Annotated in this window: 48 protein-coding genes (1 of these 48 only partly in view); 26 read left to right on the forward strand and 22 right to left on the reverse strand. The window is 45.2% G+C overall.

Going from position 1 to position 57,671, the window contains the following annotated elements; genetic code table 11:
• The 3 genes from H6F74_RS25445 to H6F74_RS25455 all read left to right on the forward strand — a co-directional run.
• A protein-coding gene (locus tag H6F74_RS25445; protein WP_190444919.1) for an ATP-binding protein crosses the window boundary here: on the forward strand, nucleotides 1-722 show its final stretch. 775 nt of this gene lie to the left of the window's left edge; the window shows 722 of its 1,497 coding nt (coding positions 776-1,497); its start codon lies off the left edge, out of view; it ends in the stop codon at nucleotides 720-722.
• A 216-nt stretch (nucleotides 723-938) separates the two neighbouring features.
• On the forward strand, nucleotides 939-2,405 hold the full coding sequence (locus tag H6F74_RS25450; protein WP_190444920.1) for a HAMP domain-containing sensor histidine kinase: 1,467 nt from the start codon (nucleotides 939-941) through the stop codon (nucleotides 2,403-2,405).
• A gap of 590 nt (nucleotides 2,406-2,995) precedes the next feature.
• Nucleotides 2,996-7,399, forward strand: coding sequence for a PAS domain S-box protein (locus tag H6F74_RS25455; protein WP_190444921.1), 4,404 nt, complete (start codon nucleotides 2,996-2,998; stop codon nucleotides 7,397-7,399).
• A gap of 64 nt (nucleotides 7,400-7,463) precedes the next feature.
• On the opposite strand, the gene H6F74_RS25460 is transcribed toward H6F74_RS25455, so the two are convergent.
• Nucleotides 7,464-8,102 (reverse strand): L,D-transpeptidase, encoded by a 639-nt coding sequence (locus tag H6F74_RS25460; RefSeq protein WP_190444922.1) that lies wholly within the window; start codon nucleotides 8,100-8,102, stop codon nucleotides 7,464-7,466.
• Between the two features lie 288 nt (nucleotides 8,103-8,390).
• Between H6F74_RS25460 and H6F74_RS25465 the strand changes: the two genes are divergently transcribed.
• Nucleotides 8,391-8,855, forward strand: coding sequence for a hypothetical protein (locus H6F74_RS25465; protein ID WP_190444923.1), 465 nt, complete (start codon nucleotides 8,391-8,393; stop codon nucleotides 8,853-8,855).
• Nucleotides 8,856-9,020: 165 nt separating this feature from the next.
• Here the strand turns inward: H6F74_RS25465 and rimM are convergent, their stop codons facing one another.
• The 3 genes from rimM to H6F74_RS25480 all read right to left on the reverse strand — a co-directional run bounded on the left by rimM (nucleotide 9,021) and on the right by H6F74_RS25480 (nucleotide 12,429).
• Nucleotides 9,021-9,674, reverse strand: coding sequence for a ribosome maturation factor RimM (gene rimM, locus H6F74_RS25470; RefSeq protein ID WP_190444924.1), 654 nt, complete (start codon nucleotides 9,672-9,674; stop codon nucleotides 9,021-9,023).
• A 170-nt stretch (nucleotides 9,675-9,844) separates the two neighbouring features.
• Entirely contained in the window at nucleotides 9,845-10,783 is a 939-nt protein-coding gene (locus tag H6F74_RS25475; protein WP_190444925.1) for a DUF4394 domain-containing protein, read from the reverse strand.
• A 359-nt stretch (nucleotides 10,784-11,142) separates the two neighbouring features.
• Nucleotides 11,143-12,429: a valine--pyruvate transaminase gene (locus tag H6F74_RS25480; RefSeq protein ID WP_190444926.1), complete on the reverse strand. Its 1,287-nt coding sequence runs from the start codon at nucleotides 12,427-12,429 to the stop codon at nucleotides 11,143-11,145.
• 478 nt (nucleotides 12,430-12,907) lie between these two features.
• Between H6F74_RS25480 and glgP the strand changes: the two genes are divergently transcribed.
• The 3 genes from glgP to H6F74_RS25495 all read left to right on the forward strand — a co-directional run bounded on the left by glgP (nucleotide 12,908) and on the right by H6F74_RS25495 (nucleotide 16,770).
• Nucleotides 12,908-15,103, forward strand: coding sequence for an alpha-glucan family phosphorylase (gene glgP / locus H6F74_RS25485; protein WP_190444927.1), 2,196 nt, complete (start codon nucleotides 12,908-12,910; stop codon nucleotides 15,101-15,103).
• A gap of 154 nt (nucleotides 15,104-15,257) precedes the next feature.
• Nucleotides 15,258-16,064, forward strand: coding sequence for a Tab2/Atab2 family RNA-binding protein (locus H6F74_RS25490; protein ID WP_190444928.1), 807 nt, complete (start codon nucleotides 15,258-15,260; stop codon nucleotides 16,062-16,064).
• Nucleotides 16,065-16,395: 331 nt separating this feature from the next.
• The gene (locus H6F74_RS25495; RefSeq protein ID WP_190444929.1) at nucleotides 16,396-16,770 is read left to right on the forward strand and encodes a hypothetical protein; all 375 of its coding nucleotides are present in this window, start codon (nucleotides 16,396-16,398) and stop codon (nucleotides 16,768-16,770) included.
• Nucleotides 16,771-16,805: 35 nt separating this feature from the next.
• Here H6F74_RS25495 and H6F74_RS25500 read toward each other — a convergent pair whose 3' ends face one another.
• From H6F74_RS25500 to H6F74_RS25510, 3 genes are all read right to left on the reverse strand, one after another.
• Nucleotides 16,806-18,110, reverse strand: coding sequence for a response regulator (locus H6F74_RS25500; RefSeq protein WP_190444930.1), 1,305 nt, complete (start codon nucleotides 18,108-18,110; stop codon nucleotides 16,806-16,808).
• A gap of 131 nt (nucleotides 18,111-18,241) precedes the next feature.
• Complete coding sequence (locus H6F74_RS25505) at nucleotides 18,242-18,511, reverse strand: hypothetical protein (RefSeq protein ID WP_190444931.1); 270 nt, start codon at nucleotides 18,509-18,511, stop codon at nucleotides 18,242-18,244.
• Nucleotides 18,512-18,867: 356 nt separating this feature from the next.
• Nucleotides 18,868-19,545 carry a uracil-DNA glycosylase family protein gene (locus H6F74_RS25510; RefSeq protein WP_190444932.1) on the reverse strand — a complete coding sequence of 226 codons (678 nt, stop codon included), beginning with the start codon at nucleotides 19,543-19,545 and terminating at the stop codon, nucleotides 18,868-18,870.
• A gap of 171 nt (nucleotides 19,546-19,716) precedes the next feature.
• On the opposite strand from H6F74_RS25510, the gene H6F74_RS25515 reads away from it, so the two are divergent.
• Nucleotides 19,717-21,294, forward strand: coding sequence for a Na+/H+ antiporter (locus tag H6F74_RS25515; RefSeq protein WP_190444933.1), 1,578 nt, complete (start codon nucleotides 19,717-19,719; stop codon nucleotides 21,292-21,294).
• An 82-nt stretch (nucleotides 21,295-21,376) separates the two neighbouring features.
• Here the strand turns inward: H6F74_RS25515 and H6F74_RS25520 are convergent, their stop codons facing one another.
• Nucleotides 21,377-22,204 (reverse strand): hypothetical protein, encoded by an 828-nt coding sequence (locus tag H6F74_RS25520; protein WP_190444934.1) that lies wholly within the window; start codon nucleotides 22,202-22,204, stop codon nucleotides 21,377-21,379.
• A gap of 221 nt (nucleotides 22,205-22,425) precedes the next feature.
• On the opposite strand from H6F74_RS25520, the gene H6F74_RS25525 reads away from it, so the two are divergent.
• Nucleotides 22,426-22,611 carry a hypothetical protein gene (locus H6F74_RS25525; RefSeq protein WP_190444935.1) on the forward strand — a complete coding sequence of 62 codons (186 nt, stop codon included), beginning with the start codon at nucleotides 22,426-22,428 and terminating at the stop codon, nucleotides 22,609-22,611.
• Entirely contained in the window at nucleotides 22,598-22,945 is a 348-nt protein-coding gene (locus tag H6F74_RS25530) for a type II toxin-antitoxin system PemK/MazF family toxin (protein ID WP_190444936.1), read from the forward strand. Before H6F74_RS25525 ends, H6F74_RS25530 begins: the two co-directional genes overlap by 14 nt.
• 42 nt (nucleotides 22,946-22,987) lie before the next feature.
• On the opposite strand, the gene H6F74_RS25535 is transcribed toward H6F74_RS25530, so the two are convergent.
• Complete coding sequence (locus H6F74_RS25535; protein WP_190444937.1) at nucleotides 22,988-24,490, reverse strand: NAD(P)/FAD-dependent oxidoreductase; 1,503 nt, start codon at nucleotides 24,488-24,490, stop codon at nucleotides 22,988-22,990.
• Nucleotides 24,491-24,654: 164 nt separating this feature from the next.
• On the opposite strand from H6F74_RS25535, the gene H6F74_RS25540 reads away from it, so the two are divergent.
• Nucleotides 24,655-25,380 (forward strand): Uma2 family endonuclease, encoded by a 726-nt coding sequence (locus H6F74_RS25540; RefSeq protein ID WP_190444938.1) that lies wholly within the window; start codon nucleotides 24,655-24,657, stop codon nucleotides 25,378-25,380.
• Nucleotides 25,381-25,404: 24 nt separating this feature from the next.
• On the opposite strand, the gene H6F74_RS25545 is transcribed toward H6F74_RS25540, so the two are convergent.
• Nucleotides 25,405-26,859: a PLP-dependent aminotransferase family protein gene (locus H6F74_RS25545; protein ID WP_190444966.1), complete on the reverse strand. Its 1,455-nt coding sequence runs from the start codon at nucleotides 26,857-26,859 to the stop codon at nucleotides 25,405-25,407.
• 123 nt (nucleotides 26,860-26,982) lie between these two features.
• On the opposite strand from H6F74_RS25545, the gene H6F74_RS25550 reads away from it, so the two are divergent.
• From H6F74_RS25550 to H6F74_RS25560, 3 genes are all read left to right on the forward strand, one after another.
• Nucleotides 26,983-27,456, forward strand: a complete 474-nt coding sequence (locus H6F74_RS25550; RefSeq protein WP_190444939.1) for a GNAT family N-acetyltransferase — start codon at nucleotides 26,983-26,985, stop codon at nucleotides 27,454-27,456.
• A gap of 64 nt (nucleotides 27,457-27,520) precedes the next feature.
• A complete protein-coding gene (locus H6F74_RS25555; protein WP_242022463.1) occupies nucleotides 27,521-28,207 on the forward strand; it encodes a pyridoxamine 5'-phosphate oxidase family protein in 687 nt (228 codons plus the stop codon).
• Nucleotides 28,208-28,213: 6 nt separating this feature from the next.
• A complete protein-coding gene (locus H6F74_RS25560; RefSeq protein ID WP_190444940.1) occupies nucleotides 28,214-28,957 on the forward strand; it encodes a pyridoxine 5'-phosphate synthase in 744 nt (247 codons plus the stop codon).
• A 164-nt stretch (nucleotides 28,958-29,121) separates the two neighbouring features.
• Here H6F74_RS25560 and H6F74_RS25565 read toward each other — a convergent pair whose 3' ends face one another.
• Both H6F74_RS25565 and ribBA read right to left on the reverse strand, forming a co-directional pair.
• Nucleotides 29,122-30,108: a tetratricopeptide repeat protein gene (locus H6F74_RS25565; protein WP_190444941.1), complete on the reverse strand. Its 987-nt coding sequence runs from the start codon at nucleotides 30,106-30,108 to the stop codon at nucleotides 29,122-29,124.
• A gap of 61 nt (nucleotides 30,109-30,169) precedes the next feature.
• Complete coding sequence (gene ribBA, locus H6F74_RS25570; protein WP_347269555.1) at nucleotides 30,170-31,870, reverse strand: bifunctional 3,4-dihydroxy-2-butanone-4-phosphate synthase/GTP cyclohydrolase II; 1,701 nt, start codon at nucleotides 31,868-31,870, stop codon at nucleotides 30,170-30,172.
• Between the two features lie 174 nt (nucleotides 31,871-32,044).
• Here ribBA and H6F74_RS25575 point away from each other — a divergent pair, with 174 nt between their 5' ends.
• Together H6F74_RS25575 and argC are read left to right on the forward strand one after the other, a co-directional pair.
• Complete coding sequence (locus H6F74_RS25575) at nucleotides 32,045-32,260, forward strand: helix-turn-helix transcriptional regulator (RefSeq protein ID WP_313931015.1); 216 nt, start codon at nucleotides 32,045-32,047, stop codon at nucleotides 32,258-32,260.
• 337 nt (nucleotides 32,261-32,597) lie between these two features.
• A complete protein-coding gene (gene argC, locus H6F74_RS25580) occupies nucleotides 32,598-33,659 on the forward strand; it encodes an N-acetyl-gamma-glutamyl-phosphate reductase (protein ID WP_190424004.1) in 1,062 nt (353 codons plus the stop codon).
• Nucleotides 33,660-33,749: 90 nt separating this feature from the next.
• On the opposite strand, the gene eno is transcribed toward argC, so the two are convergent.
• A complete protein-coding gene (eno, locus tag H6F74_RS25585; RefSeq protein ID WP_190444942.1) occupies nucleotides 33,750-35,042 on the reverse strand; it encodes a phosphopyruvate hydratase in 1,293 nt (430 codons plus the stop codon).
• A 335-nt stretch (nucleotides 35,043-35,377) separates the two neighbouring features.
• On the opposite strand from eno, the gene gloA reads away from it, so the two are divergent.
• Nucleotides 35,378-35,809: a lactoylglutathione lyase gene (gene gloA, locus H6F74_RS25590; protein ID WP_190444943.1), complete on the forward strand. Its 432-nt coding sequence runs from the start codon at nucleotides 35,378-35,380 to the stop codon at nucleotides 35,807-35,809.
• Between the two features lie 324 nt (nucleotides 35,810-36,133).
• Here gloA and tkt read toward each other — a convergent pair whose 3' ends face one another.
• The 6 genes from tkt to H6F74_RS25620 form a co-directional block, all read right to left on the reverse strand.
• A complete protein-coding gene (tkt, locus tag H6F74_RS25595; protein WP_190444944.1) occupies nucleotides 36,134-38,146 on the reverse strand; it encodes a transketolase in 2,013 nt (670 codons plus the stop codon).
• A gap of 202 nt (nucleotides 38,147-38,348) precedes the next feature.
• The gene (gene fabF / locus H6F74_RS25600) at nucleotides 38,349-39,599 is read right to left on the reverse strand and encodes a beta-ketoacyl-ACP synthase II (protein ID WP_190444945.1); all 1,251 of its coding nucleotides are present in this window, start codon (nucleotides 39,597-39,599) and stop codon (nucleotides 38,349-38,351) included.
• A 206-nt stretch (nucleotides 39,600-39,805) separates the two neighbouring features.
• Complete coding sequence (acpP, locus tag H6F74_RS25605) at nucleotides 39,806-40,057, reverse strand: acyl carrier protein (RefSeq protein WP_190423992.1); 252 nt, start codon at nucleotides 40,055-40,057, stop codon at nucleotides 39,806-39,808.
• A gap of 459 nt (nucleotides 40,058-40,516) precedes the next feature.
• Nucleotides 40,517-41,788, reverse strand: a complete 1,272-nt coding sequence (locus tag H6F74_RS25610; RefSeq protein ID WP_190444946.1) for an ATP-grasp domain-containing protein — start codon at nucleotides 41,786-41,788, stop codon at nucleotides 40,517-40,519.
• 54 nt (nucleotides 41,789-41,842) lie between these two features.
• On the reverse strand, nucleotides 41,843-42,769 hold the full coding sequence (locus H6F74_RS25615) for an isoaspartyl peptidase/L-asparaginase family protein (protein ID WP_190444947.1): 927 nt from the start codon (nucleotides 42,767-42,769) through the stop codon (nucleotides 41,843-41,845).
• A gap of 13 nt (nucleotides 42,770-42,782) precedes the next feature.
• Nucleotides 42,783-42,965: a hypothetical protein gene (locus tag H6F74_RS25620; protein WP_206756353.1), complete on the reverse strand. Its 183-nt coding sequence runs from the start codon at nucleotides 42,963-42,965 to the stop codon at nucleotides 42,783-42,785.
• 540 nt (nucleotides 42,966-43,505) lie between these two features.
• On the opposite strand from H6F74_RS25620, the gene H6F74_RS25625 reads away from it, so the two are divergent.
• Nucleotides 43,506-44,411: a CoB--CoM heterodisulfide reductase iron-sulfur subunit B family protein gene (locus tag H6F74_RS25625; RefSeq protein WP_190444949.1), complete on the forward strand. Its 906-nt coding sequence runs from the start codon at nucleotides 43,506-43,508 to the stop codon at nucleotides 44,409-44,411.
• 320 nt (nucleotides 44,412-44,731) lie between these two features.
• Here the strand turns inward: H6F74_RS25625 and H6F74_RS25630 are convergent, their stop codons facing one another.
• Nucleotides 44,732-45,514, reverse strand: a complete 783-nt coding sequence (locus tag H6F74_RS25630; RefSeq protein WP_190444950.1) for a CPBP family glutamic-type intramembrane protease — start codon at nucleotides 45,512-45,514, stop codon at nucleotides 44,732-44,734.
• A gap of 198 nt (nucleotides 45,515-45,712) precedes the next feature.
• Between H6F74_RS25630 and H6F74_RS25635 the strand changes: the two genes are divergently transcribed.
• The 6 genes from H6F74_RS25635 (at nucleotide 45,713) to H6F74_RS25660 (ending at nucleotide 50,978) form a co-directional block, all read left to right on the forward strand.
• Nucleotides 45,713-46,171, forward strand: a complete 459-nt coding sequence (locus H6F74_RS25635; RefSeq protein WP_190444951.1) for a hypothetical protein — start codon at nucleotides 45,713-45,715, stop codon at nucleotides 46,169-46,171.
• 165 nt (nucleotides 46,172-46,336) lie between these two features.
• Nucleotides 46,337-47,044 carry a response regulator transcription factor gene (locus H6F74_RS25640; RefSeq protein ID WP_190444952.1) on the forward strand — a complete coding sequence of 236 codons (708 nt, stop codon included), beginning with the start codon at nucleotides 46,337-46,339 and terminating at the stop codon, nucleotides 47,042-47,044.
• Between the two features lie 2 nt (nucleotides 47,045-47,046).
• Complete coding sequence (locus tag H6F74_RS25645; RefSeq protein WP_190444953.1) at nucleotides 47,047-48,147, forward strand: HAMP domain-containing sensor histidine kinase; 1,101 nt, start codon at nucleotides 47,047-47,049, stop codon at nucleotides 48,145-48,147.
• A gap of 211 nt (nucleotides 48,148-48,358) precedes the next feature.
• A complete protein-coding gene (locus H6F74_RS25650; RefSeq protein ID WP_190444954.1) occupies nucleotides 48,359-48,559 on the forward strand; it encodes a hypothetical protein in 201 nt (66 codons plus the stop codon).
• A gap of 767 nt (nucleotides 48,560-49,326) precedes the next feature.
• Complete coding sequence (locus tag H6F74_RS25655; protein WP_190444955.1) at nucleotides 49,327-49,869, forward strand: hypothetical protein; 543 nt, start codon at nucleotides 49,327-49,329, stop codon at nucleotides 49,867-49,869.
• Nucleotides 49,870-50,222: 353 nt separating this feature from the next.
• Complete coding sequence (locus tag H6F74_RS25660) at nucleotides 50,223-50,978, forward strand: hypothetical protein (RefSeq protein ID WP_190444956.1); 756 nt, start codon at nucleotides 50,223-50,225, stop codon at nucleotides 50,976-50,978.
• 203 nt (nucleotides 50,979-51,181) lie between these two features.
• Here the strand turns inward: H6F74_RS25660 and H6F74_RS25665 are convergent, their stop codons facing one another.
• Nucleotides 51,182-51,979 carry a DUF1206 domain-containing protein gene (locus H6F74_RS25665; RefSeq protein WP_190444957.1) on the reverse strand — a complete coding sequence of 266 codons (798 nt, stop codon included), beginning with the start codon at nucleotides 51,977-51,979 and terminating at the stop codon, nucleotides 51,182-51,184.
• A 257-nt stretch (nucleotides 51,980-52,236) separates the two neighbouring features.
• Between H6F74_RS25665 and H6F74_RS25670 the strand changes: the two genes are divergently transcribed.
• Nucleotides 52,237-53,313 carry an AI-2E family transporter gene (locus tag H6F74_RS25670; RefSeq protein ID WP_190444958.1) on the forward strand — a complete coding sequence of 359 codons (1,077 nt, stop codon included), beginning with the start codon at nucleotides 52,237-52,239 and terminating at the stop codon, nucleotides 53,311-53,313.
• 369 nt (nucleotides 53,314-53,682) lie between these two features.
• Here the strand turns inward: H6F74_RS25670 and H6F74_RS25675 are convergent, their stop codons facing one another.
• Nucleotides 53,683-53,835 carry a hypothetical protein gene (locus H6F74_RS25675; protein WP_190444959.1) on the reverse strand — a complete coding sequence of 51 codons (153 nt, stop codon included), beginning with the start codon at nucleotides 53,833-53,835 and terminating at the stop codon, nucleotides 53,683-53,685.
• Nucleotides 53,836-53,865: 30 nt separating this feature from the next.
• Here H6F74_RS25675 and H6F74_RS25680 point away from each other — a divergent pair, with 30 nt between their 5' ends.
• Nucleotides 53,866-57,387 carry a lamin tail domain-containing protein gene (locus tag H6F74_RS25680; RefSeq protein ID WP_190444960.1) on the forward strand — a complete coding sequence of 1,174 codons (3,522 nt, stop codon included), beginning with the start codon at nucleotides 53,866-53,868 and terminating at the stop codon, nucleotides 57,385-57,387.
• The last annotated feature ends 284 nt before the right edge of the window (nucleotides 57,388-57,671 follow it).

The following is a 57,671-nucleotide window of genomic DNA, read 5'->3' on the forward strand; positions in this document are numbered from 1 at the left end:
CGGAGCGATTGACGAAAATCGTTAGCGGTCTACAAAACTTTTCTCACTTGGATGAAAATAAGCGTCAAACCGTTGATTTGCACGAATGTATTGAAAGTACCCTACTAATTTTAAATAATCCCTTGAAAAATGGCATTGAAGTAATTAAAAATTATGGGGATTTACCGCTTGTAAGTTGTTACTCAGGACAACTAAGCCAGGTGTTTATGAATATTATCAGCAATGCAATTGATGCTTTAGGGGAAGCAAAAAGTAAGGAAAACGCTCATCCCAATTTTCTCCCAGCAAAAAATTGGCACCCCCAGATCCAAATTACAACTGAAGTCTTAGAAACAAAAGATTCTGAATGGGTAGTAATTAAGATTTCGGATAATGGGCCTGGAATTAAGCCGGAGATTCAAAAGCGGATTTTCGAGACGTTTTTTACCACAAAGCCAGTAGGTAAGGGGACAGGGCTGGGGTTGGCTATAAGTAATCAAATTGTCACACAAAAGCATGGAGGTAAATTATTTGTGCGATCGCCTCGCTGGGATGCGGCTAATAACGCCTCCCCGTCTCGGTTGTACGCTGCTAATAGCGTCTCCTCCCATAGTGTTGGGGAGGGCGTTAGCAAAGTGGCGGCAAAGATAGCGACCTTAGAGCATCTAAACAGCGCAATGGGCATGGAAGATTCACAACCAAGTTTCGGCACCGAATTTGAGATCCTGCTGCCGCTTGTTTAATCGGCAGTAGCGCCAAATATATGTAAGGCAGGCTATATAAGCCTGACCTCATGCAACGCCGCAGGTTATAACTAACGCACCAAAGAATAATTGTAGAGAAAATATTCCCCGAAAGTAGTAGTTGGAATCAGCCCAAAGTACAGGTGAAAGGCTGCTGGAGATGATAATCTATGTTAATAGCTGAATCCAGCTTCTCTACTGCATTTTGGGCGTTGTGTGTTGGTATCAAATGGATTTATCTCACCTCCATCCTTGTCTCAGGGGAGCGATCGCGATCTCTCTACACAATCAACCCTGAGAGAGTTACCCCTGTACAATTTTCAAGTTAAGACCAGCTGCCAGGGTGTAGATGTCGCCCGCACTTTTGAGAAGCATCCCTTGCTACCTGGAGCAATCCTGATAGAACAGGGTAAGTTTGCAGGTATGATTTCGCGGCGACGGCTCTTGGAGTGCCTGCTTCGTCCTCATCGGCTAGAGTTATTTTTGCACAAACCCCTGCACGTTATCTACAGGTACGATCGCTCTGAGGTTTTAGTGCTTCCCGATAGTACGCCAATTCTGACAGCGACGCAGCAGGCACTGAAGCGATCGCCTGAACTTCGGGCAGAACCAATCGTGGTACAAGTGGGAGCATCTGACTATCGTTTGTTGGATGTTCAGGAATTGAACCTTGTTTCTTGGCAAATTCGAGGAATAGAAACTCAAGTACGCTACGAACGCATCCAAGCGCAGATGATTCAAAGTGAAAAAATGGCTAGTTTGGGGCGTTTGGTAGATGGATTAGTACACGAAATTTTAGATCCAGTAAGCTTTATTTGGGGAAACTTAACTTATGTCTCAACATACAGTAATAATTTACTAGAATTGCTGTCAGCTTATGAAATGTATTTTAGTGCCCCGCCTGAAGAAATTACTGACCTAAAAGAAGATATTGAGTTAGATTTTATCCAACAAGATTTTCCTAGAGCAATTGGCAGCATCCGCTCAGGAGCAGAACGCTTAAAAAAATTGGTATCTGGGTTACAAAACTTTTGCCATATTGATGATGTTTATCCTAAGCCTGCTGACTTACACGCTAATTTAGATAGTATTCTTTTGTTGTTAAAAAGTCGTCTGGCTAGCGAGATTGAGATTGTCAGAAATTATGGACATTTACCTCCAGTCCAATGTTACATTGGGCAACTGAACCAGGTTTTCATGAACATTCTCACAAATGCCATTGATGCGTTGATTGAACAGGCAGTCCGAGAGAAGTATTCCCAAGAGTTTAAAGGGGGAATTCCAGCAAATACCATACAAAAGCCTCGCATTGAAATCACTACAAAGGTGTTTTCTCGGACTTTTACTAATTCTAATCCGGGAATTTGCGATCTTCGCTGGGTTTCTATTCTGATTGCTGATAATGGGCCGGGAATGTCTCCGGAATTACAGCAGCAAATTCTTGAATCTTTTTCTGTGCAAAAACGTGCTACTAAAGAAACCAGTCTATCGCTAAGTTATGAAATCGTGACAGCAAAGCACGGGGGAGAATTTAAAATGCGATCGCGTAGCGTCTCCCAAGAAGAATCCCCTACTGTTAGCGATCGCCTATACGAAGCGGAATCACAAGTATCCGGAAATGAAAGCATAGAATCTCCTGTAAACAGCGGTACTGAATTTGAGATTCTGCTGCCCTTAGTATAACTTCGTAGGTTGGACTACCTGGTGGTGCTTTGTTTACCGCGCCCGTGGTTCGTGGGATTTGAGGCTTCCGCACTCTACCATTTTAACTAAGAGGATGTCTGAAAAGTCATAATCGAGACGCTTAGAGGGTGGAGATCCCCCTTGCATCCCCCTTTTTAAGGGGGACTAAGACTTAATTCTCCCCCCTTAAAAAGGGGGGTTGGGGGGATCAAGCTAACTTTTGACACTTCTGGGACATCCTCTAAACCTTTCTCAACAACTATAATCATTTGTTGGGTTGCGCTGTTGTACCGCTACGCCAAAGTAAGCTACAACCCCACCTACAATTATTTTAATTTATTACATAAACTATACTTGAAGTAGTTTTTCTGAATTATGCTAATACTAAAATATAAATAAACAACTACAGTTTTTGGCGCTTACATTATAAGTTTTTTCGGGGTTTTGGGAAGCCTTTGTAATAAATCTCAATTTTACCACTCAGGCAAATAACTTCCTTAAAATTATTTACTTCTGGATATTGGCAGTATACAAAACTAGAGGTAAAAGTTTGCCAATTTAAGACATTATCAATCAAAAATAAGGCATATATGCAGCCAACTCAAGACATCTTGCTTTATAACTTAATTAACGCTGCTTCCGGCTTTATTGTCGTTAAAGATAACCAGGGACGCTGGTTGATGGCAAATAACTACACACTAGAGCTATTTCGGTTATCAGGAGTAGATTATCAAGGTAAGACAAGCTTAGAACTAGCTGCATACACTGATGACAAAAGTCGCGCCGCTATTTTAGCTTGTGCTGCCTGTGATGAGAAAGTTTGGCGTGAAGGAACTGTCAGCCATAGCGAACAAGTGATTCAAGGTGGCGATGGGGAGATAAAGGTATTTGATATCAAAAAAACCCCGCTTTTCAACCCAGATGGCAGTCGCCAAAAGCTATTAGTTAATGGAAGCGACATTACTCGCGCCAAGCTTGCAGAACAAGCTTCTCAAGAGCGTGAACATCGGCTCCTACGCCAACAGACAGCACTTTTGGAACTGGCAAGTCGGAAATATGGGGAACTACAAGCGGCGTTGCGGGAAATTACAGAGGTGGCAGCGCGGACTCTTGGTGTAGAGCGGGTGAGCGTGTGGTTTTACAATCAAGACTGTTCCCAGATTTACTGCGCTGACTTATATGAATTGGGGAATGAGTGCCATTCAAACGGGATGAAATTGGCGGCGGCGGACTATCCTAATTACTTCGCTGCGATTAAACAAGAGCGGGTCATTGCAGCTAGCGATGCTCGTAACGATGTGCGTACATCTGAGTTGGGATCTTATCTGGATCTGGGCATTACCTCCATGTTGGATGCGCCGATTTCTGGATTTGGGGTAATCTGCCATGAACAGACGGGGACGGTTCGGGAGTGGGCGTTAGATGAGCAGAATTTTGCTTGCGCGATCGCGCAAATGGTGGTTTTGGCAATTGAAGAATGCGATCGCCAGCGAACTGAGTTAGCACTACGGGAGAGTGAAGTACGCTACCGCAACATTGTTGAGGATCAAACTGAACTAATTGTCAGGCTTTCACCTGACGGAAAGTTTACCTTAGTCAATGAGGCTTGCTGTCGCTATTTTGGCAAGCAGCGCCAGGAAATGATTGGCGATGACTTTCTGCAATACATTTTAGAAGAAGACAGAGAAAGGGTAGCAAAGCATTTCGCCGCTTTGAGTCGAGAAAACCCGGTGGCGATGATTGAACACAAAGTCATACTTTCTAATGGGGAAATTCGTACTCAGCAGTGGAGCGATCGCGCCATATTTGACCAGCAGGGATTGGTAGAGTTCCAGTCAGTAGGACGAGATATTACCGAGCGCAAGCAAACTGAAGAAGCCTTAAGAGAAAGCGAAGAAAAATACAAGGTTCTGTTTGAGACATTTCCTCTGGGAATTTCCATTACGGATAAAGCCGGAAATATCATTGAAGCCAATAAAGCATCTGAAAAAATTTTATGTATCTCTTCGGTAGAACATACAAATCGAACTTATGACTGCGAGGAATGGAAGATTGTTCGTCCTGATGGTACACCAATGCCAACAAACGAATTCCCTAGTGTGAAAGCATTAACTGAAAATCGAACTGTTGAAAATATAGAAATGGGGATTGTAAAAAATAATAAAGAAATCACCTGGATCAATGTTACAGCTACTCCTATTGTTCTAAAAAATTATGGAGTTGCTATCGCCTATACTGACATCACTGAGCGCAAAGCTATGGAGCAGGCTTTGCGGGAAAGTGAAGAGGGCTTGCGATCGCTTCTCAATAGTGCGCCTTTGTTACTTTGGACATCTGATACCAATGGGCTGTGTAACTTTTTCAATCAAGGTTGGCTGGACTTTACCGGACGCACCCTAGAAGAGGAAGTAGGCAATGGTTGGGTTCAAAACTTACATCCAGAAGATAGAGAATTACGTCTGGATACGTACTTGTCAGCTTTTGCGGCACGTCAGTGCTTTCTAATAGAATATCGCCTAAAACGTGCAGATGGAAATTATCGCTGGGTTGTGGATAAAGGTGTTCCTCGCTTTAGGAATGGAGGCTTCGAGGGTTATATTGGCTCGTGTTTTGACATCACGGAACGTAAGCAGGTAGAAGAATTTTTGAGAGCAAGCGAAGCTAAAAATCGCGCCCTTCTCGATGCTCTACCAGATTTAATGATGCGCGTTAGTAAGAAAGGCAAAATTTTGGAATGCAAAGCAGCGAAAGACATTTCTATGTTAATCGTTCCAGAGGCATTGGTTGGTAAAACCCTGTGGGATTTTTTGCCCCCAGAGGTAGCACAAGAAGGGATGACTTATATAGAGCGATCGCTCTCGTCTGGGGAAATTCAAACTTGGGAATGTCAAATTATTATTAATGATAGCGTGCGCGAATGTGAAGCTAGAATCGTCACCTGTTCTCAAGGCCGGGAAGAAGAAGTTTTAGCTATTATCCGCGATATCACCGAACGCAAGCAAGTAGAAGAAGCGTTACACCGACGCGAACAAGAATTTAGAGCGTTAGCTGAAAACGCGCCTGATATTATTACCCGGTTTGATAAACAACTGCGTCATCTCTACGTAAACCCAGCAGCTAGGAAGGCTTCTGGACTTTCTCCCCAGGCATTCATTGGGAAAACTAATCGAGAGTTGGGTATGCCTGATGAAATAGTATCTTTCTGGGAAAAAGCGATGCGGGACGTCTGGGAAACAGGCTGCGAAGGTAAGATAGAGTTTGAATTTTTAACACCCGATGGCTTAGCACATTATCAATCTAGAATAGTACCAGAATTTTCGGCAGATGGTTGTGTAGAATCCCTATTATGTGTTACTCGCGATATTAGCGATCGCATTGCTGCGGAAGAAGCACTAAAGAAATCAGAACAGAAACTTTCTCTCCACGTACAGCAAACTCCGTTAGCTGTAATTGAATGGAATATTAATTATGAAATTGTGGAATGGAACCCGTCCGCAGAAGCAATTTTTGGCTATAAAAAAAGTGAAATTATCGGTAGTACAGGCGAAATGATTGTGCCTGAAAATGCTAGAGAACACGTCAATAAAATTTGTTATAAGTTGCTAACAGGTAAGGGTGGTAATCGCAGCACTAACGAGAATATAACCAAAGATGGTAGAGCTATTATTTGTGATTGGTACAACACGTCTTTAGTGGCTCCCAATGGAGAAGTGATGGGCTTTGCCTCCCTAGCTCTGGATATCACAGATCGCGTGCGAGCAGAGGCAGCACTGCGCCAGCAGACACAGCGAGAACGACTGGTAGCAGCTATTACCCAACGAATTCGCCAATCGTTGAATTTGGAGGAGATTCTTAACACCGCAGTTACAGAGGTGCGGCAATTACTGGAATGCGATCGCGTTTTCATTTACCGCATTTGCTGTGGAAACAGGGGGAATGCGATCGCAGAAGCAGTGGTTCCTGAGTTGCCTAGTCTTCTAGGACAAACTTTTGATGAGGACGTTTTTCCACAAAGCTGCTACGAACGTTATAAAAACGGTCAGGTTCGCGTAATCGACAACCTGGAGAATGAGGTAGAACCTTGCCTGGTGGCATTTTTGCAACGTTTAGAGGTAAAGGCTGAACTAATATCGCCTCTGGTTCTGGAATCGGTTGGCTCAAGTTCTAATGAAGGAATTAGAAACTGTGAAGTAGGGACTAGGATAGAGAGGCGAAATTTCGGGGTTCAACAATTTTCTATACCTAATCACCAGTCACAAATCCCTAGTAAAGATGCCAATATATCGGCTTTGGTTACTGAAAAACCACAAGTTAATAGCGTTTCTCTTTGGGGATTGGTGATTGCTCATCAATGTAGTTCAGTACGGATTTGGCAACCGTTTGAAGTTAATTTGCTACAACAGCTGACGACTCAGATAGCGATCGCTATCCAGCAAGCACAACTATATCAACAGCTAGAGGAAGCCAACTATGAGTTACAGCGTTTAGCTTGCTTAGATGGCTTAACTCAGGTGGCAAATCGTCGTCGCTTTGACGAATATCTTGAGCGAGAGTGGCGGCGGTTGGCACGGGAAAAAGCACCGCTAGCTTTGATTATGTGCGATATCGACTTTTTTAAACTTTATAATGATAATTATGGTCATCAAGCGGGAGATAGCTGTTTGCAATTGGTCGCCGCTACTATTAGTCAGACACTGAAGCGTCCTGCGGATTTAGTGGCTCGATATGGAGGCGAAGAATTTGTGGTGATTTTGCCTTACACTAAGACCCAAGGAGCGCTAAAAGTAGCACAAGAAATACGCGATCGCATCCGAGAATTGCAGATTTTTCATGCTAAATCCCCAATAAGCCCATATATTACTTTGAGTTTAGGGGTCGCCGTTGTGGTTCCTCTTCCTGATTCCCCGGTTGAACTGATTCATACCGCCGATCTAGCGCTTTATGAGGCAAAAGCAGCTGGACGCGATCGCGCTATTCTAAAAACTTGCCACTGAACATATTTCCTAGTTCCCTTCTGCGATACAGGGAACGAAGAAATCCTCCGTCCCCAGTCGCCAATTAACGCTCTACTACTACAGGTGTGCCAATAGCTACCTGTGCATACAAAGCTAAAATATCTTTATTTCGCATTCGGATACATCCGTGAGAAACTGCTTGTCCGACTAGCTGTTCTTGAGGCGTTCCATGAAATCCAATAAAGTTTTTTCCGTCAGTCCAAAAACCTATCCATCTAGCTCCCAACGGATTATCTGCCCCAGGAGGGATGACTTTCCCAGACCAGGGGTGTTCCCAATATGGATTGCGTTGCATTGCTATAACTTTAAAGGTGCCTGTAGGTGTTTCCCAACCTGCTTTACCAACAGCAATTGGATAACTTCCTTTCACCTGCTTATCTCGATACACATAGACCTTGCGATCGCTTAATTTGATCACCAACTGAGTATCGGTCAGGGTACTTGTAGGGGACGCTTCCTCAATAGGAAGATATAGAGATGGTGAACCCAAAGGAGGCAATTTTGGTTCTGTAACAGGTGACAATTCCAGAAGAGGATTTCCCTCGTTAGTAGTTGCTGCACCTTCTTTTGTTGTCACTTGGGCAGAAACCTGTTGTCCCAGTGACAGCGCTACAATTGTTACACTTAAATAGAAAAGTTTAAAACTTTGAAGTAGCGATTTGCCTCTAATAATTGCTGCCATTTCTTGCCTCTACTCTACGACTACTATCAAATCTTGTTTCAGAGCCAATAAATCAAACAAAAGCAGACAAATTTAATTTTATCCCTAATTTATCCCGGCGGTCAGTTTTTTTAAAACTAAGCGATTAATATTTGTACTACTAATGACCTATACATTCAGGTAGATTTCCATTAAAACAAAGATGGCTAGTATTTGGGAGATTAACTTGCCATGAATCAATTCATTGTCGAATAGGATTTGTACCGATAGTTGGCTTTGTTACTAAAAAATTTTCGAGGAGAGAGTGGAATGCGTCTTCAAAAAACGAAAGTAATGACAGGTACGATGTTAACACTGTTGCTCTCCGGAGTATCAGTATTTCCAGCGATCGCGCAATCACCAGCCTCAACACAGTCTCCAGGCCAAACGCCGATGACTCCAGCTGGACAGCAAATGAACCAAACGCCAATGACTCCAGCTGGGCAGCAGATGAACCAAACGCCGATGACTCCAGCTGGGCAGCAGATGGATCGAATGCAGACGAATCCAGCCGGACAGCAGATGGATCAAATGCAAACCGAGCAAGAGGGAACTACAGATTCTACCCGCACCAATAGAATCCGTCGGGAACAAGAGATTCAGCAGCGCCGGACAATTGAAACTACACCAGTTCCCAGACCCACCAACACTCAGACCGAACCTACAATAACTGAGCCTGTGGATACTACACCAGATGCTACCCAAAATACAGCTCCTGTAAGAGCGCTTTGGTAACTTTGTACCACTGTTTGACAATTGATTCAATGATTCAACATTATTGAACAACGTAGCGATGTCGTTCTCTGGAGCGACATTTTTCATTTTGGGAATGCGATCGCACTGTGACATCTAAACATAATTAACTTCTTCCCATTGGGAAGAAGTTAATCGATTAGGCACCTAAACGTCCAGCAATCCTGGAGGCGGCGTAATCTCAATTCGTCCAGCTTGCAAGTCTACCACTGGCACAATCTCTTTCACAAACGGGATCAAGAGGTTGATTGGCTGTGGCGGCTTGGGACGGATTTTTTTGATTTTACTGGTTCTGGTGATTTCCCCTTTGCTGGGTTTATCCGTTTCCTCAACTGAGGGAACTGCTGACTCGTGCCGCTTCACTTCTAGTAGAGTGTTACCAGCAGCGATCGCATTCACCACAACACCAAGATTTTCTCCGGTGGGTTGGTCGATCACTTCCAAACCAATCAAGTCCATAATATGAAATTCGTCTTCTTCCAGGGTTGGGCGATCGCTTGCCCTCACCAGTAACTTACAACCTTGCAACGCCTCGGCTTGGTTTCGATCATCTACGCCCGTCAGTTGCACGACGTATATCTTTTTACCGGGAATATACCGTCCTGTCACTAATTCCACTGGTTGCAGTTCCGTTTCCCCCGGCCGCAACAGCCAACGCACTCCGGGTTCCTCAAAGCGTTCCGGAAAGTCCGAGTCAGGATAAACTCGTAACTCGCCCTTCAACCCTTGTGCTGCAACAATTGTACCGACTTCTAGCCAGTCATCGGGTGAGAAATTTTCTTTAGGTGAGCTGCTTGTCAATTCCAACGTTCTCTACTTCTTAGCTATTAAAATATTATAATTTTGAAGTTTGTTTTGGTAACAATTTTATCTAACATCAATTGATATTATAACATTTCTCTCTTGATACTTTTAAAAAAATTAGGAGTTATTAATTTAAAACTAATAACTCCTAATTCTCCCAACCTATACTAACTAAGCGACTTGACGCTGCGGCGGCGACGGAATAAGCCAAGAAGACCGAACCCAATTAAAGAGCTAGTAACAGCAGGTTCAGGAACTTGGGTAGCAGCAAGACCGACAATATTGCCGGAATCAGCACTACTGAACGTCCCCAAAGTTGTAGCAGCACCAGTAGTCAAATTGATGTTGTAGATATTGGAACCGGAAGCTGCATAGGCAGTATTCGCTCCACTAGCAGGAGAGAAAATGTCAAAGCCTCCGGTGGAACCAAAGTCAATGCCCAAGGAACCGATTGTAGTTAAGGTTCCGTTATTGGGAGGACTCTGCAAAACTAAGGTGTCAAGATCAGCATCAATCCCAAACAGCTGAGTTGTCCGAGCTGGGGAGGGCGCTCCCGCGAAGGAATTAGTGTAAGCCGCAGCTGTGATACTAGGGTTAGCTCCTTGGTTGGCATCTCCAGCTGCATAGGCTAAGTTTCTATCTGGTTGAGTACCTGGAGTGAGGAGATCAAAATCTGCAACAGCACCTGTATCCACGTTGAGGCGGAAGTTTTGGTCATTGCTAGCCACAAGCCGTAGGCGGTCTACTACTGGGTTGAAGTCCACTCCTGATTCGATTCCTCCACTGAAGGGAAGGGAGAGTGTACTGACAAAAGTTGCGGCACCTGTGGAGGAGTCAATGGTGTAGATTTTGTTAGTGCTGGAGATACCGTAGAGCTGACGGTCAGCTGGACGAAGGTCAATGCCTAGTAGGGTGCCATCAACTCCAGTGACACCAACAGTTTTCTTGACCTGAGAAAAGTTGTTATTGAAGAAAACAAGGGTGTTACTGTCGTTTAAACCGATTAGCTGGAGGGTTGCTGCCTCAGCTGTGGCAACATCAAGCAAATTTAACACTGTTGCTGCTGCGATCGCACTGAGGACTGTACCAAACTTATTAAACTTCATGGGAATATCTCCTGATAATTTCTCAAAGCTGGAGAGCGAAATTTAGACAACCCTGCAAAGCAGCGTAAATCTACGTAGCTTTCCAACCGTCCTGCTCTAGAGTACGCAGAAGTTCCCAGTACGGTTTTTTCTCAAGAGCTAGTTTTACCTAATCTTTAAATTAGCCGTCCTTTTTTGGCATATTTATGAAATTTTGATGAAGAAATAGTCGAAACTACGGATAGTAGAAATACACCAAGCTAAAAGTAGAAACTCGCTATAGCAATCCTATTTAAGTTGTGAATGACTATTCGCCCTGTAGGACACGGCACTGCCGTGTCCCTACAGAGGTTCACGAATCATTTAGGATTGCTATACAATTATTTTGAACTTAGGGCTGCCTTCTGATAAACCTGTTCTACCACCTTAGCCAAACGCTGCATTCCAGTTTCAATTTCCGGATCTGTAGCCGTGAGACTGATGCGGATACACTGTTGCTTGTGCGCCCATTCTTCTCGCAAACCAGGGAAGAAGGAACTACCGGGTACAACAATTACACCTACCTGTTTGAGTTGCTGATAGAATTCCCAGTCAGTAATTGGTAAATCTTCCAACCACAACCAAGCAAAGATTGCTCCTTCGCCGCGATGCAAAAACCAAGGTAAATCCTTGGGCATTGAACTGTCTAAAGTGTTTTCTACTACATCAAATTTTTTCTGATAGTATGGGCGAATCACATTTGTAGCGATATCTGCAAGAGTACCGCTTTCAATGGCACGGGCCGCGATCGCTTGTCCATACCGAGACGAATGGATACACATATTCGTCTGGAAACACTCCAGCACTTGAATCATCCGCTCATCCCCAATCGCAATCCCAATCCGCTCTCCCGGTAAACCCGCCTTCGATAAGCTCATGCAGTGCAGGATATTATCGCCAAACAACGGGGTCATCTCTGTAAAATTTAATGCCGGGAAAGGTGGTGCATACGCAGAATCTATCAACACAGGTACATTGTAAGGCGCAGCCAAAGCCGCAATTTTGCGAACCTCATCATCTGTCAGCACGTTGCCCGTAGGATTGCAGGGACGAGAGAATAAAACGCAACCAGTATTCTCAGTAATGGTCAGTTGGCTAAAGTCCGGGCGATACTTGAATCTGTGAGCAGGGGCATCAATATCCAAAGCAGGCTTATAGGCAAATAACGCCTCTGGCACCAAAGTAATCCCACCGTAACCCGTATAATCTGGACTCAGCGGGAGAATAATTTGCTTGAGTTCGCCGCTGGTAGTGTAACCCCCAAAGGCATTAGCAGCAAAGAAATACAGAGTTTGGCTGCCTGGAGTAATTAATACATTCCGAGCAGTCAACTTCAATCCATAGCGACGATTAAAATCGTTAACCACCGCGTCAATCAAAGGCTGATATCCTTGACTTGAGCCGTAACGACAAACTACCTCGCCGTAATCTGAACTGGACAGCAATTCTGTGGTATAGTCCCGCCACAATTGCTCAACTTCCGGCAAAATCACCGGATTTCCAGCGCTTAAATTGATAAATTCCTGCCCACTACCTGCTTGCAAAGTTTCAATAATGTCCTTCATAATGGCGCGAACACCAGTTAAACGAGACATCTGATCGCCAAATTGAGTCAGGGCAGGGTTCATAGTCAGCGGTAAAGGGTAATTGGGAAAAAGGTAAGGGTTTTATCCCTAATACCAATTTAACTGCAAATGCCCCAGGACTATATGTAGAACTACTTCTCTTTCCGTTGTTTCCTCCCTTGGTATCCTAAGCGCAGATCCCAGCAACGCGGCGTTGAGGTTCATGATTCCTCGTTCTCCCTTCCATGAGCAAGGACAAAATTGCTGAAAAATCGGATTAATTTTATGTGAAGTATCTTAAATTTGCCTTAAAAAACAATAAACAGTGTAAAAAATAACTTTTTGTCCTGGTAAATTTGGCAAGCTATAACTCATTCCTGATACGGTTATATTCTCAACCGTGAATACTCCTATCCCGATTCAGTATATGAGTGTGAGCCGAACGAGAAATAACGAGATCGGGATTGGCCTAATCTGAAACCTATCTTCACTCTCGTTTCTCGTGAAGAATAAGCCTGCTACCGTGAATTAAATCGAATTTATGACAACAATTGAGACGCTGCGAGCAAAGCTACCATTCCCACTGAAACGACTAGCAGATTTGGCATACAACTACTGGTGGAGTTGGAGTTGCGATCGCACATCCCTATTCCAGAATATCAACCCCGACGAATGGCAGCGCTGCGGACACAACCCCGTTGCCATTCTGGAATCTGCCTCCTACGTGCGACTCACTCAACTAGCGAAAGAACCAGCATATATCAAGCGGGTGAAAGCACTAGCCGATCAACTCGACCGCTACCTGGCAGAAAAATCGCCTTGGGCTAGTCGCGTCGCCCCGCAAATCTCCCCAGAACGACCAGTAGCCTATTTCTGCGCCGAATTTGGCATCCACGAATCCTTACCCATCTACTCCGGCGGCTTAGGAATCTTAGCAGGCGACCACCTCAAATCTGCCTCAGATTTAGGCGTGCCAATGGTAGGCATCGGCTTAATGTACCGCCAAGGCTACTTCCGGCAACGGTTAAATCGGGGCGGTTGGCAAGAAGACTACTATGTTGACAATCACTTTGACCAGATGCCCCTAGAGTTGATGAAAAATCAGCAAGGGGAACCCATCACAATTGAGATGGAAATCCGGCAACGCATAGTCAAAGCACAAATTTGGTTAGCGCGAGTCGGGCGAGTTAAACTTTACCTACTCGATAGCGATCGCCATGACAACGACCCGATAGACCGCTGGTTAACGGGACACTTGTACGGTGGCAACCAAGAAACGCGCATCGCCCAAGAAGTAATGCTGGGAATTGGCGGTGTCCGGGCGCTGGAGGCATTGGGCATCACTCCTTCCGTGTATCACCTGAACGAAGGTCACGCGGCATTCTGCACCTTGGAGATAGCGCGGCAAGAAATTCAGCGTAGCGGCAAGTCTTTCTATGATATCGAAGCTGACGTGCGGGAAGCTTGTGTCTTCACCACTCACACCCCCGTTCCCGCAGGTCACGATGTCTTCTCCTCAGACCTGATGGATTCTTACTTCGCCCACTACTGGCCGACACTAGGCTTGTCTCGCGAACAATTCCTGGCACTCGGTGCAAGACGACTAGGCGATCCTTGGGAACCCTTTGGCATGACCGTCTTAGCCTTACGGATGTGTCGCACTGCTAACGGCGTTAGCGAACTCCACGGGGAAGTCTCCCGCAAGATGTGGAATATTCTCTACCCAGACCGCAAAGAAGACAAAGTACCAATTGCTCACATCACCAATGGTGTCCATGCGCGTACTTGGACAGCACCCCTAATTAGCGATTTGTATTCCCAGTACCTGGGTGAAGATTGGTCAACCCGCATGGTTGATCCCAAAACGTGGGAAAAAGTAGACGAAATTCCCGATGAAGAAATCTGGTGGCGGCACCAAGTTCTCAAAGAGCGCCTGATTGCCCACACCCGCGCTAAGGTGAAAATGTCAAGGCAAAATCGCGGTGAAGAACAATTCCGCATTGATGCCGTTGACAAGCTGCTAGACCCCAACGTGCTAACTATCGGATTTGCCCGACGCTTCAGCCCATACAAGCGGGGTGACTTGCTAATGCGGGATGCAGAACGCGCCTTGAGGATTTTTGGCAATTCCGAAAAACCTGTGCAAATCGTCTTTGCAGGGAAAGCGCACCCCGCCGACGAAGAAGGCAAGCGGATTATCCAGCGGTTGATGGAATGGTGTAAGCACCCAGATATTCTCAACCGAGTTGCCTTAGTTGAAGACTACGACATCTACACAGGGCAAAAACTGGTGCAAGGTGTCGATGTTTGGCTAAATAACCCGCGTCGCCCTCTGGAAGCCTCCGGTACGAGTGGGCAGAAAGTCTGCTTCAACGGCGGTATCAATTGCAGTGTCCTCGACGGTTGGTGGTGCGAAGGCTATCAAGCTGATGCTAATGGAAAAGGCACCAACGGTTGGGCAATTGGTGAAGATGCCCACACCAGCGACCAAGAGTTGCAAGACCGGATTGATTCTGAATCTCTCTATCGGTTACTGGAAGAGGAAATTGTTCCTTTGTACTATGACCAAGATGAGAATGGAGTTCCCCATCGTTGGATTGGGATGATGAAAGCGTCGATTAAGACAAATTCGCCGCTGTTCAACACTGACCGAATGATTGCGGACTACGTTACTCAAGTGTACGCGCCGGGAACTTCAGTGGGTGTTGAACCAATTCTGGCGAGTGTTATAGCATAGTTTTTCCAGTCTCAGCCTAGTTTTAATTCCACACTTCACGTCTTGAGGTTTGAATTAACTGAGTTTTGAGCTATTAGTAGGGTGGGCTGTGTCCACTCTACTTTTTTTTTTGAACCGCAAAGACGCTATAGGGCGCGAAGGAAGAGGTATTAAGATGGGTCGGGTTTGGCAAGCTGATTTTTATCGGTGTCCTCGCAAGGATGAAAAAGGGCAGGTGTTGTGGGAGTTGTTGATTTGTGACTCTAGCCGCAGCTTTACCTATGAGGCGCTGTGTCCCCAGTCGGAAGCGAATGCCAGCTGGTTAGCTGACCAGTTGCAACAAGCTGCTAATGGTAAGCTGCCGGAAGTTATCCAAGTTTTTCGTCCCCAGTCGTTGAGTTTACTTGAGGCGGCGGGGCGAAAGTTGGGTGTTAAGGTGGAACCGACTCGACGCACCTATGCTTTAAAAAAATTGTTGCAGGAGGCGCAACAATCTCTCTCGCCTCTCGACAAACCGCCGCCGTTGCCATTGCCAGAAAACCTTTGGGGGGAGCAATGGCGATTTGCTACGCTTCCTGCGGGAAATTTAGAGGAAGCTTTTGCAGAACGTCCGATTCCAGTTCTGGAGATGCCAGAATTTCTCTTACCTATCAATTTGGGTTTAGCGTCAACAGTTCCAGTTCCGGGCGTGGCGATTTATGGTGGTCGTCAATCAATGCGTTTGGCGCGTTGGTTACAAGATGCCCGTCCTGTTTCTCTCAACTACATCGCTGGTGCGCCTGATGGTTTGATATTAGAAGCTGGATTGATTGACCGTTGGGTTGTTGCTACTTTTGAAGATAAAGAAGTTGCCGACTCTGCCCAAATGTTTGAAAGGCGCAAACAACAAAGCCGAGGATTGCATTTTTTGCTGGTGCAACCTGATGATTCGGGGATGACTTATAGCGGTTTCTGGTTGTTGCAAGCAGAAAATGTTGATTGAAAGATTATTTTATTGGGCGCGATCGCAAGCTATCTAACCACAGATAGATGAACGTTTTATTTCCGTTTTTAAGGGAAATATTTAATGAATTTCAGTGTTTATGGGAACCTGCCAATTAAGTATTAAATTATCAGAATTGGCTAGGCTGCCTTGCAGAAGGCAACCCAGCGCGAAAAATTGAGTGAGGTATTTCAACTCAAACTACAAACGTAGTAATTTTGAAGTGTTACTCGGCGTAAGTTGAGAGTAAGGAACTTAATTTAACAGTAATCAGTCAAGGCGATTTAAGAAACCATAGGTTTCAGTTTCCAACTAGGAAGTGAGGAAAACCATGAAAGTTCTAAATGGAATTGCTTTGTTATTTGTAGGTTTAACACCTGTTATATGGTTAACCTGTTTTACAGAAAGTTATTTTTCACTTAATCCTTTAATTGACACAATAGTGCCTCCCGGATTTACAGAAGCAAAATTTGCCAGTATAAAAATAGGAATGCTCAAAGATGAGGTTTTGAAAATATTGCCGCCACCCACATCTAGCACTTCTACAAATTGTTATATTTTTAGACCGAATAAAAAATATAATTGCTGGTATTATGGCAATGATGGAGCAGCTTTCGTGGGTGATTTTGCTTGGATTAATTTTGAAATAGCTTTTGATAAAGAAGGCAAAGTTATCAAGACAAACCGCTACGTTAACGCCGATTAATAGATAGTTCTAAACGCCACACAATTGAGTTGCTATCAATCAATAATCTCATCCTTAACTGGAAGCGCGATCGCAAACTCTGAACCTTGTCCTGATATTGATTTTACCTCCAGGGTTCCCCCATGCTTGTCTACCACAATTTGGCGGACAATCGATAATCCTAATCCCGTTCCTTTCCCCACGGCTTTAGTTGTAAAGAACTGGTCAAAAACTTTTTTCTTCGTATCCTCTGACATTCCTGCTCCATTATCTATAATCTTAATTACCACACCACTACCATCTTCAGTTAGGTTTGTGTGGATCGCGATTTGATTAGGATATGCTTTAATTTCCTCAAAAGAACGTTCTTGATTGGCTTCTTCTATGGCATCAATCGCATTTGCCAGCAGATTCATAAACACTTGGTTTATCTGTCCGGGATAACACTCTATATTGGGCAAACAGCCATATTCTTTAATCATCACAATATCGGGACGCTTTTCATTAGCTTTCAACCGATGTTGCAAAATCAAAATGGTGCTATCTATCCCCTCATGAATATTAAAAAAAACTTTGCGATCGCTATCTGTTCTAGAGAAAATTCTGATAGAGTTGCTAATATGGCGAATGCGTTCCGTTCCCTGTTGCATAGAACCGATGATTTTCGGTAAGTCTGTCAACAGATACTCTAAGTCAATATCTTCCGCATCCTCTAAAATTTTTACTCCTGGCTGAGAAAACTCTTGCTGATAAAGTTGTAAATGATGAACTAAAGCTTTAAAGTATTCTTCAGTATGCTCTAAATTAGCGGAAATAAATCCCACAGGATTATTGATTTCGTGGGCAATTCCTGCTACTAACTGACCAAGGGCAGACATTTTTTCTCGCTGGACGAGTTTGATTTGAGACTCTTGTAAGTCTTCTAATGCCAGGGAAAGTTCCGCTGTTCGTTCTACAACTTTTTGTTCTAAATTTTTTGTCAAATTTCGCAATTCTAAATGAGTTTTGACCCTAGCTAATAATTCCTCCTCTTGAAAGGGTTTGGTGATGTAATCCACTGCCCCCAAACTTAGACCTTTTACCTTACTATCTGTATCGGAAAGGGCAGTCATAAAAATAACTGGAATATCGCAGGTGGCGGCATTTTCTTTCAAGCGCTTACAGGTTTCAAAGCCGTTTATTCCTGGCATCATCACATCTAATAGAATCAAATCTGGCAAGCTATATTGAATCTGCTTCAGTGCCATTTCGCCATTTATAGCTGTAGCAACTTCAAAGCCTACATCAGTTAACGCCTCAGATATTAATTGTAGATTAGTAGGAGTATCATCAACTACTAAAATAACATCAGATTTTTGCATATGCGATTATTGCACTCCTGTTAATCTATATATTGATTAAATATTTTATTTCTTTCTGCATAAAAGCTCTTAGTTAAATGCACAATCGGCTGGATAAATGGATCATATTTTACGTCTAATTGCTCTATTTTTTAGCTTCTTCTAGCAGTTATTTCAAACGAACCTGCTGGGCAAGGTTCAGGGCTAACCAGCGATATATGCGTGTATTCCTTCAGCCACTTAACTTCTAATTTTAAGTAAGAACCTGTCACAGACCAAACCATAGTCCGAATTATTGGAGTGTTAGCAATTGTTTCTATTTCAGCCAGCCGAGTTGCTAACCATCCGTCGATTTCATCAACCTCTTGCTGTACTTTCAGAAGATCATTTTGCTTTAAATTATCCAGAATCAAGTTACGCACAACTTCATAGCTGTAATAAGCAAATAGGCTGAATTCTAAAGTTATGCTGTCAATAATCAGGCTTACCCTAAAATTACAATATCAGCGCGATTTCACATTATGACATTGCCATAATTGAGTTAGCATTGCCAATTTTATAGGTTGATTAAGTTGCTGATTTACAACCATAAATTCAGGCAAATAATGGGGTTTTAGATAATATCAGTGGCTGTTTGCCTGACAAATTTCCGGTAATAAAGCTACAAAATAAGCATAAAATCAACCAAAAGTAACTTGTGTTAGTACAATAAGTATGATACCAAAAGAAACCTAATCAAGAATTGACAGAAATCACACAAATTGCTGAAGGGGATCACTTACGGCAATATTTCAGCAAGTCGATCTTGAAGTAATTGGGGAAATTGGGCGTAGTATTTTTGATTGAGTGGGGAAGGATGAGGCAATGGCAATAGCGTCACGGGACGTTGATGTAAGTTACCTTCAGTGTCCTTCGCCTGAAGCGTAACTTGAATGCTGGTAGAGTAGCGATCGCTTCTTGCAAAAAACTGCTTCAATTCACCCTTAGCAGCATAAGGGGCAAACCAGTTAAACGCTTCATTCCCCAGCGTAATAATTTTATCTCCTTGCCAATGCAATACCAAAAATCGCTCTAAAAACGGGCGAAATCGTTTTTTCACAGCCTCAGTGTATGCTTTGTTACCCGGTGGTTTGTAAGGCACCGTATTCGTAAGTAAAACCCGATCTAGGACAACTTGTAAATCAGTATCCTTATTGGGTTCGGTGGCTGCGATCGCACGGTACAAACCTCGACGCACAAAGCCACCAGCAGCACCATAAAGCGGTTGACCTGCCCGCACTTCATCTTTTCCCAAATCGCGGGCAAAAAAGCACAGATGGCTCTCCAGATTGCCTGCATAGAGAATTGGCTGCGTAGGCTCCAAATTCGCTGCCTGATAAACTGGTTCATCGACGGGAAATGTTTCCCGTTGCGCTTCCTGCTGGATATCTGCAATTAATTGTTTAATGTCTGACATAACGTCTTTTCTTCCTTAAGATAGATGCAATAAATTGTGTCTACGAAAAAGTACATATCTTTAATGATACGATGTTGGAAATTCAACAGAGTATCCTATACAACCTCTAGATTGAAGGGTAAATTAAAAGCTACAGTGTTTTAGCTGCTAATTACGAATTTGGAGTTTCCTATGGTGATAGAAACTACCCTAGACGAAGCTTCCATTAAGCAAAGTCTGGAACAATTTCTGCTGGTGTTGTCTGTTTCGTTGACTGTGGCGACACTCTCGCGGATTTTCAGTTGGTTACGCCAAATTCCCTACACATTGCTGCTGGTGATTGTCGGGTTATTCCTAGCGTTTGTAGATGTACGGCTGGTGAACCTGTCGCCACAATTGATTCTAGAGATTTTTTTGCCTCCTCTGCTGTTTGAAGCTGCCTGGAATATCCGCTGGCGAGACTTGAAGGATGATTTATTTCCAGTCACTTTGTTTGCCATCGTCGGTGTCATCATTTCGGTTATCGGAATTGCATTTCCCCTCAATTGGCTGACTGGACTTCCTCTTACAACTGCCCTCCTTGTCGGTGCTTGTTTATCTGCTACTGATCCCGTTTCCGTAGTAGCTTTGTTTCGGGAACTGGGTGCTGGCAAACGCTTAACAATGTTGATGGAGGGAGAGAGTTTATTTAATGATGGCGTGGCGGTGGTGGCGTTTACGTTGCTAGTGGGAATCCCTCTGGGAACCAATGAGTTTGCAATAGACACTACAGTTGCTAGTTTTTTAGTATTTGTTGGTGTTGGGATTGGAATTGGCAGCTTAGTTGGTTTTGGAATTTCCTACCTTACGCAACGTTTTGACTTGCCATTAGTAGAACAATCACTCACTCTTGTTTCCGCTTACGGCACTTATTTGATAACAGAAGAATTGGGTGGTTCTGGTGTAATTGGGGTTGTCACAGTTGGCGTAATTTTGGGTAACTTTGGCTCCCGCATTGGTATGAACCCGCGCACCCGGTTACTGGTATCTGAGTTTTGGGAATTTTTAGCATTTTTTGTAAATTCCATCGTTTTTCTTTTGATTGGTGATCAAATCCGCTACTCGCGTCTAGTGGAGAATTTTGGTCTAATTGCAGTAACAATTGGGGCAGTGCTGCTAACCAGAGCTGTTGCTATCTATGGACTCAGTGCCTTGAGCAATTGGCTAGTTAAATCACAAATAGGTTGGCGAGATCAAACAATACTTTGGTGGGGTGGTTTAAGAGGCTCAGTTTCAATTGCCTTAGCGGTAAGTGTACCCATTATCTTACCAGGAAGAGACGAAATTATTGATATGGTGTTTGGCGTTGTGTTGTTTACTTTGTTAGTTCAAGGTTTGACAACTCAGTGGTTTTTGGAAAGATTAGGGTTGGTTGGAGATCAGCCGCTACGCCAGCGATATTCAGAGGCAATTGCCCGTCGCATCGCCTTAAATCGAGTGTTGAATTATTTATTGGAAGCTGGCAAAGAATCAGAAATCGATCCGGAGTTTTATCGTTACGAGTTAAATCTGGTTCAAGGACAACTCAAGGGTATTGAGGAGGAAATTGAGAAGCTGCAAAATCAATATCCTGAGTTGCGATCGCTTAATATGGAACAACTGCGAGAAAAACTCTTAGATATTGAAGCCGACACCTACGCCGAACTTATCCGTGCAGGACGTTTGAATAATCAACTATCACCCGTATTGCAGGAAATTCTAGCTGAATCAACAGACGATGAAAGAAAATAACGTGGGGTGCGATCGCACCCCATAACAAAACCCTTGTTTCCCTTCTTCCTTCCCCGCTTCGCGGTTTGTTTATAACATCGAATCAGCACCATAATTCTTGCTGCTTTTTCTTCATACTCTTTAGATGACGCATGACAACTGCAAAAGGATTGATGCCGTGTAATATTAGCAAAGTCATCCAGCAAATTGCCTTAATTTTACTAAAAGCTGTAGGTCGAGTTAACCACTCGTGAATCGCAATTCTAGCTTCATCTAGAAATCCGTCATACTCTTGTAAAATCGGAGCATCATGAAATACTGGCGCTTTTATTCCGTGAATGCCGCTTACCATGTATCTTCCCATCTGGATTCTTTCTAGTTGAGCAACCTCAAGATGGTATAAATCGTGATAATGAATCCGAATATTTCGGACTTTCACAGGCTCTTTCCTTACTTTAATCGGAATTAAGCTAATACAGCCAAGTTTTTTCTTTAATCTGACAATTAGAGGATTTGTTGTGCATACTGCTAAACACAACCTTACCCACGCGATATGATATCGAAATAAAGAAAATTTGTGTTGATTATCAAGAGAAAAATATTTTTGATTAACTTGACTCGCGCCTACGGTTAACTCGTAGTCTATATGACTAGGGACTAGAAACTGATCCTTTAATAATAGGAACGAATAATAAGGAACTTCGCTATTATCGTCCTGGAATTCCAGACACTCTTTTAATCGTCGCTTTAAGTTGCATTGATATTGATAAAAAGTGTTTGCTTCTAAGCGATCGCGTCTTTTATAAATAACATAACCGCGTAACAATATTTGCTTCAGGCGACGCTCAAAACGCGGATCTCTGTTAGCAGTTGTCTTCATCAACAAGGCCATAGTTAAAGCCTCTTTTTGCCGCTTTGAGAGTTGTTCCATAGCTTTTCCTGAAAAATATATTTTCCTTTCAGGTAAGATATTGTAGGTGTATCTCCCTATGGCAAAGACGCACTAATTACGACTAAAGTTGCAGTTATACGGGTGATTGTGCAAATTTCTGGATCGCTTAGAGTGGTTCATTTCTTAAAACGCGATCGCATTTTGGGGAAAGGTGCGATCGCCTCTACAAAAACAAAGTCCGTTTTCAAAGAAGGATCGTTATGACATCAAATCAAAATGTTGAAGAAATTAAAGCCATGATCTTCCAGCTACCAGTGGAGGAACTTGTAGCACTGATGGCAGATATTGAAAAAAGAGTGGAAACCGTTACGATGATGCAGCTGGCAGAGACAGGTTTTCAGGAGTGGAACGACCCAGAGGAAGATATCTATAATGACGAAGCCTAAGCCAGCACAAGTGTGGTTGGTGCGCTTCCCATTTAGCGATCTAACTGCCACAAAAGTTAGACCAGCTCTTGTTTTAGCAGTTCATAGAGAAGAGTTGATTATTTTGGGTATTTTCTCAAAAATGCCTGTCGATGCTTTGCGTGAAACTTGGGTTGTGATTGAAGAAGACCATCCGGAGTTTTTACAAGTAGGTCTGAAAAAAACATCTTTGATTAGGGCTGATAAGATTGCAACTGTCCATGAATCAGTGTTTCAGAGGCAGTTGGAAATTTTACCATCAGACATACTGATGTTAGTACACGAAGCGCTGAAAAAGGCTCTTTGTATTTCTTAAAGTTTCGTTGAATTAAACATGAAAAAAAGGTGTTTTTGTATTTTATAACTTTAATAACTTCGCCGTTTCTTTCGGAGTTACTAAAGTATTCGCACACAAAATCCCAGACGCAGCAACAGCGGGAACGCCAATTCCTGGCATCGTGCTATCCCCCACCCGATACAATCCAGAAATTGGCGTTTGTGTGCCTGGAAATGTCCCTTTACCAGCTGCAATTGCAGGGCCATATGTTCCCTGATAGCGGCGTAAGTAGTAAGCGTGAGTTAACGGTGTGCCGATAAGTTCTAATACAATGCGATCGCGTATATCCGGAATCACTCTCTCTAACGCACCCAATAGAGATTGCGATCGCTCTTTTTTCCTCTCCTCATACCCCTCATCCCGTCGCCATCCCTCATAAGGTTCCAACGTGTAGGCGTGAACCACATGATGTCCCACTGGTGCAAGATTAGCATCCCATACCGAAGGGATTGAAATCATGCAAGTATTCCCCGGTTCAGTAATATCTTTACTCGCATCGTGAACTACCACATGATGTCCGGTCAGATTTTCCAAACCCTCAGCGCGGATGCCTAAATGTAAGTGCATAAAACTATCAACCGCCGGGATCCCTAAAGATTGCTGACGATAAGATTGCGGCAAATCTTCGGGGCGCAATAACTTAGTATAAGTATCCCAAATTGTGGCATTAGAAATTACCACAGGCGCGTTAATGATTTCACTATTTTTTAACTTAACACCTGTCACTTTGCCCGATTGGATTAATATTTGCTCAACATGAGCATTCAATTTCAATTCGCCGCCCCAACGCTTTAAACCGCGAACCAAAGCATTAATAATTGCGCCACTTCCCCCAACGGGATACTCGACACCAGCGCGAGAACGTTCCCCCAACATAAATGCCACTTCTGGGGCAATTGTCCCGTGCGCCTTAAGTCCAGAAAGTAGAAAACATTCTAAGTCAATTAAGCGCCGCACCCAAGGATCTCGCACCTCTCGATCCATCACATCGCCAACAGAACCTTGGACGATTCTTAGATACGGTAGCAGTTTTAATACAGATGGTAAATATTGCTTCAAAATTACTGGTATCATCTGCCAATCGGCTCTCAAAGCAATAGTAGGAATCCCCCGCAGCGATTCGTAAAGAGGTAGTAAACGTTTTTCAAATTGTTCTAATTCGCTTGCACCTTGAGGCGTAATTTCAGCAACTGTTTGCCGATAGCGTTCTGCATTGCTGTAAACGGGAAAGGTGCTTTCAGGAAAGTGATAGTGACCCATAGGATCGTAGCGAACAGCTTGCAACGACTCTCCCAGAACTTCTAACACTTGCTGTAATGGATTTAGACCGCTTTCAGGGGTGAGTCCGCAATAAAATGAGGGGCCAGAGTCAAAATGAAATCCCTGCCGCGAGAAACTGTGTGCAGCACCACCAGCGATCGCGTGACTTTCGCACACTAGCACCCGCTTTCCGTAACGAGCAAGTAACGCCCCTGCGGTTAAACCGCCAATTCCGCTACCGATAACAATTACGTCTAAACTCATATTATGGCAATCTCATTTGATTTATGAAAACTATCTTTTTTAAACGAACCGCCGAGACACTAAAAATGCAGAGGAAGAGAAAAGAGATTATTCTTTAAATGGATTTGATTTATTTAGGGAAATTTATTGGATAATTATCTTAATAGCTTGTGGAGCTAATCTTTATGGTACAGCACAACCCGGAAACCAGATTACCAACAAGCGCTGAACTTCCTTGTTCGGATGATACACCAGTGGATAACGAAGACCAGAATTTTATCCCAAATTTTCTATTATTCTTGCTAGAGTTCATTTGGGGTAATCGTCTTGACTGGTATTTTGGTGTTGATATGGGCATCTACCACACGACAGGCGTGAATCCGAGAGTACCCGTGGTGCCAGATGGGTTTCTAAGTTTGGGAGTTGAACGCAGGAAAAACAATGGTTCTCGCTCCAGCTATGTTCTTTGGGAAGAAAATAATATTGCGCCTATTTTTGTCTTAGAAATTGTCTCTCACACCTATGGGGGAGAATACGACACAAAAATGGCAATTTATGCCAATTTAGGCGTGTTGTATTATGTAATTTATAATCCGAATTTCTGGCGGCGCGACCAGGAACAACCTTTTGAAGTTTACCGTTTAGTAAATGGACAATATCAGTTACAAATCGGAGAACCATTCTGGATGCCAGAAATTGGTTTAGGGATTGGGCGATTTGTGGCTCAAGTCGGAGGCATACAGCGCGAGGTATTGTACTGGTACGATGCCCAAGGTGCGAGGTATCAGACTGCTGAGGAATTGGCTGAAATTGAGCGAAATCAGCGGGAGTTAGCACAACAGCAAGCATCTGAAATGGCTGAGTTACTGGCGAGATATCGCGATCGCTTTGGTGACTTAACCCAAGAGTAATAAATTTTACTTTCAGCTTCAGCTCTATTTCAAAACTTCCGCCAACCTGCCAATTCCCTCCTCAATTTGTAGCAAAGTGAGTTCAGAGTAACCAAAGATAAACTCGCCAGGGCGATGTGCTTTGAGATAATGAGGTTCGGCGGACATCATCCCGACACCCACTTTCGCAGCACGCTGAATAATCTCCTCATCGCTAAAGCTGGTGTACAGTCGCACCATCAAATGAATTCCAGCCTTTTCGCCTAGAATAGTCGCTTGTTCCCCAAAGTGAGCCTTTAAAGCCTGCACTAACACGCTTCGACATTGGTCATAGTGCGATCGCATTCTTCTCAGATGACGTTCTAAATGCCCTTCTTCAATAAAATCCGTCAGGATATACTGCTCTAACAACGGTAACTGGCGATCGCTCAACCACTTGGCGCGGGTAAAGATTGATACTAAATTCTGGGGTAACACTAAATAGCCAATCCGCAACGAGGGAAACAGCACCTTCGAGAAAGTCCCGATGTAAAGCACTGAGTCACTTTTATCTAACCCTTGCAAGGCGGGAATCGGGCGATCGCCATAGCGATATTCGCTGTCATAATCATCTTCAATAATCATCGTCCCCGTAGAGTGCGCCCAAGACAGTAACTCTAATCGCCGAGGAAGTGATAGTATCGCCCCAGTGGGAAACTGGTGAGAAGGTGTTACGTAGACAAGTTTAATCGGTTCAGTTGTATCGGCTAAATCCTTGACCACTAAGCCTGACTCATCTACACCGATAGGCAAGAGTTTAGCGCCCTGTGAGAGAAAGATTCGCCGTGCGCTGAGGTAGCCTGGGTCTTCGATCGCGATCGCATCCCCCGGATCGATCAACAAGCGCATCACCATATACAGCGCTTGCTGGGTGCCATTGGTCATGATTACAGAGTCGGGGTCGCACTGCACTGCACGGGAACGAGACAGGTAACGGGCGATCGCTTCTCGCAAAGGTCTGTGTCCTTGGGGATCGGTTGCATAGTCCAGCCAAGAGGAGCCTTTGCGACAGTGACTCAACAGCAGCTTGCGCCACAGTTGCATTGGAAATTTATCAAAAGCAGGTCGTCCGTAGCGAAAGCTAATCGCAGTGTCGGGTTCACTCATCAAAGAGACATCCGTATGGGATAGGTTTATCCCATACTTGGACAGCTTGCAAAGTGGACGCGCAATCTTCTCTTGAGACTCAACGGGCGTACTTCGCAGCATCAAGTCGGGGAGTTGATCGCAGACAAACGTCCCAGAACCTACGATGGTCTGGATATAGCCTTCGCTGAGCAGTTGCTCATAACTTTGGGTAACGGTAGTACGAGAAATTCCTAAAGATTTGGAGAGCGATCGCGTTGAAGGAATGCGCTCTTTTGGCGGTAAACGTCCGCTCAAAATAGCTTGACGCAGTTCTTCATATAGCTGCCGATGTAAGGGTACTGCATTGCTGTCGAGGGCGATCGCTAAATCCATACTTACCCGCTTGAGAGAATCAGACCAAAGTGGACTGATATTAGATCGCAAAAGTGGCTCTTGTAGAAGACCACTTTCAAGATTACTCTAACAGAGAAACAAGCGTGAACCCGTATCGTGCTGATGGAACGAGAAATCTATATCAGAGAGGCTTTTCCAGAAGAAGATTCCCTAATTGCCGAACATTTTTATCAAATGTGGCTGGATAATCATGTTCCTTCTGACTCTATTGAGTCTGACTGGCTCGACATTACGCTCCAGTTTATAGAACGCGCTCGAAAAGAGCGATGCTACAAAGCTTTTGTCGCGGAGGTTGATGGTAGAGCGATCGCTTCAGCCAGTTGTCAACTGTTTGCTGGTCTTTACCCGCATATCCTCAAACCGGAATCTCGCAATTATGGATACATCTGGGGAGTTTACGTTGAACCGCCTCACCGCAGACAGGGACTTGCCAAAAAACTCACGCTTTGTGCAATCGACCATCTGAAATCGCTTAACTGCACAAGGGTTATCCTACACGCCTCTCCATCAGGTAAGCCAGTTTACTCTAGTCTTGGCTTCAGTGAAACTAACGGGATGCGGCTAGATTTGATGTGATTAAAGAGACATTCTAAACGGTCTATAAGCCATCAAAGGTATTAAACACTACTAGGAGGAAATCATGAGTTCTTTAGAACATGAAATGAGTGAGGAACTTACCGCTACGCAACGCAGCACCGTTAAGCGTCTTCCTCAACGCGCAGGTTACGAACGTCCGGTTATCTATCAAATTTTGGATGAAGGGTTGGTGTGCCATGTTGGATTTGTTGTAGACGGTCAGCCTTTTGTCATTCCTACTGCTTATGGGAGGGTAGGAGACAAGCTGTATATTCATGGATCGCCTGCTAGCCGGATGTTGCGATCGCTCTCCAACGGGATTGAGGTCTGCGTTACAGTCACTTTGCTGGATGGGCTGGTACTGGCGAGGTCTGCCTTCCACCACTCGATGAATTATCGCTCAGTTGTAATTTTTGGCACAGCGATGATTGCGGAAAACCCTGAAGAAAAACTGGAAGCACTCCTCGCCTTTACCGAACACGTAATACCGGGACGGTGGGCAGAGGTGCGATCGCCAAGTCGTCAGGAAATTCAGGGAACCTTGGTACTCTCCCTACCCCTGAATGAGGCATCAGCTAAGGTGCGGACTGGCGATCCTAACGATGACGAAGCAGACTACAGCTTACCCGTGTGGGCGGGTGTTGTTCCTCTGCAATTAACTGCTGCTGCGCCAATTGCCGATTCTCGTTTACAGCCGGGAATCAGTCTACCCGCTTATGTACAAAATTACACCCGTGTTTGCGAAAGGTAACAAGCAATGACCAATCTTAGCGTCAACCTCAATAAGGTTGCTCTGCTCAGAAATTCTCGTTCTTTGGAACTCCCAAGCGTCACCAAAGCTGCGACAATCTGTATCGAAGCTGGTGCCAATGGCATTACAGTTCACCCCCGCCCAGATAAACGTCACATTCGACCAGAGGATGTGTATGCTCTAGCGGAAACGATCGCGGTTGAGTTTAATATTGAAGGCAATCCATTCCAACCGCAGTTTATGGAGATGGTTCGCCAAGTCAAACCAACGCAGTGTACATTGGTGCCTGATGCTGCCGATACTTTCACTTCAGATCGCGGTTGGGATCTGGTTGAAGATGGACAGCGGCTCATCCCGATTATTGATGAGTTAAGAAATCTGGGGATTCGAGTCAGTTTGTTTTTGAATCCAGATTTGGTGCAGATTCAACACGCTAAAGACATCGGCACCCAACGCATTGAGCTGTACACTGAACCCTATGCGGCTGCATTTGGGCATGGCGATGTAGAGTCTGTTTTTCAGGAATACGCGATCGCTGCTCAAATGGCTCAATCCCTCGGTCTAGGGGTTAATGCTGGACACGATCTCAATCTCCAAAATCTGGGAAAATTTTGCTCTATTCCCGGTATCCTAGAAGTCTCTATTGGTCATGCTCTGATTGCTGATGCTTTGGAAATCGGGTTATCTGGCGCTGTCAAAGCCTACTTGCAAGTCTTATCCCAGGTAGAAATTTCAAATCAGGAGGCATAAATGCTTGAAGTTATTAGTACCTCAGCACGAATGGCACTGACTTAAGATTTGAAATTCATATACACAAAGCATTTTAGTCCGTTTCAACGGACTTAAGCTTTTAGCCCGTTCGCGTAGCGTTCCCGAAGGGTACTTTAGTTCAGGGCTTAGCTTTCAAGACAGGTCTATTGTAATTGTCGCAGCAATTGCAATGCTTTTTGATAATCAGCAGTCATACCTTGATCGCTAAAAAGTTCTGCTGCTGCTTGTAAATCCTGAATTGCGCCTCTTGCATCGCCTGTTTCGTAGCGAATTAACCCCCGATTTCCGAAAGCTTTGGCAAATTTGGGAGAAATCGATATTGCCTCACTATAGTCATCAATTGCTGCTTGAGAATTACCAATTAAATGACGTGCAATTGCCCGATTGTAGTAAGCAGCAGCATTGTTTGCATCGAGTTGGATTGCTTTGTCGTAATCTGCGATCGCTTCTTCTATATCTCCCATTCGCCGCCGAAGAATCCCTCGGTTGTAATAAGCTTCTGCTAAATTCGGATTGAGACTCGCCGCTTTAGTAAAATCGGCAATTGCTTCCTTTGTTTCACCTAATTTAACGCGAACATTTCCCCGGTTTACGTAGGCGTTAGCATAGTTAGGTTGTATCCGAATTGCTTTGCTTAAATCCTCAAAAGCAGCTTTAGAATCGCCTAACCCACTCAGCGCATTTCCCCGATTATAGTAAGCGATCGCATTCTTTGAATTAAGCTTCAGCGCTGCGGTGTAATCTTCAATTGCTTCTCGATAATTTTTTTCTTCAGCATACACAGCACCCCGACTTAAGTAAGCATCAGTATTTTTAGGATTCAAGCCCAACACAGAGGTATAGTCTGCGATCGCACCTGAATTATCTCCTAGCTGACGCTTTGCCAAACCCCGGCGATAATAAGCTTTTTCCAAGGTGGAATCCAGGCGAAGTGCTTCATTGAAATCTGTGACAGCATCGCTGTAGTCACCTTTGTTATATTTTCGTTCGCCCCGATTAAATAATTCCTCAGCACTTAATTGAGCTAATACTGGGGACTGGGGGCTGGGGATTAGGGAATGGGGGTTGAGGGATAATCCACTCAGTAGAATCGCCAGTCCCAAAATTTTTATGGTGTATTGATATTGCATGGCTTTATCCAATTTTGGATTTTAGATTTTGGATTGAAGACAAAAATCCAAAATCTAAAATCTAAAATCCCTGAAAACTGTAGATTTTTTGAGTTTCTAAGTTGTCACAAACAGAGGAAGGTAGAGTACCTATGGGGAAGGTTTGCCGATCTAGGTGTATTTGTAAGCCTGTCAGGGGGTCTAAACCAGTTGAAATCATAAATTCCAGGCCTTCCAAATGTTGCCATTGCGATAAAGCATCAAGAATTTGCGCGATCGCTTTCACATAAGGATGACCATTGTCTTGATACCAATCGGATGCTGCCAGATGCGGTTGGTCAAAACCCAAGTGAACAGTTAGCGATGGTTTCCCGAAAAGCGCGATCGCTACAGGTCGCGTTTCTTCCTGCAACAACAAATCATGACTTCTTGCCAAATGCCGCAGTTTATCCAATCTTTCGTAGCGTTCCGTTACCTGCGGTTCATCCTGCCAGTGCAGCGCTACTGTAACTAAATACGTCTGCAACAGCATATGACCCAACTTTTGGGCTTTTGTCGCTAGATAGATCGAATTATAATCATTTGCCTCAATCAACAATGGCACCCGATCTACCACCTCCAAACCGTAGCCTTTCAACCCAGCAATTTTGCGGGGATTATTAGTAATCAAGCAAATTTTGGTTATCCCTAAATCGTTGAGGATTTGCGCTCCTACCCCATAATTCCGCAAATCGGCCGGAAATCCCAATCGCTCATTTGCTTCTACAGTATCCAGCCCCATATCTTGCAAAGAATAGGCTTTCAACTTATTAATTAAACCAATTCCCCGCCCTTCTTGCCGCAGATAAACCACAACGCCTGCTCCGGCATTTTCAATCATTTTCAGCGCCGCTTGCAGTTGCATTCGGCAGTCGCAACGCAGAGAACCCAAAGCATCACCAGTCAGACATTCCGAGTGCATCCGCACCATCACCTTTTTGTCATTAAAATCAGCTGGGTTGCCCTTAACAATAGCAACTGTTTCTGATTGATCTAAGGTGTTACGGTAAGCGTAAATTTGGAAATTGCCAAACTGAGTAGGCAATTCAGCAATCGTCTCGCGACAGACGAATCTTTCGTGATTGAGGCGGTAACTAATTAAGTCAGCAATACTGATAATTTTCAGATTGTGCATCTTGGAGTATTCTATTAACTCCGGCAACCGCGCCATCGAACCATCGGGATTTTGAATTTCGCAGATCACCCCAGCTGGATATAATCCTGCCAATTTTGGCAAGTCAACCCCGGCTTCTGTATGACCTGCCCGTTTCAAAACGCCACCTTCCCGCGCCCGTAGAGGGAATATGTGACCCGGACGGCGCAAGTCTTGTGGGGATGTTGCGGGATTAATAGCTACCTGGATCGTCAGCGCCCTATCTTCAGCAGAAATTCCTGTGCGTACACCCATACTGGGGGAGGCGTCGATGCTGATGGTGAAGGCGGTTTGGTTGCTGTCGGTGTTGTTGCTAACCATCAAGGGCAGATCGAGTTCATCCAAGCGATCGCCTGTCAGCGCCAAACAAATCAGACCCCGCGCATACACCGCCATGAAATTGATCGTGTCCGGCGTGGCAAACTGCGCCGCACAAATCAAATCACCTTCGTTTTCCCGACTCTCATCATCCACTACCACGACCATCCGCCCAGCCTTGAGGTCTGCTAAGGCAGCATCAATCGAGTCAAATTTAAACGTTTGGTTTGAAGCAGCGCGATGCTTCGCATCTTGGCTTTGAGGCAATTCCACAGATTAACAGCAATAAACCGTAAAAAACTATCTCTCTTGATAGTAGCCTGTTGCCACCACTAAGAGGGGCAGTCACTTAGATTATAGAGGGATGCGCTAACGCGCGATCGCTCGCCTTGATACTTATAGTCTGTGGCACAATCGGTAGTTGAAGTATCATCCTTTCTCCTAATAGTGGCACCTGAGCTTGAAAAATTTGGCGAACAAGTCCGACAACTGAGAAAAGCACTAGGGCTTTCTCAGGAAGATTTGGCAGAACTGACAGATTTACACCGCACCTACATTGGCGGAATTGAGCGCGGTGAAAGAAACGTTGCCTTAATCAATATTGTCCGCTTAGCAAAAGCCTTAAATGTGTCACCAAGTGAACTATTAAAAGGAATTGAATGACAGGATTCCACAACTTATGTAGGAATTACGATATATCAGCATGGTGATCAATAAAGCTAATTAGAATCCGCAGTAAAGCCAAAACTATTTAGCAGCAGCGGTGCTTTTATTAAGTGAATAAATTACTAAATTATCGGAGCAATATAGGATTAGTTGCTATAGTTAGTCTTGAATCCCGGCAACTAACATTGTTGCGCTGGACGATTATGTTAAAATTTCTACCACCAAATCTTAGTTTTGATACTACAATGCAGCAAAAGTAGCTTTGTGCGATCGCTTTGACTTTGGCTGATTACTGACCGCTTAAAATTAAAGATTTTTAGGAAACAAGAGCATCATGGGTGAATTAGGACGTGTGCCAGTTGGAATTGTTGGCGCGTCGGGCTATGGTGGTGTGCAACTGGTCAGACTCTTGAAGGAGCATCCGGGAGTCGAACTGGTTTACTTAGGTGGGGAGAGTAGTGCCGGAAAGCCATTTTCCGACCTCTACCCGCATCTAGGCCATTGCGTTGACTTAAACATAGAACCGCTGGATTTAGACACCATTGCCAGTCGCTGTAAAGTCGTTTTTCTCTCCTTGCCGAATGGTCTTGCCTATCAAATGGCACCAGCATTGGTGGCGAAGGGGTGCAAAGTGCTGGATTTATCGGCTGACTACCGATTTTTTGACTTGGAAACATACCAATCCTGGTATGGTGGCGATCGCGCAGATCGAGAAATTGCTGCCACAGCAGCTTATGGCTTACCGGAACTATATCGCGATCGCATTGCCGAAGCCTCGCTAATAGGTTGTGCTGGTTGCTATCCCACCGCGAGTCTCCTGGCACTCTCACCACTCTTAAAGCAAGGATTAATCTTGTCAGAAACCGCCATTATCGATGCCAAATCCGGCACATCTGGCGGCGGACGGCAAGCAAAAACCAATTTGTTACTAGCTGAGGCTGACAACTCGCTTGGCCCTTACGGAGTCGGCGGAAGGCACCGCCATACCCCAGAAATTGAGCAAGTTTGTAGCGACTTGGCTGGACACGAAGTCAGAGTACAATTTACCCCGCACCTGATCCCGATGGTGCGCGGAATTTTAGCCACCGTCTACGCCACCCTGCGCGATCCCGGACTGGTGCGAGAAGATTTACTCACCATTTACAAAGCCTTCTACCGCTCATCTCCATTCGTCAAAATGTTACCAGGCGGCACTTACCCACAAACAAAATGGGCTTGCGGCACCAACTTGTGCTATATCGGCATCGAAGTTGATCCCCGCACCGACCGCGTAATAGTTATGTCAGCAATTGACAACTTAGTCAAAGGGCAAGCAGGTCAAGCCCTCCAGTGTCTCAACCTAATGATGGGTTGGGAAGAAACACTTGGGTTGCCAACTATGGGCTTTTACCCATGAATAAGACACCTCATATTCTCGTTCCCAGGCTGGGCCTGGGAACGAGGGGGTGGGAGGCTCAGCCTCCCGTACCGAAAACTGTGTGGATGGCTAAATTGTTGGCCCCATACCTACAGTAGCGGCATAAGTTGCGCGATCGCCCAATTCATCTTCAATTCGCAGCAAGCGGTTATACTTCGCTACCCGTTCGCTGCGGCACAGAGAACCAGTTTTGATTTGACCTGCGCGAGTTGCTACGGCTAAATCGGCAATTGTCGTATCTTCAGTTTCGCCGGAACGATGGCTGATAATCGACCGGAAACCATTGCGAGTAGCTAGGTCAATAGTTGCCAAAGTTTCCGTTAGAGAACCAATTTGATTAAGTTTAATCAGGATTGAATTAGCAGATGCCTGTTCAATTCCTTTTTGTAATCGAATTGGGTTGGTAACAAATAAATCGTCACCAACAAGTTGCACAGATGCGCCCACTTTCTGGGTCAAAAGTTTCCAACTTTCCCAGTCTTCCTCGTGCAAACCATCCTCAATGGAAATAATCGGATATTGCCCGGCTAACTTCGCCATATACTCAATAAAATCAGCAGGCGAATGGGACGCTCCATCGTAAACATACTGACCATCTTTGTAGAACTCGCTAGCGGCAACATCCAGAGCCAAAGCAACTTGTTCTCCTGGTTTATAACCAGCCTGCTCTATCGCCGCCACCAACAATTCTAAAGCCGCTTGATTCGACTCCAAATTTGGCGCAAAACCGCCTTCATCCCCTACGCCTGTCAGCAAATTCTTATCTTTCAACACCTTAGCTAAAGCCGCAAACACTTCAGCACCCCAACGCAGTGCTTCTCGGAAAGAAGTTGCCCCAATAGGCACAATCATGAATTCTTGGAAATCGACATTATTATCAGCGTGAGCGCCACCGTTAATCACATTCATCAACGGTACTGGCAACACATTCGATAACGGCCCCCCCAAATAGCGATAAAGAGGCAATTCTAGAGTCGCAGCAGCAGCTTTAGCATTTGCCAGCGAGACGGCAAGAATAGCATTTGCGCCCAGGTTCGATTTATTTTCCGAGCCATCGATTTGAATCATCGTGGTATCAATCAACACCTGATCCAGCGCGTCCAACTCCATTAATTCAGGCGCGATTTTCTCCTCAACATTCTTTACCGCCGTGAGGACACCTTTCCCACCGTAGCGGCTTTTATCCTCATCCCGCAGTTCGTGTGCCTCAAAAGTCCCTGTAGATGCTCCACTGGGAACCTGAGCCAGCCCCACCGCACCGTTGATCAAATAGACTTCTGCTTCCACTGTTGGACGACCGCGAGAGTCGAGAATTTCACGAGCCACAATAGCGTCAATGGCTGTATCTGGCGTGTTCATCATTTTGTTTCACCCTTAATAGCAAGATTGCAAGTGGCTCACATTTGTGCAGGCCTTGAATCGGCTTTTAGCCCAATACAGTTCAGATAAAGTTTCGTTGTCACACATTTGCTCCCCCTAGTCCCTTCTTTAACGGAGGTAAACTTTTCAAAGCCCTCCAATTTATAGGGGCATCCTCAAACCCCCTATAAATTAGGGGATTGGGGGGATCTACCTGACAAATTTGTTGACATCTAGTAGTCTCGCTGAACCGGATCAGGTTTTGTAGCCCGATTGTTAGAATACGTCCTGAACGGACACTCAAGCGTCATATTAAGAAGGAATTTGGGATTAAAACGATGCGAATGCTACACACCATGCTGCGAGTCGGCAACTTAGAAGAGTCTTTGAAATTTTACTGCGAACTGCTGGGCATGAAGTTGCTGCGCCAAAAAGATTATCCTGGCGGGGAATTTACCCTGGCTTTTGTGGGTTATGGCGATGAGTCTGACCACACGGTGCTGGAACTAACCTACAACTGGGGCAAAGAACAGTACGATTTGGGAGATGCCTACGGTCACATTGCTATTGGTGTTGATGATATTTACGCCACCTGTGAGGAAATAAAGGCGCGTGGCGGCAAAGTCTCGCGGGAACCGGGGCCAATGAAGCATGGTTCGACGGTGATAGCCTTTGTGGAAGACCCGAATGGCTACAAGGTAGAGTTGATTCAACTGGGGACTCAGGGTTCTACTCAGAAGCAGGAAACGGCTGAAGCAGCAAGTCGCTAGGTTTGCGATATTGCTCGCCCCCTATAAGGCTGAGGCTATACAGACAAAGCCCGCGCACCATCCGGGCTTTTTTTGCGTCTTACTCAATACTTCTTTTGTTAGTGATGTTCATCTTTTATAGAAATTAGCCGAGCTGGAATATTCCGTAATTATACTGAAGCGGGCGGAATACAAATTGTCATAAAAAGAACAAGTTGTAAACAAAAAGCTCAATACTGGCGAGGTTGTCACCCCGCCAGCTTGTCCGCGAAGGATACCTGTATTTTTGCCAATAAAAAAGGGGCGGGCATTTTGACCACCCCTCAAGAGATTATTGAGTTGTTATTAACCGAGCAATTCTTTAGCCTTGGCAACTACGTTGTCAACAGTGAAGCCGAACTTCTCTAGAGCAACGGGGCCGGGGGCGGAAACGCCAAAACGGTCAACGCTGATCATTGCGCCTTCACTGCCAATGTAACGGCACCAGCCGAAACTAGAAGCTGCTTCCACAGCTAAGCGCTTAGTGACACCTTTGGGTAACACAGACTCGCGGTAAGCCGCATCCTGCGCGTCGAACAGTTCCCAGCTAGGGATAGAGACGACACGGACTTTCTTGCCTTCACCGCGCAGCTTGTCGGCTGCACCAGCGCAGAGTTGAAGTTCGCTACCTGTACCCATCAGGATGATGTCAGGAGTGCCATCGCTGTCGGAGAGGATGTAAGCGCCTTTAGCCACGCCTTCCATAGAAGTGCCAGGCAAGTTGGGCTGTGCTAGACGAGACAGCGCCAGCAACGTCGGGCGATTTTGGTTAGCAGCTTCAATCGCTACCTTATAAGAACCAGAGGTTTCGTTGCCATCAGCGGGACGAATCACTGTTAGCTGGGGAATTACCCGCAGAGATGCGATGGTTTCAACTGGTTGGTGGGTGGGGCCATCTTCACCTAGCTGGATGGAGTCGTGGGTCATCACCCAGATAGCACCTGCGTGGGACAATGCTGAAATACGAATCGCCGCCCGCATATAGTCAGCAAAAACTAAGAAGGTGGCACCGTAAGGGATTAATCCGGAACCATGTAGAGCAATGCCGTTACAAATCGCTCCCATGCCGTGTTCGCGGACACCAAAGCGGATGTTGCGATTTTCGTAATGGCCGGGCTGGAAGTCGCCGGAAGACTTGAGCAAGGTCATGCAGGAGTGAGCTAAGTCAGCAGAACCGCCAATTAATCCGGGGACAACATCAACCAAGGCGTTGAGGCACTTACCAGACTGATTGCGGGTGGAATCTGCCTTATCTTCTGGGGTGTAGGTAGGTAGTACCTTCTCCCAACCTTCTGCCAGTTTGCCGCTGAGCATTTGTTCTAGTTGGGCTGCTTCAGCACCATACTTGGCTTTGTAATCGGCGAAGTTCTTATTCCACTCTTCCTCGTACTTAGCACCGCGTTCAACTGCTTTGCGCCAATGGTTAAGGGCATCTTCTGGAACCTGAAAAGGCTCGTATTCCCAACCGAGTTTTTCACGGGTTGCAGTTACTTCTGAGCCACCCAATGCGGAACCGTGGACACCTGCGGTATTGGCTTTATTGGGGGAGCCGTAACCGATGGTGGTGCGGACTTTGATCATTGAGGGCTTATCGGTGACAGCTTTTGCTGCTTCAATTGCCTTGTGAATTGCCTCTAGGTCGGTGTTGCCGTCTTCTACAGTCAGGACGTGCCAACCGTAAGCTTCAAAGCGCTTACCGACATCTTCGGTGAAAGCTAGGTCAGTGGAGCCATCGATGGAAATGTGGTTGTCGTCGTACAGGGCAATGAGTTTACCCAAACCCAAGTGTCCCGCCAAGGAACAAGCTTCGCCGGAAACACCTTCCATGTTGCAACCATCACCTAAAATTACATAGGTATAGTGGTCTACGATGGTGCTATCGGGCTTGTTAAACTTAGCTGCTAGGTGAGCTTCTGCGATCGCTAAGCCTACAGCGTTAGAAATACCTTGTCCTAATGGCCCCGTCGTGACTTCCACTCCAGGTGTCATGAAGTTTTCCGGGTGTCCTGGGGTTCTTGATTCCCACTGACGGAACTCCTTGATGTCTTCCAGCGTCACGCTGTCGTAGCCAGCTAGATAGAGGAGAGCATACTGTAACATTGAGCCATGTCCAGCGGAGAGGACAAAGCGATCGCGGTTAAACCACTTGGGGTTTTTCGGGTTACACCGCATAAAGCGATCCCAAAGCACAAATGCCATCGGTGCAGCGCCCATTGGTAGCCCTGGATGGCCTGATTTTGCCTTCTCTACGGCATCAATCGCCAGAAAGCGGATGGAATTAATACAAAGTTCTTCGAGTGATTGGGTTGCAACAACCATGATTTATTCTACTTAACGACGGGTTAGCACGCTTTTTGGATGAGCTGGAAATTGAATGCTCTGGGATCGCCCTAAGCACCCATTACCCGATTATCATCCCATTAGCAGGACTTATGGGCAAGCTGTGGAAAAGACGAAATTATGAAAGATGAAGACTAAAACGTTTGAGTCTTCACCTGACCTATTTATATTTTTATCGCCTCTAGACGTACTTTTTAAATGCTAAGGTTACGTTGTGACCGCCAAATCCGAAAGAATTTGAAAGTGCTACGTCTACTTTTGAAGAGCGACTTGTGTGGGGGACATAATCCAGATCGCACCCCTCATCGGGATTTTCTAAGTTGATTGTGGGTGGAATTTGGTCATTGGCAACTGCCATCACCGTAGCGACTGCTTCAATACCACCGCTTCCGCCTAAAAGATGACCAGTCATGGACTTGGTGGAGCTAATTGCTACTTTGTAGGCACTGTCGCCCAAAGCTTTTTTAATCGCGGCTGTTTCCGTGACATCATTCGCCTGGGTACTGGTGCCGTGGGCGTTGATGTAGCTTACCAGATCGGGAGTTAAGGAGGCATCCTTTAAAGCCATTTGCATAGCTCTGAAGGCACCTTCGCCACCGGGAACTGGTGCTGTCATGTGATAGGCATCGCAAGTCATGCCGTAACCGACAACTTCGGCATAAATTCTGGCTCCCCGACTGAGGGCGTGTTCTAATTCTTCTAGAATTAGAATGCCAGAGCCTTCGCCCATGACGAAGCCATCGCGATCGCGATCAAACGGACGAGAAGCTTTTTGTGGGTCATCATTGCGCGTTGACAGCGCCCGCAACGCACAAAATCCAGCAAACGACAAAGGCGTTACCGCCGCTTCTGTCCCACCGCAGATCATCGCCTGAGCATATCCTCGCTGAATCAAGCGAAAAGCATCTCCTACCGCATTAGAACCTGCGGCACAAGCTGTCACCGTGCAGTTGTTTGGCCCTTTGGCACCCGTGTGAATTGCTGTTAACCCAGCTGCCATGTTGGCGATCATCATGGGAATCATAAATGCACTACACCGATCCGGGCCGCGATTCAGGTAGACTTCTTGCTGGTCTTCGAGTACCTTGATACCGCCAATGCCCGTACCAATGATGATGCCCACTTGTTCTGCATTCAGATCATTGATGACAAATTTAGCGTCTGCGATCGCTTGTTTGCTGGCACTAACCGCAAACTGGGCAAATCGATCCATCCGCTTAGCTTCCTTACGATCCAGGTACTCGTGGGGGTCGAATCCTTTTACCTCCCCAGCAAAGCGACAATCGTGCTTGGATGGATCGAACAAGGTTATCGGGGCTATTCCATTGCGACCGCTCAACAACCCTGCCCAATAATCAGCCAAATTGTTGCCAATCGGTGTAATCGCGCCGAGACCTGTTACAACAACCCGCTTGCATTCAAAATTTGTCATGATGCCAATACTAAAAGGGTTTTTACACCCAGAACGCGGAAACACTATACAGAACTGACTGAGCTAAGAATACTGAGAACTTCAGTATCACTTACTATTTTCAACTATCGCCCTCGCGTGGGGGCGAGTGCTGACACATTGTGTTAATCCAATGTTAGAAGAAATTTTCGTCTTACCCGCCCCTACAGCACTCAGCACACTAGAATTTATGCCGAAGCCGTGACTTTGTTGTTGATGTAGTCCACAACGGCTTGAACAGTGGCAATCTGTTCAGCTGCTTCGTCTGGAATTTCGATATCAAACTCTTCTTCTAGGGCCATGACGAGTTCAACCGTATCCAGGGAATCCGCTCCCAGATCGTTAGCAAAGTTCGCTTGCGGCACTACTTGATCGGGTTCAACCTCTAGTTGTTCCGCCACAATCTTCTTGACTCTTGCAAAAATTTCCTCTTGGCTCATATTAATCCTCTACCCAGTCTCCAGAACTTGCTATATAGGGTTATACGGTTTTTAAGCATTTTTTCATCTTATCTGAAAGAGGGACAACAAAAGCGATAGATAGTCGCTTATCTAAGTGGCACTTAGTCGGAGTGGGGGAGCAGCACACTGGGAAACAGGGATATTGAGTTACCATAACAACCTGAAAACTCCGCCCCCAAAGCTTTTCAGCTCACTGAGATGAGAATACAATTTAAATAATACTAATAACAATCCTGAAATCTACAACGGTTGTCTGTGGACTCAAATACAAGACTTAACCCCCAGCCTGCTCACTCCCTCCCCAGTAGGGAAGAGCGGGAAAAATTTTTATTTTTATCCTTACAAGGGAGATGTTTGTCGCTCTTGTGACGAGACACTACAAACGAACAGATATGTCGCAACTCCTTCAACGGCTGCGATATATTGAGCCAAGGCTTTTTAGCTAACCAACTGCAATCCCTTCTCATGCAGGCTATGCTCAATGCCCTGCATCTGGTCAAGGGTTTCTCCAGTGACGATTCCGTAAATTTCTGTGTAGATTTTGCCATATTTAACCTTCTCTAGAGCCGACAGGATCGTGAAGTCGTGGCGCTCTAGTTCTGGCTTTAGGTTGACTAAAATCGACTCCAAGGTTCCATCCATACGGTAGTCACTGGAATATGTAGCGACTTCTTTCCCTAGTTCCAGCAGCGTATGACGCTGCAAGCAGAGGGGCGTTGAGCCATTAACTCGAAAATTGGCATCGATCGCGTAAAGTTCGCCGTCTTTATTTTCCAACACGTCGAACCCAATAACGCCGAAATATCCCTGCTGGTGAGCATACTGACCGACAGCAGCAATCATCTCATAGAACTTGCTCATGTCAGTACGGTAGTGAATCAGCCCCCCTAGATATTTGCCATCAGGGGTGACGAGTTGCTGAGTAACACCGATCAGGGTGATGTCTCCTACCTTGTTGACGTAAAACTGCACGCAGTAGTTTTGCACTTCATCTTTGACGAATTCCGAGACGATGATGGTATCCACCAGCTTGATAGCCAGATATTTCCTGATTTCTTCCAAAGAGTAGTTCAGGTGGCTGGCGCTTTTGATAATATAAGTACCTTCGCCTGAGAGTCCGTGAGATGTTTTGATCAAGTAGGGGAATTGCTCCGGTAACTTAATCTCATCAAGATTGCAGGTGTGCAGATTGTAGCTCTGATACTTTGGACAGGGAACCCCAAGATCGGCTAGCGTTACTTTGCTCAGGAGACGGTAGTGAGTATCTGGATCGACAGCGTGCTTCTGGGGAAGTAAACCATCGAAAGGGAATAAGGTAATAACTCGCTCAAAGCGATCGCTCTGATTGAGTTCATCTAAATAAACCTGCCGATCCAACAGTTCCAAATTGTTGTAGCCAAAGCCAAAACACTCTCGCCAGTAGTCAATCAACAGGTCTGGCGGCGGACTAAGAATAATACCGGGAATGGTATCCCCTAGAACCGCCAGGTTTTTCCAAGGTTCCTTCTCACCAATCTTGTCATAGCCAGTTTTGGTGGCTTCATCACTACCGTCTTGAAGGAAGTATTTTTTCGTGTTGGGATAAGTTGCCCAACTAGCAGTCGCGGGGTAATTCAAGATGAACGTATACCCCGCATCTGTTATGTCTTGGGCAAATAGCTCAGAAAAAGAACTTCCTTGGAAATACTGGAAGTTGTATTGATGGTTCATAGGGAGATGCCTGGAGGTCTCAAAACCGTTACTTACCAGAAGCAGTCAAAGCAATTATGCGCTTTTAGCGAAACGCTCGTCTTCCTTCTTTGTAAATACTGCTGCCCGATCCATTTCTGAGCTTCTATAGCCAACTGCCATGTCTTGGGAATTGTACGCCCAACCGATTTGTCCCTGAGGATTTAAAACAATACATCCGGCTTCTCCAGCAACCTGCTGCTTGAGCTTATCAATTGCCATCTGAGCTGCTTCCTCTGGATGACGTGTAGCGGAGCCATTCGAGCTAGGGGAATTGCCCACCAATAAATCGACAGCAGTCCTAGCCAAACCCACCGGGATTATAGACTCTCCATCGCCTGTAGTTGAGCAAGCGCCCTGACTATTCGCGTACAAGCCACATCCCACCAGTGCGGTATCGCCAACACGACCTGGTAGTTGGTTCTCAAGACCTCCCGTTGAGGTTCCGGCAACCAAGTTACCATTGACATCCAGCGCCACACAGCCGACAGTAGCAGGGCGATCGTGCGGCGTGTTCTGCTGCTCCCATTCCTCCTGCTGTTCATCACTAATCAAATCTGTTGGCTCGCACATCTCGCAGCCATGCTCAGCAGCAAAGCGTTCTGCGCCTTCTGCTACAAGCAGCGACGGCTTTTCGTCTAAAATTTTCCTTGCCACTGAAATGGGGTGAGCGATTCGCTGTACTGCTGCCACACCTCCCCACCGCAATTTGTCACTTTCCATCATCGCAGCATCCAGGTACACTTCACCTTCAACGTCGAGGGTGGCACCCAGACTGGCATTGAAGGTTGCATCGCTCTCCAGCACTCGGATGGCAGCCTCAACTGCGTCTTTGGCATCACCGCCTTGTTCAAGCACAGCCCAACCTGCCTCGACAGCAGCTAAACAACCTTTTGTATTCGCTGTTGTCTTATCTTCTGAAATGGTTTTTGCTCCACCATGCACGATGATCGCTATTGTCATATTCCTCCACCAATTAAATTGAATTTGAATACAGCACGTTTGGCGTTGAGTGATCCTCGCTGGCAGTTTCAACTGCTTTAACTGCCCTGACTTGTTCAAAAACAGTTGCATCAGCAACGACTGGAACCGCGTTACTGCCCATGCGAGGAATCTTGTCTACACGAAGGTTCAACCCTACCTGACTACAAGCAGCCACTACCAAGTTGACGCCCTGTTTAGCAATTTGCTAAACAGTTTCGCGCCTGATACTGCAAGAAACTCCCAAGATGGCAACAACTTGTCCATTGACAAGCTTGAGTTGCATCCTTGTCGTTTTTTGCTGATGGCTGGGAATGTTTAAGAAGCAGTCGCTTCTTAATAGAATAGATGTTGTTGTTTTACCAAGCTTCTACCGCAGGAGGCGGCTGGCTTTCTCTACAGACGGAGTTCTACATTACGTCAATCTGTATTTTTCGATACATTCTTTTTTAAAATTCTGCAAGCGCGAACAATAGACTGTCCGGTTATTTCAAGGCAGCCTCATCCCAATCAAAAAGTAGCTGTATCTATCCTCACAATCGAATTCAATACCAGCCCATCTGTCATACCTACAAACGCCCAACTCAAATCGAGAAGGTTTTATGTTTATCTTCGCAACGTGACCTAATAATTCCCCGTTCAAGAGCGATGATAGAGATATCAGCTTGTTTCCCCCACGCTACGCTCATGCGATCGCGTGTTTTCTTCACTCAAGGCTATGCCATCCCAAACTCTCAGATATGCTTACTTCCCCGGCTGCGTTGCCCAAGGAGCTTGCCGGGAACTTTACCAGTCTACAGCAGCCCTCACCCAAGCATTGGGAATTGAACTGATTGAACTGAAAAAAGCCTCCTGTTGCGGTTCTGGCACCTTCAAAGAAGATTCCCAACTGCTAGAAGATACCGTTAACGCCCGCAATATTGCTCTCGCCGAGCAACTGAATCTGCCGTTACTCACACATTGCAGCACTTGTCAAGGGGTGATTGGTCATGTGGATGAGCGTTTGAAGGAATCCCAACAAACCAACCCAAACTACTTTGAGCAGGTTAATGGCTTATTGAAAAAAGAAGGCTGTTCGCCTTATCAGGGCAGTACCGAAGTCAAACACCTACTATGGGCGTTAGTAGCAGATTACGGACTAGAAGAACTGCAAAACCGGGTTAGCCGCAAGCTTGCTGGGTTGAAGTGTGCAGCATTTTATGGTTGCTACTTGCTACGCGCCCAAACTCATATACCCTACGACGACCCATTGGAACCAGAATCGATGGAGAATGTGTTCCGGACGCTGGGGGCGACACCAGTTTATTACCGAGGACGCACCCAATGCTGCGGCTGGCCTCTTTCCAGTTATGCGACAACGCAATCTTTTAAGATGGCTGGTTCGCACATCCAAGAAGCACTTGACGCTGGTGCTGATTGTATGGTGACGCCTTGCCCATTGTGTCACCTGAATTTAGATTCTCGTCAACCGGAAGTGGAAAAGGTGATCGGCAAGACTCTGGGTTTGCCAGTGCTGCATCTACCTCAGCTTATCTGCCTCGCGTTGGGGATTAGTCCGCAACAACTCGGTTTGGATAGGCACATTGTCTCAACTCGTCCAGTGTTGGAAAAATTAGGCTTTTAGTTGTCAGTTGTTCCACATTTAATGAAGCAGGTCGTCAAACCCTAAAATTTGTAGGTTGGGGAGCCACCCTGGTGTGGGGGTTTCCCTCGTTGAGGGACGAACTCGAACAAATACAGCGCTTTCCCTTGTGAGTGAGGTACAAAGATGCCCGACTTCTCCAAGAAGTCGGGCATCTCTCCAGATAGCCTGTACTTCATCCGACTGCAAGCCGCTGTATAAGCATTTGTTGGGTAAGGTTCCAAGGGCCCAACCTAACGCAGGTCTTTAATTTTTAACTTCTTCGTGAACCGTCTTGTTCTTTAAGTAAGTGAATAACTTTTTCACGCCAAGAATAACGCTGCTCCAATAACGTGCAGAACGATGTCACTCCAGAAGTGCGCTACCATTGCGGCTAAAAGTCCCTTTCTCCAATAGAGCCAGCCAAAAAGCAATCCTGGGATACCGTTGAGCAATAAGGCCCGTGTCACCACAAAGGGAGTTAGGGGGACTAGACGAGCGGTTATTGGTAAGTGACCCGCCCCAAAAATTAAGGCAGTTAGAGCGATCGCGCTCCACATTACACTTGACTTAGGATGTGGCTGACGGGTGAGCTTTGTTCCCAACCAAACCAGTAACGTCATCAAACCCAAGCGCAACAGCAATTCCTCGGTAATCCCACCGTAGAAGGAAGCCAAGAAACCTTGCCACAGTGAGGGAAGCGGTACTTTGCGTAAGGCATCAGGTAAAAAGGGGACAAACACAAAAATCTCTAGCAGCAACATAATCCCTGCTACGATCACACCTGCACCAACAGATATGGGTAGGGATGCCCGAAACCGATGAGACGCTTCCGGGTCGCCTGCTAACCAGGCTTTAAGCACGGGTGCGCCTAGTCCAACTTTACCCCCTAACCAAAGCCCCAGCCCGGTCACGAAAGCTGTTTGCACCGAAGCTTGTACTGTGACTAATAGCAAGAATTGCCAAATAGGTATAGAAGGCGGCTCGATTAAGCTAAAAATATAAGGAAGGCTTGCTAAGGAGCCAAGCACTCCGCCAGCCGTTAGTATTCCAAAGACTTTTAAGTTCGCGGACTTATTTGGCTCTAAGGTTGCTTTCCTAGACATCCTAATCCTCTATAGTTTTCTCAAATTTCAGCTAAGTTTCACCATAGAATTAGCTAGAGTGATCGCACTTCCTCCATCAGGGTTCACCTAGCTGGGCGAACAAAAAAAGCTTTGTTACTAACTTAGGAGCTATTTGCTGGATATACCTTTAATCCAGTTTGGTGCTGTATCTTAGAAACAAGCACTGGTAGGCAAGCTATGGATTTTGAACCGGAAGTCACCACTACATCGACACCCAAAGCCGCCGAATTTGACTACCCTCAAGCAAAGCCTCTAGCATTGCTGCGGGATACAGAATGTTTGCTGCGACGCAAAACCGTAAAAACCTTAATGCCAGTTTTGCCGCCGCCTGTGGCAAATAATTTGCAAGCAGCTTCAGCAGTTGCAGACGAGTCTCTCCGCGAGTTGGCAGAAATTGACCTGGATGCCATCAGTGATGATGAACTAAAACCCGCTAGAATTTTCATCGGTTTGACCTTTTCGGGGTTTGGGGCGTTATTTATGGTTTTATTGGTACTCTATTTAGATGCCCTGCACCCGGAACTTAGTGCAGCAGAACAGATTCGAGAATATTGGTATCAATACGTCTGGTTTGTTTGTTTAGGTGTTGCTGGGATGATGATATTGGGTCGAGAAGCGATGCGTCCGAAAAATTAAAAATTGAGAATCGATTTTTAATTTAAGTAGGCGGATGCGATTAGATAGAAGATGTTCGTAGGATGGGTTGACGTAGAAAACCCAACATCTGCATGGGTTAGCAATAGCGTAACCCATCCTACAAATAATTAATCCCACCTACTTACTAATTTTTAATGGTTATAAATGGATATTTTGATTGTTGAGGATGAACCGGAAATTGCTAAGCTCATCCAGACAGCTTTAGAACGAGAGGGTTTTTCTTGCCATCACTCCCGCGATGGTTTGAAAGCTTTACAAGTTTTTCAGGAGCAACAACCGGATTTAATCGTTCTTGATTTGATGTTACCTGGTTTGGATGGACTGGAAGTGTGTGCCAGAATCCGACAGAAACCTGGTGCGAAAGACCCTTATATTTTGATGCTGACTGCTAGGGGTGAGGAAATTGACCGCGTTATCGGACTTTCTACTGGTGCTGATGATTATCTGGTAAAACCGTTTAGTCCTAGAGAATTGGTTGCTAGAGTAAGGGCGTTATTGCGCCGCAGTTTGCGTCAGGGAGGACAACATCAGGTTTATCATACACAACATTTCGCTGTTGATGTAGAGCAGCGCACTGCTAAACGCCAAATCGATTCTCAACAATCAGAAATTTTAGATTTGACGACTCTAGAATTTAACTTGTTATCTACTTTTATCAGTCATCCTGGTAGAGTTTGGAACCGAACGCAACTAATAGAGAAACTTTGGGGGGATGACTTTTTTGGTGATGAACGAGTTGTAGATACTCATGTGGCGCGGTTGCGGAAAAAAATTGAGCCAGATCCAGCCAATCCTAGCTTTATTAAGACGGTGGTAGGTGTTGGCTATAAATTTGAAGATGCCATAGGATAAAAATGCCGTTGAATAAAGTTGGATTGCGATCGCGTCTATTTCTTTCCCACCTCTTGGTCATGATGGTGGGAGTGGGTAGCCTACTGGCGATTAGCAAATTGTCTTCGCCGCGCTTTTTTATCGTGCAGCTGCAACAAATCGAAATATCTGGGGTGCAAGTACGCTATGCCCGGAGGCAGCTGGTAAGAAGCTTTGAAACAGCTTGGAGTCGCAGCACCTTATTATCAGTTCTTGTGGGTGCTACCGCAGCGGGTGGATTGAGCTATTTGGTAACGCGGCGGATCGTCCAGCCTTTGAAACAAATGGAACAAATCACCCAAAAGTTTGCTGCCGGACATCTGGATGAACGACTACCAAACAGCGAAATTCGGGAACTCAATCGGCTGGCTGCAAGTTTTAATCGCATGGCATCCAGTCTCGAAGGCGTGGAACAGCGGCGGCGGGAACTTATTAGCGACCTCACTCACGAACTTCGGACACCCCTAACAGTGATTCGCGGTTATTTGGAGGAGATGGCTGACGGCGGAATTGAACCATCGCCAGAAGTTTACCAGCAGCTGGTGCGCGAAACCACTAGGTTAGAGCGGTTAGTCAACGATTTGCAGGAACTTTCTAAGGCGGAAGCTGGCTATTTGCCGATTAATCTCCAGCCTGTTAATTTACGACCTTTATTAGAGTCTTTGGTAGAAAGATTTTCTGAGCAGTTGTTGGAAGATGGCCCGGTAGTCTTGAAATTAGACTGTCCGCCCCAACTGCCCCCTGTCTTAGCGGATATTGACCGCGTGGAACAGGTTTTGGTGAATCTGCTGGGAAATGCGCTGCTATACACCAGTTTTGGTTCGATTACTGTCCGAGTTTGGAGTGCATCACAACGGCTGTGGATTGCTGTAGTTGACACGGGTAAAGGAATTGCGCTGGAAGATTTACCCCATGTCTTTGAGCGTTTTTGGCGAGCTGACGAGTCTCGCTCTCAGAATTCTAGAGGAACTGGCATCGGGTTAGCTATCTCCTCGCGCTTGATTGAACTGCAAGGCGGTCAGATTGAGGTAGAAAGTAAGCTGGGCATGGGCAGCACGTTTCGTTTTTTTCTGCCTTTGGCTTGAGTACAAATTTTTGATTTCGGATTGGGATCAGCTACCTACAACTTTCTTTCGCTACAGATTCTCTACACAAGTTGGTCACATGGTTGTAACACCGGGCTGATAGGCTTGAAGTAGCAGATAATACAATTCATTGTAAAGTTTTGTAACGAAATAGTGATTGCCGAGCTAGGTTACGGGAACCCTTATAAAAGAAGTTGTTCTGGAGACACTTATGATCTGCGTAAAAGTTCTTTACCTGCTGATAGCCGCCACTTTGTTTGCTATTTGGTTAGAATTCTTCAAGCGCGATCGCACTTGGAAGACACAAGAGCGCCTTCCAGGTTTTGTGACTTTGGTGGTAGCAACTATTTTTTGGCCTTTGGTTCTTCCCATTGCTTATATAGAAATTTTGAAATCCAAATCTCAACTATAAGGAAAAGCAATACTGCTTTTATTTTCCTTGCTGCTATTCTCAGTTGAGACAAGCAATTGAATTATATGAGTTCTTGTAAAGAGACTATTGTCAAATAATTGTCAATCAGTCTGGTGATTCATATATCTAAGACGAGTATTTGGTATAGCTTGATAAAAATACTGCTTGAAATGTTTTTAGATCGCATGACATTGGATCTCAAAGTATTTCAAGCAGTATTTCACTTTCATACCTTTAATATTGATATCAGTGGTATTTAGTCGCCACCATAAAAGAACTTTATAGATAGAAAAATGGGGGATTATGCTTTCCCTTACGCAGATGTGCAACTGCATCTCCACGGGTTTAAGCCGCAGTAAGTTAGGGTGAATGGTACAGAGGTTGCTGTTGAGGGGAAAAATGGAGTCCAAACTCTACCTATTGTGGGCTGTTACGGTGGGACATCGCTTCCAGCAAGCTCGCTTTCAAAGAAAGTTCACAAATAACACTCTTTGAGGAATAAGTATGTATTCTACTTCTCTTTCTCTAGGCAGACGCAAAACAGCGGCTTTGGGTTTTAAATTATAAGTAATTGGTCGTTATTCCATGACGATAAGTCGCCTAATTTAATTGGGTGGCAGGTAATTTTATAGTTGCCTAGTTGGGCATTTTAAAAACAGTGCGAAGAAACCTTTATTGAGTTTAAGAATAAAGGTTTTTCTGTACCTAATCAGTAGGGCAATTTACCAATTGTGCCTAAAATATTATAGTTTTGAGGAGTGTTTCCAATGCTACAGAAGAACGTAAAAACTAGCGGTTTGGCTCAAGGGCTGTGGAAGGTAAAGGGAGCGATCGCGTTAGGATTTTTGGCTTTAGTGCTTCCGGCTTGCGGCACACCTGAAAGAGAAGCAACTGTCCCTTCTCCTACTGCACCTGTAACTGCTCCTGATGCTGCAAATGCACCTGTAACTGCTCCTGATGCTGGAAACACATCTGTAGAAACAGTTGTTGAAGACACTCGCAAACTCATAGGTCAGACTGTAACTGTCTCTGGGGAAGTTGAAGAAATTGTTGGTGCAAAAGCTTTCCAAATGGAAGACGAAAAGATATTCAATAACGACAAAGTGCTGGTTATAAATGCAACTCCAGCAGCTGTTCCCATTACTGAAGGCAAAGATGTCCGAGTAACGGGGGTAGTTCGTGAATTTGTTCTGGCTGAGTTCGAGAAAGATTACGACTTGACTTGGGATTTAAACTTAAAGCAAAAGATAGAAGCAGAATATAAGAATAAGCCTGTGATCGTTGCTCAAACAACCCAAGTGATTGAATAAAGAATGTTGTTGATTGATGGAATGATCGAGTGCAGAATATAACCAGTTAAGTTGCCGGGTCATTCCTTCATTTATCAATACTACTGGTTAACTAAATAAAAGCTAGGCAGTTCGATTAAAGCTAAAAGTCATATAAAATAACTTTTACTTTCAGGCTTATAATTTAAGGGGAAGCAATTTGCTTCCCCTTATGTTTTATGAATTAGTTTTTATTTCTTTCCAAGTATTAAATTACCGGAATTTAATACATTTATTTTATTTGGCCCAGACCGAAAAAAGAAAAATCACTTTTCCCAGTGAGTATTTTCGAGTGATTGATAAGAGTAGACAGATTTTCAAGAGTGGTAATCTCAATGGTAAATAAATATTTGCATAAATGGAAGGCTAAAGAAGCGGCTCTATTACTCTTTACTGTATTTCTTGCCGCGTGTAATCTCTCATCTACTCCTGAGGCTACCACGACGATAAGTAAAGTTGTTAACAAATCAGCTAAGGATTTCATAGGCAAAACTATAACTGTAAATGGTGAAGTCGAAGAAATAATTGGTTCAAAAGCGTTTTTAATCGAAGGTGAAACGCTATTTATCGATCCAGTAGTGTTGATAGTGAGTGCTAAAGAAGCCCGTCTAATTGAAGATTCTCATGTCCGAGTGACGGGTAAAGTTACTACATTTATTCTTGCCGATATCGAGAGAAATTTGAGCTTTGATTTAGAGGATAATCTATTTAAGAAATACGAGGGAGAATCTGTAATTATAGCCTCGGACGTGACTCTAACACCCGAACCGGGTGAAGTCGGCGAAGAACCAGATAAATACTTTGGTCAGGTTGTAACTGTAACTAGCAATGTTGAAAAAGTTATCAGCCCAAATACCTTTCTACTCGATGACCAAGAATTGATTGGCGGTAAAGAGTTACTGGTAACAGGTGCCGTTATAGCAGGAGATCCGATTAAAAAAGGTGAAATTGTTGAAGTGACGGGTCTAGTCCGTAAGTTTGTTAAAGCCGAAATCGAAAGAGATTTTGATTTTAACTTGCAGCCTGAATTGAAAATAGAATATGAGAACCAACCTGTAGTAATTGCTCAGTCAGTCAAAAGGTTGAAATGAGAGAGTGAGCCATTTAGTGGGTAGCGCTATTTTGCACAGACCAAACTTACAACGGTAATAGGTTTTCTCCAATCACTAATTATATACAAATTATTATTAACGAGGAACTGAAAATTTCTATATAGCAATCTTATTTAATTTGTCTCGGCGCTTGGGTTAAAAAAAGTAGCTTTCAGCCCAGTAAATAAGATTATTAGATTAATTTATGGGGGATCAATGCGACGATACCGCGCTTGAATCAACATATAGAGAGAATAGGCGATGAAACCCAAAGCGATCGCGCCTAGAATCCACTGACCGAGAGTTTCTTCTGCCAGCGCTTGCAGAGAACCCCCCAGTCCTTGAACTTCGCCTGGGTCATCCTGAAGTGCAGCTTGAATCACTAAAAGACCGATAAGACCGAAAGCAGCACCACGCGCAGAAATCCCAAATCTGCCAAGCCAAGTTACCCATTGTATCTCAGCTTTACTCATGTTGAGCAATTTGAAGTGTTTGCGGAATTTAGCAGTGTAAGCTTCATACAAAAAGGAAACACCCACAGCGATCGCGATCGCTCCGACAATCCAAAATAACTCTTGTCCCAAGGGTTGTTCTAGCAAACGCGCCGCCCAGTCTCGCCGCCAGCTGCTATCGTCGCCTTCCTCACCAAAAACAGTCTGCACAGCGCTCAGCGATACACCTGCGTAGCTCAGACCGCTGAGCGCATAGCCAAGGCGCTGTAAAATTCTCTTAGCATTAATCTTGCCTTGATGCTCCGGATCGAACAATGCCTGAGTCAACTGCCATAGCACGTACCCCATCAGACCAAAAGCAATCAAAGCAAGCAAAAATTTTCCAAATGGCTGTGCAACAATTGTATCCAAAGCTCCACTCGTGTCAGCCGTTTTGCTGCCAGAGCCTAACGCCACAGGTATCGCCAGCAAGCCAATAATAAAGTACACTATTCCCTTCGCCGCATAACCGAACCGCGCAAGTTGCTCTATCCAAGTGCTACTAGGCATTTATTTATGATGAAATCTATCTGATGGAATTGCCTCAACACTCAGCCTTACAAAAGACTAGGGATTAACGAGTGTGCTTGATACTATATTCGCCACAGTTAAGGCGTGAAAACCCTAAACTTAATATATAAATTAACATAAAGCAAAATCTTAAAACCGCTTTTTATACACTTCCTTAAGGAGGAAGACACAAGCAGTTTCAAAAGATTAAATTCAACACAACCGCTTCAAATCAACCAAAAGATGGAGACAGGATTGTGCGTCTAGGGCAATGGGTCGGATTAATCGCCCTGATCATTTCTCTTTACATCTTGTGGAAAATCCGGCAAGTTGTGTTGCTGGCTTTTATGGCTGTAGTCTTGGCAACAGCTATAAACCAACTTGTAAAATGGCTTGTGCAACGGGGAGTCAACCGAGGCATCGCCATTACATTATCAATTATTAGTATAGTCACAATTGTGACTATTTTTCTTGCCTTGATTGTTCCACCTTTTTATAATCAACTGCCACAATTGATTGAATGGGTGCCACAAGGATTAGATCGGCTACGAGTGTGGGCTGAATCGCTGCAAAGCCGACTTCCAGGGCAATCTTTAGAAGATGCCCGTGTTTTTAGTCGTTTAACTGAACAATTACCCGGTTTTATTAATCGGCTGCTTACAAATTTTTATAGCTTGTTTGCTAACTCAATTCAAATTATTCTGAGCTTATTGTTGGTCTTAGTTGTGACCATCATGCTTTTGGCGAATCCCAGTTCTTACCGAAAGGCATTTTTGCTGCTATTTCCTAGCTTCTATCGTCAGCGAGTCAATAAGATTCTTTCTAAATGCGAAGTTGCTCTGAGTGGTTGGTTAATTGGCATTCTTTTTAATATGACTGTGATTGCCCTTTTGAGCGGTTTGGGTTTGTCGATTTTGCAGGTGCAACTCCCTCTAGCTAATGCTCTTTTAGCAGGTTTATTAACGTTTATTCCTAATCTTGGCCCTACTTTAAGTGTTATACCACCAGCAGCACTTGCCTTACTTGATGCACCTTGGAAAGCAGGTGCAGTGATAGTTTTATATATCCTTATTCAGCAGATTGAAAGTAACCTTCTGACACCTTTAGTTATGAAGCATCAGGTGTCTCTTCTACCAGCAGTCACCTTGTTGTCACAGGTGGCTTTCGGCATTTTCTTTGGTTTCTTAGGCCTTTTACTGGCTTTGCCCTTAGTGGTTGTGGCTCAAGCTTGGTTAAAGGAGCTTTTGGTTAAAGACATTCTCAATACTTGGCAGGAAGATACAGAAGATAACCAAGATTCACCAATGGCTGAAAGCGAAGAAACTAGCACCTAGTTTAAATTTGAGTTAAGGAACATCCCACTTTTGTAAAAGCACTTGTGGAAGAACTACAAACTTTCTGGTAGCAAGAGCCAATAGGGACTCAGGAGAGTGAGGAGTTATAGACAGGACTTACGCAGTTAATTAGTGAATGCCTGATTGTGTCGTAGGGGCATGGCAATCAAAAAGCCCCTACAGCGTGTTGACGTGCGTCAGCCCTAATAGAAACAGCAATTTATTGCGTTTCGGAGTTATTAATTTATAACTCAAAACTTTCCTCAGCCTCTTGCGGAATACTGATGTAAATTTTCTGTCAAGGACTAGAACACTTTAAATATAAGTGATATCCTGCAAGACGAACTAAAACCTAACTTTAAGTACAGGTTAAAAATAGGTAAATGTTCTTGTTTTTACCTCTAACTTATTGTTTTTCAGATAGACAGGCAGTAGTTCTACTGATTTTAGTTGTCCAACAACTAAAGTCAGCATCGTGTCAGTTTGCCAGATGCGATCGCATCTGAATTTCCAATTCTGCATCTTGCGTTTTCTACCACCAAGGAAGGTTCTATGGCAGGCTTATTTTTCTCAGAGTATGTCGAGGGCAGCAGTAACAACAAAGCACTGGAAATCTACAACAGCACTGATGCGGCAATTGACTTGGCAGCAGCAGGCTATGTGGTGCAGATGTATTTCAATGGCAGCAGCAGTGCTGGGCTGACGATTAACCTAACTGGCACCGTGGCAAACGGCGATGTGTTTGTTCTGGCTCAAAGTAACGCCAATGCAGCGATTTTGGCGCAGGCAGATCAGACAAGTGCTGCAAGTTGGTTTAATGGCGATGATGCGATCGTGCTGCGTAGGGGCGGAGCAACTGGAACCATCATTGATGTAATTGGTCAAGTTGGCGTTGATCCGGGAACCGAATGGGGTAGCGGACTTATAAGTACAGCTGACAACACCCTCCGGCGTAAAAGCAGCGTTACAACTGGCGATACCATCGAGAACAATGCCTTCGACCCCAGCATTGAATGGGATGGCTTTGCTACAGATACGTTGGACGATCTGGGAAGATATACTCGCAGCGACAACCCAACACCAACATCCTCGCTAAGTTTAAGTGTTTCCCCTGTTTCCTTCTCAGAAGCAGCTGGTGCAGATGCGGCTACTGGCACTGTGACTCGCACTGGGGATTTAACAAATCCGCTGACTGTCAACCTTCTTTCCAGCGATACCGGAGAGGCAACAGTTGCCACAACTGTCACTATTGCTGCAAATCAGGCATCGGCAAACTTTGCGATCGCTGCGGTTGATGATGCCCTTATTGATGGCTCTCAGACGGTGACATTAACTGCCTCTACGACTAATACCAACGGTACGACCACCGTCACGGTGACAGATAACGATGCCACGGCAGGGAATGTCCGCATCCGCGATATTCAAGGTGCTAGTCATACCTCGCCGTACTCAGGGCAAAGTGTTTCTAACGTGGCTGGTATTGTCACTGCTGTTAGGTCTAATGGCTTTTATTTGCAAGATCCTGATCCTGATGCGGATGATGCCACCTCTGAGGGAATTTTTGTTTTCACGGGCATAAGACCCACCGTCAGCGCTGGGGACTCTCTGTTGGTAAGCGGTAATGTGAGTGAATTCACTCCAGGCGGTGCTAACTCCAACAATCTGTCAATTACTCAGATTGGTGTTGGTAATACCGGAAGGATTAACACACTCTCAACTGGCAATCCGCTACCTGCTGCGATTGTAATTGGTAGCGATCGCACACCGCCGACGCAGATTATCGATAATGATTCTTTCGCCCTCTTCGATCCTGCCCAAGATGGCATTGACTTCTATGAAAGTCTGGAAGGAATGCGGGTGCAGGTTAATAACGCTGTGGCAGTTAGTCCTACCAACGATTTCGGTGAAATCGCTGTCTTGGCTAACAATGGGGCGAATGCTGGCACTCGTACCGAGCGGGGCGGTATTATCATCCAGCAAGGGGATTTTAATCCAGAACGCATCATCATTGACGATCTGCTAGTTCCTAATGCGCCACAGGTGAATGTAAGCGATCGCTTCAATGGTTCGATTACTGGTGTCATCGACTATAGTTTTGGCAATTACAAGCTGCTTAATACAACAGCCTTGCCAACTGTCACTTCTGGTGGTATAGAGCGGGAAACTACCACGTTAACCGGGACTGAAGACCAGTTGACAGTAGCTAGTTTCAACGTCGAGAATCTTGACCCCAGCGATGGCAGCAAATTCGGCAGCCTTGCCAATTTGATTGTCAACAACCTCAAATCACCAGACATCCTGAGTTTGGAGGAAATACAGGATAACAATGGTGCCACAAATGACAGCGTTGTAGATGCCAACCTGACCTATCAAGCTTTGATAGATGCGATCGCAGCCGCAGGTGGCCCCACTTACGAATTCCGTCAAGTTAACCCAGCAGACGACCAAGATGGCGGTCAGCCTGGAGGTAATATTCGCGTCGGCTTCCTGTTCAACCCTGAGCGAGTTGACTTTGTAGATCGTCCCGGCGGCACTTCCACAACCAACACCACGGTAATTGATGGCAATGGTGCGGAACTTTCCGCCAGTCCCGGTCGCATTGTTGACACCGACCTCTCAGATGGCGATGCTTTTGCCAACAGCCGCAAACCGCTGGTCGGCGAGTTTATCTTCAACGACAATCAAGTTTTTGTCATCGGCAACCACTTTAACTCTAAAGGCGGCGATCAACCACTTTTTGGCAGCAACCAACCACCAACACTCACCTCCGAGGCTCAACGTCTGCAACAAGCTGAGATTGTTAACAACTTTGTAGAAAACATTCTCGCTGCTGATGCCAATGCCAATGTAGCTGTAATGGGTGATTTCAACGACTTTCAGTTCTCAGACCCATTGGAAGTATTGAAAGGGGATGACCTGACTAACTTGGTGGAGACTCTACCACTAAATGAGCAATACACCTACGTGTTTGAGGGTAATTCTCAGGCACTCGATCACATCCTCGTAAGTGGCAATCTCCGCACCAACGCGGCTGCTGAAATTGATATTGTGCATCTAAATGCCGAGTTTGCAGATCAACAAAGCGATCACGATCCGCTGGTGGCTCGTTTTACCCTTCCTACCCCAGTAATCAATGGCACCGCGAATGATGATGTGCTGACTGGCACTAACCGCAATGAAACCATCAATGGCGGTGCTGGTAATGACACAATCGATGGCGGTGCTGGCAATGACACAATCAATGGCGGTGCTGGCGATGACACAATCAATGGCGATGCTGGCGATGACACACTCGATGGCGGTACTGGCTATAACGACCGGATATTTGGTGGTGACGGTAACGACACAATTATCGATCCCGATGGTGTAAACGCCGCTCACGGTAAGGCTGGCAACAACACGATTAACGTCACTTTCGCAGCTGGGTGGGACAATGACACCAACCCCAACAATGGCTCGCGTTCCGACGGGAAGATTGGTGGCGGTTTCGGTGACGACAATATCACCGTGACCATGAACAATAGCAAGTTTTTCATTAACCTGCGAGGCGATGAACCAGTCACCAATCAGCCGCAAGATGGGAATGATGTTATTACCCTATTAGGCACTTATCAGAGTTCGGTTGTTGACATGAATGGCGGCAACGACACCTTTAATGGTGGCGTTGGCGGTGACAATGTATCCGGCGGTAACGGCATCGATCTCTTAAATGGTGGTGCTGGCGGGGACAAATTATCTGGTGGGGATGGCAATGATAGTTTGATTGGCGGTGCTGGTAATGACTTGCTGGTCGGTGGTGCTGGCAACGATGCTCTGACTGGAGACGCTGGAGGAGACAGGTTTGTGTTGGTAGCTGTTAATAATGGTATTGATACCATTGTTGACTTTATGGATGGTGAAGACCGAATTGGGTTGTCGGGTGGTTTGAATTTTGGGCAGTTGAACATTACACAAGGCACGGGTGCTAATGTCAATGACACGCTGATTAGCCTCAAGAGCAATGATGATCTTTTGGCAATCCTAACCGGGGTAGAATCCAGCAGTCTCAATGGTGCGGATTTCACGATGGTATAAAGGATAACTGTAGGTAGCGTGGCAATACTTATTGGTTAACCTCTCCCCAACCCCTTTCCTAAAAGGAGAGGCAGGGTGGTTTCAATGTCAACAGAGAAAAATGAGGATCGGTTGATAAACCATATTCAACCATCAACCCATGACCCTCATAGATCAATTAAAAACCATTGCAGACCCCCGTAGTCCAAGAGGAAAACCAGGGTGGTTTCAATGTCAGCAGAGAAAAATGAGGATGGGTTGATAAACCATATTCAACCATCAACCCATGACCCTCATAGATCAAT

This window comes from Trichocoleus sp. FACHB-90 (assembly GCF_014695505.1).
GTDB lineage: Bacteria > Cyanobacteriota > Cyanobacteriia > Cyanobacteriales > FACHB-T130 > Funiculus > Funiculus sociatus.

What these genes read in the sequence shown, in the direction of transcription:
- H6F74_RS25490 (WP_190444928.1), top strand. Translation starts at nt 15,258, where the DNA reads ATGGGTCGGGTTTGGCAAGCTGATTTTTATCGGTGTCCTCGCAAGGAT.
- H6F74_RS25465 (WP_190444923.1), top strand. Translation starts at nt 8,391, where the DNA reads ATGCGTCTTCAAAAAACGAAAGTAATGACAGGTACGATGTTAACACTG.
- H6F74_RS25560 (WP_190444940.1), top strand. Translation starts at nt 28,214, where the DNA reads ATGACCAATCTTAGCGTCAACCTCAATAAGGTTGCTCTGCTCAGAAAT.
- H6F74_RS25525 (WP_190444935.1), top strand. Translation starts at nt 22,426, where the DNA reads ATGACATCAAATCAAAATGTTGAAGAAATTAAAGCCATGATCTTCCAG.
- eno (WP_190444942.1), bottom strand. Translation starts at nt 35,042, where the DNA reads ATGATGAACACGCCAGATACAGCCATTGACGCTATTGTGGCTCGTGAA.
- H6F74_RS25530 (WP_190444936.1), top strand. Translation starts at nt 22,598, where the DNA reads ATGACGAAGCCTAAGCCAGCACAAGTGTGGTTGGTGCGCTTCCCATTT.
- H6F74_RS25610 (WP_190444946.1), bottom strand. Translation starts at nt 41,788, where the DNA reads ATGAACCATCAATACAACTTCCAGTATTTCCAAGGAAGTTCTTTTTCT.
- H6F74_RS25515 (WP_190444933.1), top strand. Translation starts at nt 19,717, where the DNA reads ATGGTGATAGAAACTACCCTAGACGAAGCTTCCATTAAGCAAAGTCTG.
- H6F74_RS25550 (WP_190444939.1), top strand. Translation starts at nt 26,983, where the DNA reads ATGGAACGAGAAATCTATATCAGAGAGGCTTTTCCAGAAGAAGATTCC.
- H6F74_RS25535 (WP_190444937.1), bottom strand. Translation starts at nt 24,490, where the DNA reads ATGAGTTTAGACGTAATTGTTATCGGTAGCGGAATTGGCGGTTTAACC.
- H6F74_RS25680 (WP_190444960.1), top strand. Translation starts at nt 53,866, where the DNA reads ATGGCAGGCTTATTTTTCTCAGAGTATGTCGAGGGCAGCAGTAACAAC.
- H6F74_RS25675 (WP_190444959.1), bottom strand. Translation starts at nt 53,835, where the DNA reads ATGCAGAATTGGAAATTCAGATGCGATCGCATCTGGCAAACTGACACG.
- H6F74_RS25565 (WP_190444941.1), bottom strand. Translation starts at nt 30,108, where the DNA reads ATGCAATATCAATACACCATAAAAATTTTGGGACTGGCGATTCTACTG.
- H6F74_RS25555 (WP_242022463.1), top strand. Translation starts at nt 27,521, where the DNA reads ATGAGTTCTTTAGAACATGAAATGAGTGAGGAACTTACCGCTACGCAA.
- gloA (WP_190444943.1), top strand. Translation starts at nt 35,378, where the DNA reads ATGCGAATGCTACACACCATGCTGCGAGTCGGCAACTTAGAAGAGTCT.
- H6F74_RS25615 (WP_190444947.1), bottom strand. Translation starts at nt 42,769, where the DNA reads ATGACAATAGCGATCATCGTGCATGGTGGAGCAAAAACCATTTCAGAA.
- argC (WP_190424004.1), top strand. Translation starts at nt 32,598, where the DNA reads ATGGGTGAATTAGGACGTGTGCCAGTTGGAATTGTTGGCGCGTCGGGC.
- tkt (WP_190444944.1), bottom strand. Translation starts at nt 38,146, where the DNA reads ATGGTTGTTGCAACCCAATCACTCGAAGAACTTTGTATTAATTCCATC.
- H6F74_RS25540 (WP_190444938.1), top strand. Translation starts at nt 24,655, where the DNA reads ATGGTACAGCACAACCCGGAAACCAGATTACCAACAAGCGCTGAACTT.
- H6F74_RS25475 (WP_190444925.1), bottom strand. Translation starts at nt 10,783, where the DNA reads ATGAAGTTTAATAAGTTTGGTACAGTCCTCAGTGCGATCGCAGCAGCA.
- H6F74_RS25480 (WP_190444926.1), bottom strand. Translation starts at nt 12,429, where the DNA reads ATGAACCCTGCCCTGACTCAATTTGGCGATCAGATGTCTCGTTTAACT.
- H6F74_RS25455 (WP_190444921.1), top strand. Translation starts at nt 2,996, where the DNA reads ATGCAGCCAACTCAAGACATCTTGCTTTATAACTTAATTAACGCTGCT.
- H6F74_RS25665 (WP_190444957.1), bottom strand. Translation starts at nt 51,979, where the DNA reads ATGCCTAGTAGCACTTGGATAGAGCAACTTGCGCGGTTCGGTTATGCG.
- H6F74_RS25650 (WP_190444954.1), top strand. Translation starts at nt 48,359, where the DNA reads ATGATCTGCGTAAAAGTTCTTTACCTGCTGATAGCCGCCACTTTGTTT.
- acpP (WP_190423992.1), bottom strand. Translation starts at nt 40,057, where the DNA reads ATGAGCCAAGAGGAAATTTTTGCAAGAGTCAAGAAGATTGTGGCGGAA.
- H6F74_RS25630 (WP_190444950.1), bottom strand. Translation starts at nt 45,514, where the DNA reads ATGTCTAGGAAAGCAACCTTAGAGCCAAATAAGTCCGCGAACTTAAAA.
- H6F74_RS25655 (WP_190444955.1), top strand. Translation starts at nt 49,327, where the DNA reads ATGCTACAGAAGAACGTAAAAACTAGCGGTTTGGCTCAAGGGCTGTGG.
- H6F74_RS25545 (WP_190444966.1), bottom strand. Translation starts at nt 26,859, where the DNA reads ATGGATTTAGCGATCGCCCTCGACAGCAATGCAGTACCCTTACATCGG.
- H6F74_RS25510 (WP_190444932.1), bottom strand. Translation starts at nt 19,545, where the DNA reads ATGTCAGACATTAAACAATTAATTGCAGATATCCAGCAGGAAGCGCAA.
- H6F74_RS25640 (WP_190444952.1), top strand. Translation starts at nt 46,337, where the DNA reads ATGGATATTTTGATTGTTGAGGATGAACCGGAAATTGCTAAGCTCATC.
- H6F74_RS25500 (WP_190444930.1), bottom strand. Translation starts at nt 18,110, where the DNA reads ATGCAAAAATCTGATGTTATTTTAGTAGTTGATGATACTCCTACTAAT.
- H6F74_RS25460 (WP_190444922.1), bottom strand. Translation starts at nt 8,102, where the DNA reads ATGGCAGCAATTATTAGAGGCAAATCGCTACTTCAAAGTTTTAAACTT.
- H6F74_RS25645 (WP_190444953.1), top strand. Translation starts at nt 47,047, where the DNA reads ATGCCGTTGAATAAAGTTGGATTGCGATCGCGTCTATTTCTTTCCCAC.
- H6F74_RS25635 (WP_190444951.1), top strand. Translation starts at nt 45,713, where the DNA reads ATGGATTTTGAACCGGAAGTCACCACTACATCGACACCCAAAGCCGCC.
- H6F74_RS25625 (WP_190444949.1), top strand. Translation starts at nt 43,506, where the DNA reads ATGCCATCCCAAACTCTCAGATATGCTTACTTCCCCGGCTGCGTTGCC.
- H6F74_RS25660 (WP_190444956.1), top strand. Translation starts at nt 50,223, where the DNA reads ATGGTAAATAAATATTTGCATAAATGGAAGGCTAAAGAAGCGGCTCTA.
- fabF (WP_190444945.1), bottom strand. Translation starts at nt 39,599, where the DNA reads ATGACAAATTTTGAATGCAAGCGGGTTGTTGTAACAGGTCTCGGCGCG.
- H6F74_RS25495 (WP_190444929.1), top strand. Translation starts at nt 16,396, where the DNA reads ATGAAAGTTCTAAATGGAATTGCTTTGTTATTTGTAGGTTTAACACCT.
- H6F74_RS25520 (WP_190444934.1), bottom strand. Translation starts at nt 22,204, where the DNA reads ATGGAACAACTCTCAAAGCGGCAAAAAGAGGCTTTAACTATGGCCTTG.
- glgP (WP_190444927.1), top strand. Translation starts at nt 12,908, where the DNA reads ATGACAACAATTGAGACGCTGCGAGCAAAGCTACCATTCCCACTGAAA.